Here is a 56,953-nt window from a genome sequence, read left to right as displayed (position 1 = left end):
TCGCCCGGTCGCCCCGGCGAGGGCGGCAGTTCGTCCACGCTCAGCTGAACCTCCACCATTCACTCGCCATGCGCCCAGCCGAACCTCCACCGCTCATCCACCAACACGCTGAACCGGCTGCCCATTCACCAATGCGCTGAGCCAGCCCAACGCTCACCAAGCCACACCGCCAGGTGCTCCCACCACCGACCTCTCGACGGTGCGAGGCTTGCACGCGCTTGGTGAGTTGGTTCAGGTACGGCGGGCGGCCGGAATCGGAACGGACGCCAGATCGGACGCAGCCCCGCCGGCACCAGAACAAACGCAGACCCGGCGGGGACGGGCCAGAACGGACGCGAACCCGCCGGCACCGGGACAAGAACGAACGCAAACCCGGCGGCACCGGCGCAGGCGCAGACCCGGCTAGAGCGGGGCCAGAGCGGGCGCAGGCGCGCAGGCACCGGGACCAGACCAGACGCAACCCCGGGAGGACCGGGGGCAGAGCGGATGCAGCCCAGACGGGACCGGCGCCAGAACAGACGCAGAACCGGCGGCACCAGGACCAGACCAAGGCCCTGGCCGGAGCAGGCGCAGCCCCCGGCGGGACCGGGACCAGAGCGGACGCGGACGCGCCTGCACCGGCGCCAGACCAGACGCAGCCCTGCCGGGCCTGCCGGAGCGGACACAGCCCCGGCAGGCCCGGCCCAGGGATTCGTCGTCCTCGTGATCTGGCTGGCCGCCGGAGCGGACGCAGCCCGGCAGGGCCGGGATCGGGACGGACGCAGCCCCGCCGGCACCGGCACGAACGCAGACTCGGCAGGGCCGGGCCAGAGCGGAAGCGAACCCGCCGGCACCGGCACGAACGCAGACTCGGCAGGGCCGGGCCAAAGCGGAAGCGAACCCGCCGGCACCGGACCAGAACGAACGCAACCCCGGCGGCACCGGCGCAGGCGCAGGCGCAGACCTGGCTGGACCGGGGCCAGAGCGGGCGCAGACGCGCAGGCGCAGCACCGGCGGGACCGGGGTCAGAGCGGGCGCCGACGCGGCGGGTGTCGGCCCGCGTGGCTGGTGCCAGACGGCCCGCGCTCCCACAGCCCAACGGCCGGTATCCCCTCTCATCCGGCAGACGGCGCTCTGCCTTTGCGTAGATGACAGCAACGGCAGAGTGCGCCGGGTAAGTGCTGAGCATGGCCGTGCTCGGGGGAAGTGACGGTGCTGGCCGAACCTGGTGGAGAGCGGAGGTCGCGAGGTTGCCTCCGGCGGCATGGACGCAAGATCATCTGGCGGGCGGCGCACTGCCGCGGGGTGGCTGGGGAGTTGGCCGGCTGTGGAGTTGGGCGGCTGGCCGGTGGCCGTCGGGTTCTCGGCAGAGGGCGAACTGGTCGCGGGCTCGGCCGTTGAGGACGAGCTCCTGTGCGGCGAGCTGAACCCGTGGCAACCATGGCCGGCTTGGTCGCGGGCCAAGGCTGTTGGGCGGGGCTTGTTGTCCGGGGCGAGGAACGCGGTGGGCTTCAATCGCCAGCTGGCCGGTGTGCATCGCTCAAGGTGCGGGTTTCAGCGTCAGGCCGAACGGCGTGCGTAGCTCGCGGGTGCGGGCTTCGGTCGCGGGCTGCACAGCTTGCGCGGCTCGAGGTGCGGGCCTCACCGTCGGGCTGGGCGGCGTGCGTAGCTTGAGGTGCGGGCTTCGGTCGCGGGCTGCGCAGTGCGCGCGGCTCGAGGTGCGGGCCTCACCGTCGGGCTGGGCGGTGTGCGTGGCTTGAGGTGTGGGCTTCTCAGGCTGGGTGGCGTGCGGTGGTCGAAGGCGGGCTTCGGGCTGGCGGGGGTGCTACCAGGCGCAGCGGAAGCCGTGGTTGCCTGAGGTGCTGGTGGGGTCGTTGGAGGAGCGGGCCGCTACTCGGTAGCGGTTGCAGTAGGAGGCGTGGCAGAGGTAGGAGCCGCCGCGCATCGCGCGGTTGGGGGTGAGGTCGGCTGCGGGGGTTGTTGCGTTGGTGGTCCATGGGTCGGCGGTCCACTCCCAGACGTTGCCGACCACCTCGTACAGGCCGTAGCCGTTCGGTGGGTAGGTGCGGACGGGCGCTGTGCCTCGGTGGCCGTCGGCCAGGGTGTTCTTGACCGGGAACGTGCCCTGCCAGATGTTGCACAGGTGCCGGCCGTCCGGTGTGAGCTCGTCGCCCCAGGGGAAGCGTTTCTGCTCGAGGCCGCCTCGGGCTGCTCGCTCCCATTCGGGCTCGGTGGGTAGGCGGCCGCCTGCCCAGGTGCAGAAGGCGACGGCGTCCGACCAGGAGACGTGGACGACCGGGTGGTCGGTGCGGTCGGTCAGGTCGGAGTCGGGGCCTTCGGGGTGGCTCCAGGTTGCGCCTGAGACGCCGCACCACCACGGGGTGGCGGGTGGGCGTTGGCTGATCTTGCGGAGGGCGGCGGGGAGGAAGCCGGCGAAGACGAAGCTCCAGCCGAAGTGCTCGGCCTCCGTGACGTGACCGGTCGCCTCGACGAACTCGGCGAACTCGGCGTTGGTGACCGCGGTGACGCCGATGTCGAACGTGTTGAGCGACACCTCGCGGATCGGGCCTTCGCCGTCGGCGGGGAAGCCGTCGGCGTCCTCGGTGCCCATCAGGAAGGTGCCTGCCTCGATGCGCACCCGCTCCAGTACCGACGACGCGGGGGACGACGAGTCAGCAAGCGCAGCGACAGCCACCGACTGGTTGACCGAGCCGCCCGGGGTGCCCGGGAGCGGAACGCCCGGGCTGACCGAGCCGCCGGGGTCGCGGCGGGGGCTGCAGCAGCTGTCGTCTGCCACGGGGTCTCCTCAGGTCAGGTCGAAGGTGAGCAGCGTGATGCTGTGGGCCGGGAAGTCGTGGGTGCCTTCCGGTAGTTCGATCTCACCATGGCTGCGGAGGGCCACTCGATCGGGGGTGGACAGGGTGTTGGCAGCGAGCACGTCGTCGACGTCGGCACCCAGGGTCTGGACACTGGCGCGGGGCGGTAGAGCGGCGCCGTCGAGAGTCAGGGTCGCTGAGATCGCAGCGGTGGAGCTGCGGTTGATGACGGCCAGGCGCACCGAGCGGCCGTCGGCGGTCTGGGTGGCGGAGACGTCCAGGTCCGGGACCGTGGCTGTGTGGGTCCGGAAGTCGCCGGCGTGGTCCCGATCGTCCCCTTGCCGTACGGCGGCCAGGCGGGACGGACCGGACACGTCGGCGGCGAGAGCGACGGGGCCCAGGTGGTTCTGGTAGAGGTCCCAGACGTGGTAGGTCGCTGCCCGGACGGCTCCGCCGGGGCGGGCGACGACGACGCCGTTCGCGTTCAGGAGGTTGACGGTGTTCGCCATCGTCACCGGGACCGTCAGCGCGGATGCCCGGTGCAGAGCGTGGAAGACCCCGGCGTAGAAGAGCGCGTCGGCGAGCGTGCGCGGACTCCACCGGTTGACCCGGTGCTGGCGTGAGGTGTCGAGGCCGTCAACGTCGCGTTCGACCGTGCCGCCGTCGTCCGACGGAAGCGGCGCGGGCCAGGTGTCCGGCTCGACGTGCCGGATGTTCCACTCGTCCAGCGCCAACCCGAGCGACAGGTCGCGTGGTGCCGCGAGCGACGCCACCAAGTCGGAGTACCCGATGATCTGCTGCTCGAAGTACAGCGACTGGGCAACGATCGCGTCGTACTCCGCGGCACCGTCCACCTGCTGCGTGGTCGCCCCGTACAGATGGAACGACAGGTAGTCGAGCTGCGACCCGACCCCGTCGAGCACCGTCGAGGTCCACCCCTGCCGATCGTCGGTCAGCCCCACCCCGACGAACTTCAGCGACGGATCCACCGACCGCATGAAGCGCGCGTGCTCCGACGCATCGGCCGCGTAGGCAGCAGCGGACCGATGCCCCATCTGCCACCGCCCGTACACCTCGTTGCCCAATCCCCAGTACTTCACCCCGTACGGCGACGGGTGCCCGTTCGCCGCGCGTTGCCGCGTGAACGCCGTGTCGCCGCCGTAGTTCGTGTACTCGACCCAGCGCACCGCCTCGTCGACGTCCCGGCAGCTGTGCGCCAGGTACGGCTCGGTCCCCACCTCCGCGCACCAGGCCAGGAACTCGTCGGTCCCGAAGTGGTTGCTCTCCTCCAGTCCCCACGCCAGCTCCAGCCGCCGCGGCCGGTCCGCGCGTAGTCCGAGCCCGTCCTCGAAGTGGTACGGCGACGTGAAGTTTCCGCCCGGCCACCGCACCACCGGCAGCCCGAGCGTTCGGCACAGCTCGACCACATCGCGCCGCAACCCGTTCCGCGCTCCCGGCTCGTCGTACGCCAGTGGTGAACCCGGGTCGAAGACGCCGCCCTCGATGTTGCCGAAGAAGGCGGACTCCAGGAAGTGCCCGTAGATCATCGGGTCGATGCTGCTGCGCCGGTCGCGGTGGATGTCGATGTGGGCGGTCACAGGGTCTCCTCGTCCAGAGCGCTGAGCGCGGTGTCGTAGGTCTTCGCGCCGACCTCGAACATCGACGTCATCCAGTGGTAGAAGTTGTCGCCGCGGTCGCGCAGGATCGCGTACAGCCGGCCCATCAGCTCACGCCGGACCTCGGCGAGCTCCGGGTGCGCGTACCGGTTCTGCAGCTCGTGCGGATCGGCGCGCAGGTCGTAGAGCTCGTTCTGGTCGGCCGGATTGACCACGAGCTTGTAGTCGGGCGTGCGGATCATCCGCTGCGGGTACGGGAAGTGGTGCCCGTGGAACTCGGCGACCACCTCGGCCGGCCAGTCCGCAGGCCGCTCCCCTGCCACCAGCGGCAGCAACGAGCGGCCCTGGTAGTGCTCCGGCACTTCGACCCCCGCCAGCTCCAGGAACGTCGGCGTCAGATCGGTCAGCGTCGCGAACCCGTCCTCGACCACTCCGGGCGGAGCGCCAGGAACCTTGGCCAGCAAGGGAATCCGGTAGATGTCGTCGTACATCGCCGGCCCCTTGTCGTGCAGCCGGTGCGCCCCGGTGAACTCCCCGTGGTCAGCCGTGAAGAACACCGCGGTCTCGTCGGTCAGCCCCAACGCGTCGAGCTCGGCGAGGATTCGTCCGACCTGCTCGTCGATCAGCGCCACGTACCCCCAGTACGCCGCGATCAGCTCGCGCCACTTGTCCGGACCGACGCTGTCGTACGTCCAGTGCGACGAGTAGTGCTGCTGGACCCGAGGCTTGCCGGCAAAGGTCTCCGCCACCGACACCGGCAGCTCGACATCGTCGGCGGAATACTTGAAGTAGTACGACGACGGCAGCAGGTACGGCAGGTGCGGCCCGAACCAGTTGCACCCCAGGTAGAAAGGCCGCCCGTCCTCGGCGTACCGGCGGAGCTGCGCAATGGTCCGCTCTGCCAGGAAGTACTCGAACGTCGCCTCGACCGGTTGATCGAGAATCCCCGCCAGCAGATTCCCCGGCTCCCCGTTGGCGAAGGTCCCGCGCACAGGCGAGTGCACCGAGAACGGTGGATAGCCCCGTTCCTCCAGGTAGCGCAGGTAGTCCGGGTGCTGCACCGCGTTGCCCCAGCCGGCGTAGTGCTCTCCGTCGTACCCGAAGTCGGCCGGGCCCTTCTCCTTCCCCACATGCCACTTGCCGACATGGCCGAGCTGGTACCCGGCCTCGCCCAAGTACGACGAGAACGGTGGAAACGTGTCGTCCAGCTCCTCCCGGTACCCGACGTTGCGCTCGTAGTTGGCCAGCAGCGTGTGCCGGTACGGCAGGACGCCGGTCTGCAGCGTCGCCCTGGACGGCGTACAGATCGCGGTCGGTGTGAAGCCACTGGTGAACAGGGTGCCGCCGGCCGCCAAGGAGTCGAGCGCAGGCGTCTCGCACACCTCGTTGCCATAGCAGCCGAGGGTGTCCAGGCGGTGCTGGTCGGTCATCAGAAGCAGGATGTTGGACGGCACGCGGCCTCCAGGAGGTAGGGGATGTCTCAACAGAGAAGGTACGGAGAAACGGCCACGCGCCACCGACGAGTTGGCGACCTGTGGACAGTCACTGCTTCACCGCACCGGCCAGGCTCTCCACGAACTGCCGTTGCAGAACGACGAACACCGCGACCACCGGCGCCAGCGACAGCACCGCGGCCGCCGCCATCCCGGCCCAGTCGGTGTCGTTCTCGCCGACGAAGGCGGACATGCCGACCGCGAGCGTGCGCAACTCCGGGTGGCTGAGCGTGAAGACCAGCGGCAGCAGGTACGCGTTCCAGGCGGCCAGGAACTGCAGGATGAACACGCTGACCGTGATCGGTTTGGCCAGCGGCAGCATGATCCGGAAGAACACCGTCAGCGGCCCGGCGCCGTCCATCCGCGCCGACTCCTCCAGGTCCTTGGGGATGGTCCGGAAGAACCCGGCGTACAGCAGGGTGGCGGCCGCGTGACCGCCCGCACCGAGGCCGAGAATCACGCCCAGGTGCGAGTTGAGCAGCCCGAGCTGGTCGGTCAGCTGGGTCACCGGGATGATCGTGTAGCCCTCGGGCAGGAAGAACGTGACCAGGAAGATCCCGATCAGCACCTTCTTGCCGACGAAGTCGTACCGGCCCAGCACGTAGCCGGCCAGCGCGCTGCGGACGATCACCAGCGCGACCGTGCCGAGCGTGATCAGCACCGTGTTCAGCATGTACGACGAGAAGCCGACCTCCGACCAGGCGCGGCTGTAGTTCTCCCAGACCGGTGCCTCGGGCAACAGGTTGAGCCCCTTGCCGAAGATCTCCGGGTTCGTCTTCAGCGATCCCGAGACCAGCCACAGGAACGGGTAGATCCAGACCGCGCAGAGCAGCGCGAGCCCGGTCCCGATCAGCCAGCGCGAGCCCTTCGTCCCGGTCATGCCATTGCCCTTCGTGCGGCCCGGACGCCGAGCGCCTGGGCGACTGCCAGCACCATCGTCAGCAGCCCGAACAGCACCGCGGCCGCCGACGCGTAGCCGAGCTGCGGCACGGTCGCACCGAACGCCGTCCGGTAGATGTAGACCTCGACGACCTCCGACGAGAACGCCGGTCCGCCGCCGGTCAGCGTGACCACCAGGTCGAAGACGTTCAGCGCGCCGACCATGTCGATCAGCGTGATCACCACCAGGAACGGAACCAGCAGCGGCAGCGTGACGTGCCGGAACTCCTTCCAGTTCCCGGCGCCGTCGATCCGCGCCGCCTCGTACAGCTCGCTCGGGATCGTCTGCAGCGCGGCCAGCCAGTAGATCAGTGTGATGCCGAGCCACTTCCACACCCAGACGCCGATCACGCTGTAGAGCGACAGCCCGGACGAGCCGAGGAAGTCGACCGGGCTGTCCACCAGCGCCGACTTCACCAGCGCGAGGTTGACCGGTCCGCCGGCGTCCAGGATCAGCGTGAACACGACGCCGACGATCGCGCCCGTGGTGACCACGGGCAGGAACAGCAACGTCCGGAAGAGCCCGCGGAACGGCGTGCTCCGGCGGTTCAGCACGATCGCGAGCAGCAGCGCCAGTCCGACGCGCAGCGGCACGGCGAGCGCCAGGAAGACCAGCGAGTTGACGAACGAGTTCCAGAACAGGTCGTCGGCCCACAGCAGCTCGAAGTTCGTGAGCCCCACGAACGTCCCGACGTCGGCGAAACCCGGCCAGTCCAGGAACGCGTACCACCAGCTCGCGACCAGCGGGTAGACCGTGTAGAGCCCGTAGCCGACCACCGTCGGCAGCAGGAACAGGTAGATCCACCAGTCGTCCCGCATCCGCCGCCAGACCGACCGGCGTCGCGGCGCCGTCCGCCGCTCCGACGCCGGTGCGGGACGAGATGGAGCCGTACTCGTCGTCACTTGTACGACGCCTGGGTGTAGTCCTTGCCCGGCTGCCAGTTGTCGAAGACCCAGTCCGACTCGGCGACCTCGGCGCCCTTCTTGCCGGCCGCCTCGATCGCGCGCTTCCGCTCGGCGGTCGCCTTCTCGGCGTACTGCTTCAACGCGCCGCGGTAGTCCTTGGTCGACCCGGTGAGCACCGCCTGCACGATCTCGCCGGGATCCGGGTGCACGTCCCGCGTCTCGGCCAGCACCTTCGCGACACCGGCGTTGCCGACCTCCGGCACCGGGCCGATCCGCACGTCCTGCTGGAAGAACTCGACGTTCTTCTTGTACGCCGGGTGCACCTTCGCGCTCCCGACCGCGTCGATCAGGATCGGCGGCTGGTCCATCCGGCTCGCGAGCTGCGCCGCGAACTCCGGTGTCGTCAGCTGCGCCATCAGGTCGGCCGCGACCTTCGGGTTCTTGGCCTGGTCCGACACGAAGAACGAGCCGGGCGCCGGTGCGACGTACACCGTCCCGCGCTGCGTCGACGGCGCCGGGATCTGCCAGGCGCTGATCCCCCGCTCGACGGCCGGGGACTCCTCGACCATCAGCCCACCGATGAACCACGGCCCCCACGGGAACAGCGCGGCCTCACCGGCGGCCCAGCGGGCCCGCGCGTCACGCGGCCCGAGCGACGACGACGCCGGATGCAGTACGCCGTCGCGCTGCAGCGCGAGCAGGAACTCCATCGCCTGGAAGAACGGCTCGGTCGCGACGATGATCTCGCCCGTCCTCCAGTCCGTCTGCCCGGGCGCACCGGCCATCTGGGCCAGCGCGTTCAGCTTGCCCTCCAGGTACTCGGTGTCCTTCATCGGCAGCAGCAGGCCGTGCACGTTGTCCGGCGTCTTCTGGTCGATCGTCCGTACGGCGGCCCGGTACGCGTCCCAGGTGGGCGGCGACTGCTCGGGGTCGAGCCCGGCCCGCTCGACCAGCTGCGTGTTCACCCAGGTCGTCGAGTCGTGCCACTGGCCGCTGAAGACCGGGAACGTGTAGACCTTGCCGTCGAAGCGGTGGATCCCGTCGTACAGGTAGTCCTTGACCGGGCTGTTGGCCAGGTCGACGAAGTCGCCGACCGGCTGGAACCAGCCGTTGGTGACGAGCGCCGCGGTGCTGCCGGTCAGGCCTGCCGTCGAGTGGACGTCGGGCAACTGGTTGCTGCGTCGCGCCAGTTGCAGAGCCTGACCGAGGTCGGCCGCGTCGAGTTGACGCCGCTGCACGGTGACGTTGCCGTGCTTGGCCTTGTAGTCGACGAACAGCTTCTGCTCGAACAGCTCGGTCAGCGGCCGGAACTGGTCCCACCAGGTCAGCGTGACCGGGCCGGCGTTCGCGTCACCAGGGTCGGCGCCGGCGTTCTGGGTGCTCTTGCCGCCGCCGGTACAGGCGTTCAGCAGCGGTACTCCGAGAGCGAGCCCACCGAGGGTGCTCAGCACCTGGCGGCGGGAAGGGCGGGGATTGGTCGAGGTGCTCATGGCGAGTGCCTCCTCAGGGCAGGGCTCAGCCGATGTCGTGGACCCGGTCCCGGGAACCGGGTCCGGTGGCGGCCGGGTAGCCGGCCAGCAAGGCGGAGCGACGCAGGACGAGGGCGATGCCGCCGCGTGCCGCGTCGTCGTGGCCCAGGGTCGCGGGGACGATCTCCAGTCCCTGCCGTACCTGGCTGTGGGTGTACTTGCGCACGGTGGCGCGGATCGGGTCGAGCAGCGGCGCACCGGCCTCGGCCAGCTCGCCACCGATCACCACGGTCTCGGGGTTGACCGTGTTGCAGGCCGTCGCGAGCACCTGGCCGATCCGGCCGCCCGCGGTGGCAATCACCTCGTGGACCCGCTCGTCCCCGGCCGTCAGCAGTTCCAGCACCTCGTCGAAGGACCGGACCCCGCACTGCTCCAGTACGGCGCTGAGCGACACGTACCGCTCCAGACAACCCGTGCCACCGCAGGGACAACGCGGCCACTCCGGGTCGACGCTGACATGACCGAGCTCCCCCGCCGCGCCTCCGGCACCCGAGAACAGGTGGCCGTCGAGCACGAGCCCGCTGCCCACGCCGTACGAGAGCCGCAGGTACAGCACGTTTCGCAGGCCGGCACCGGCGCCCCAGATGGCCTCGCCGAGCCCGGCCAGCCGGGTGTTGTTGTCGACGTACACCGGTACGCCGAACCGCTCGTTCAGCCCGTCGCGGACCAGCTGCGCCCGGCTGCTCCGGCTCGCGTGGCCCACTGGCCCGACCACCCCGACACCGACTCCGGACAGGGCGGACAGCGAGATCGAGTGCTGCGCGGCGAGCGACTCGGCCAGCGAGATCGCCAGCTCGAGCCGGCGGGCCCAGGTCGTGCGCTCGGAGCAGGCGATCCCCGTCGTACCGACGATCTCGTGCGCGACGTTGGCGACCGTGACCTGGACGGCCCGGTGGCCCAGGTCCATTCCGAGCGCCAGGCCGCCCGCCGGGTTGAGTGTCAGCACGGTGACCGGCCGGCCCCGGCCGCGACTCGTGCCGTCATCGGCAGCGGTCTCGGTCAGGGCGTCGGCGGCCAGCAGGTCCTGGACGATCGACGAGAGCGTGGCGCGGGACAGACCGGTCTGCTCGGTGAGTTGAGCGCGGGTCATCGCGCCCTCCGTCCGCAGCACGGCCAGCACCCGCTCCTCGTGGGTCTCGCGGAGCAGGCGCAGCGGTCCGGCGGTGTCCTTGGCCATGCGCCGACTCTCCGGGGTGCCGCCGGTTTCTGTCAAGAGCCCGGATTTAATCTCCGGCGATTAATTCCGAGGCCTTGACGTAAAACGAGCGGCCTGCCCAGACTGGCCTGCATGACGCGTCCCAACGTCCTGCTGCTCTGCACCGACCAGCAACGCTTCAGTGCGCTGGGGGCCTCCGGCAACGACGAGGTGGATACCCCGAACCTCGACCGGCTGGCCGCCCAGGGCGTCCTGTTCGAGCAGTGCTACGTGCAGAACCCGGTCTGCGCGCCGTCGCGCGCCAGCCTGATGACCGGGCGCTACGTGCACGCGCACGGCCTGTGGGCGAACGGCGTGGGCCTGCCCGCCGAGGAACGGCTGTTCAGCCGCGACCTCGCCGACGCCGGCTACGACTGCGGCCTGGTCGGCAAGTTCCACCTGAGCTCCTGCTTCGGCGGCCGCGAGGAGCAGCGGCAGGACGACGGCTTCCGCGTCTACCGCTGGGCCCACGACCCGTACCCGGGCTCGTCGGAGAACCAGTACCACCGCTGGCTGCGCACGGTCCGGCCCGACCTGTTCGAGGCAGACTCCCCAGTCGACTTCGACAGCCTGCCGACCGACGTGCACTACAGCCGCTGGATCGGCAACCAGACCGTCGCCTTCCTCACCCAGGACCGGCTCACCCGGGACCGGCACGACGGCGAGCCCTTCTTCTTCGTCGCGAACTTCTTCGACCCGCACCACGGCTTCGGCGCCCCCGAGGAGTACCTCGAGCGCTACCGCGAGCGGGATCTGAGCACACCGGTCACGCGCGACGGCGAGCTGACCACCAAGCCCCCGATCCAGACCGAGGCCTCGCACCACTCGTACGCCGGCAAGGCCCGCGGCTACACGTCGTACTCCGAGGACGAGCTGCAGGAGGTCAAGGCGGCGTACTACGCGATGGTGACGCTGGTCGACGACGAGGTCGGCCGGATCCTCGCGGCGCTCGACGAGACCGGGCTGGCCGACGACACCCTGGTGGTCTTCACCAGCGATCACGGCGAAATGCTGGGTGACCACCAGCTGATGCTCAAGGGCCCGATGATGTACGAGCAGGCAGTTCGCGTTCCCCTGCTGATGCGCTGGCCCAATGGCGGGCTACCTGCCGGGACGCGGTGCAACGACCTGGTGCAGTGGATCGACCTGTCCAGCACGATCCTCGCCGCAACCGGTACGCCGGCTCAACCGCGTCACCAGGGCATGGACCTGCTGCCGCTGGCCCGTGGGACCGGTCAGGGACGTGGCTGGGCGCTGAGCGAGTACCGCAACAGTGGCCAGCCGTACGACCCCGCCGTACACCTCACGATGCTCAGGCGAGACCAGTGGAAGCTCGTGATCCAGCACGGCGACCCGACAAGCGGCACAGCGCGCACCGGCGAGCTGTACGACCTGCACAAAGACCCGACCGAGCTGGACAACCTGTGGGCCTCCCCGGACCACCAGCAGGTCCGGACCGAGCTGCAGGAGTTCCTGCTCGACGTACTGGTCGCTACCGAGGACAGGAGCCAGGTCCGCGAAGGCCCCTGGTGAGTCCGCTCAGAGCGGAGGCTCCGCAGCGATGTAGGCGTCAACGGCGGTGTCGAAATCGCGCCGGGCCGGTGGCAGCGAGTGGTACCAGGTCGCGCCGAGCCGGCAGATCTCCCACAGGCGGTTGAGGTCCTGGGTGGTCGACTTGTACGGGAACTTCGTCGCATCGAACGGCGGGATCCGCAGGCCGAACTGACCGGTGGCGAGCAGCTGCGCCGACTCGTCGTACAGGCGGACCTGGCCGATGCCGTCCGTGCGGTCCAGGCCGACGGCGAAGTCCTGCACGTCGACGGTGGCCAGGTCGCGGTAGCCCTCGAAGCGGAGCGGGTCGTTCGGCGAGTCGTAGACGAACAGCGCGAGCACCACCACCGGGTACGTCGGGTATGACCGGTACGCCGCCACCAGCAAGCTGTCCCCCGCGGTGACGGCACTGGCCAGCTCGGCCCCCTCCCGCTCGGTCAGTCCGGCCAGCTTGACCAGCACGGTCGGAGTGCCCTGCACGTCCAGCACGAACGGCGACATCGGCGACGCCGACCGCGCGATGTCGTCACAACTCCTGAGCCGGATCGTGACCCCGTGCTCACCCGCCGGCCGCTCCGGTGCCCCCGGCACCACCCGCGGCAGCCCGAGCTCCGCCAGGTCGAACGCTTCCCGTCGCTTCCTCGAGAACAGTCCCATCTCCCCATCAAACACCCACGCCACCGCCCGCCACCGCGAGGTGCACGAACCGGCCAAACCTCAGCCGTTCCGCCGCCGCAGCAGCTTCCTGATCCCGTACGTCGACTGGAACAGCAGCGCGATCCCGCACACCGTGATGATCGCGAACAACACCGTCTGCCCGGTCCTGAGTCCACCACCGAGCAGCTCCATCCCGCCCCACACCAGCAGCGCCCCACCCGCCACCCACGACAGGTACCCGCTGCCCAGGTTCCGCGGCGTGAACTGCCACCACGGCTCGTCTTCCGGCCAGACCCGCTTCTCGTTCATCCCAGTTCCTTCCCACGAGCGGCTCCCCACCGGAGCCGACCCTTCGAAACTAGGTCCGCGCACTCCCCCACCACCTCGACCACCCGAACGAACTCTTCCGGCCGCGTCGTACTTTCGGCCCCCCTGTCACCCAAGGTGACGAATACGGACCTCGGTTCCGGCGGGCGGGACAGGCGGCGGTCACCGCCTGCAATCTGCCAGACCTGCCGCTCGCGGCCCCGAACCGCTACCGTGGGGTCTTGGGCTCTCGAACCAGCAGGAGGCTCCGTGAAGATCAACGACGTACTGCGCGGTAAAGGCAACCAGGTCGTCACCATCTCCCCCGAAGCCACCGTCACCGAACTGCTCGCGCTGCTCGCCGAGCACAACGTCGGCGCGCTCGTGGTCAGTCCGGACGGCTCCAGCGTGGCCGGCATCGTCTCCGAACGGGACGTGGTCCGGCTCCTCAACCGAACACCCGACGCGGGCGAGGTCCGGGTCAGCGCGATCATGACGTCGCCGGTGCACACCTGTGGCCCCGACGACCTGCTCGACAACCTGATGCGCCTGATGACCGACCGCAGGATCCGGCACGTCCCGGTCGTCGTCGACGACGCCCTGACCGGCATCGTCAGCATCGGCGACGTGGTCAAGTCCCGGATCGGCGAGCTCGAGTTCGAGAAGGAACAGCTGTCCAACTACATCGCCGGCTGAACCTCACCCTCCGGTACGACGGACGCCGGTCCGTCCGGTCCCCGGCCGCGGCACGCGGGGACCGACGGACCGTTCCCGTGCGCCCCGACGGGACTACAGTCCGTTCATGGAGCCAACCGAACCGCCGGCCGGACCGCCCGGGCCGCCGCAGGGACCCGGTTACCCGCCGGATCAAGGACAGCCACTCCCCCAGTACGGCCAGGGCACCCCGCCGCAGTCCGGGCAACCCGGTCCTCCGCAGTACGGCCAGCCGCAGTACGGCCAGCCCCAGCACGGCCAGCCTCAGTACGGCGGCCAGCCCGGTCCTCCGCAGTACGGCCAACCGCCATACGGCCAACCGCCCGGCCCCTACGGCTACCCAGGCCAGAACCAGCCGACGAACCCCAAGACCAGCGTCTTCGCGGTCCTGGCGCTGATCTTCGGCATCATCGCGTTCGTCCCGCTGGCGATCATCTTCGGCATCGTCGCGCTGGTCCGGCTCCCGAAGACCCGCGAGAAGGGCAAGGGCCTGGCCGTCGCCGGCATCGTGCTGGCGTGCCTGTGGGTCGTCGGCATCGGCCTGATCATCGCGTTCGCCGACCCTGAGCCCGAGCGCGACGCCTCCGGCCAGGTCACCACGACGGCCGACGTCGCCCCCGAGAAGCTCCGGGTCGGCGACTGCGTGGCGGAGGTCAAGGAGGGCGAGGTGATGGACATCAGGATCCAGCCCTGCTCGGAACCCAACGGCGGCAAGGTGTACGCCGTGTTCGAGCTGCCCAAGGGCTCGTTCCCCGGTCTCGACGCGGTCCAGGCCAGCGCCGAGAAGGGCTGCACCGACCGCTGGAAGCAGCTCGGCGAGCAGGCGACCGACCTGTCGGACATATTCTACCTGCACCCCACCAAGGACAGCTGGAGCCTCGGCGACCACAGCGTCAGCTGCCTGCTCGCCCCCCGCTGAACCACTTGCCGAGGGCCCCGGTCGCACCACGCGACCGGGGCCCCCGACGTCCTAGCCGCTCAGTACCGGGTCACCGCCGCCCACGCGTCCACGATTCCGTTGCCGTAGAAGCCGTTGAACGTCCGGTTGCCCTCGCACAGCGCGTCGAACTCGGGCTCGCGGCCCTCGTTGGCGTACGAGACCAGCCGCGGGGTCGGGCAGGCCCGCTCCTGTGCCGAGCCGAGCATGATGGTGCGCACCCGGTCCGGGTCGAGGCCGAAGCCGTTCCGGCCCGAGCGCCCGTACTCGCTGACGATCAGCGCGGCGACGCCGGTCGCGTGCGGCGACGCCATCGACGTGCCCTGCAGCCAGTTGTAGTACCCGCACTTGGTGTAGTCCGTCACGCCCGGCTTGCACTGCTTCTGCACACCGCCCGCGACACCCGCCGGGGTGATGTTGCCTGCGGCATCGACCAGCCCGCCGGCCTGCAGCGTGTTCACCGGGTACGTCGACAGGATCAGGTTCTCGTTCACCCGGTGGTCCGGCGTACCGAAGTAGTCGCGGAACCAGCCACCCGGCGCCGACACCTCGGTCTGCTCCAGCCCGTAGTTGGAGTAGTCCGCCTTCTTGCCCGACGGGCCGAGCGCGGACACGCCGATCACGTGCGGTCCCTCGACCGGCAGGTCGACACAGCTCGCGTTGTCGATCACCCGCTCGTACGGCGGGACGTCGCCGAAGTCCGGGCTGCTGATGTCGTTGCGCGGCTTGCCCAGGTCCTCGTGGTTGTTGCCGAGCGACCCGACCAGCGTGACGTCGCGCTGGTGGGCGTAGTTCAGCGCGCGCTGCATCGCCCGGATCGTGGTCCGCTGCTCGAGCTGGGCCTCCGGGCTGTCGGCCGGGTTGTTCGTGCAGTTGTAGAGCCACGGGTCGACGTAGAAGGACATGTTGACCACGTCCAGGCCGACGTCACCGGCGTACGTCAGGGCGTCGAGCACCGGGCCGAGGAAGACGAAGCCGCTGTCCTGGCCGCCGCGGATCTCGACCAGCGTCACGTTCGGGGCGACACCGGAGACGCCGAGACCGTTGACCGCGGCACCGATCGTGCCGGCCACGTGGGTGCCGTGCCCGCTGTCGTCCCAGCCGACCGGGTCGACACAGCCGCGGAACTCGCACGGCCCGTCGATCTCGGGCAGGTCGGAGGCGAAGTTGCGGGACAGCTTCCAGTCGAAGTTCGGCGCGATGTCGGGGTTGCGGGCGTCGATGCCGGAGTCCAGGACGCCGACCTTGACCTGCTTCTTGCCGGGCTGCACCTTGCGGGCGAGGTCGGACCGGACCATCTTCAGGCCCCACAGCTGGGCGTCGAGCGGGTCCATGCCCTTGGCGCCCTTCTGGGATCCCTTGCCCTTGGCCGCCCCACGGTTCTCCTGCTCGACCTGCGCCGGCTTGGACCGCGGCAGCTGCCCGATCGGCCGGCTCCGGGTGGCGCCCTCGACCGCGCCCGACGCCGACACCTGGCTCGCGAACCCGGACGACGCCGCGCGCACGGTGATCGTGCCCAGGTTGGTGTTCTCCTTGACCACTTCGCCCCCGGCGGCCTTGACGGCGGCCAGTGCCTGCGCGCGGTCTGCCCCCTGCTCGACGAGCACCAGGTACTCGGTGCTGCCGCCCTGCGCCTGCGCTCCGGCAACGACCGGAACGGCCAGGCCGGCGGCGACCAGTGCGAACGCACCCGATGCCGCGTACAACGATCTGCGGACGTCTCTCACGAGCGGATCCCCTCCCTGAAGTGAGTGTGACGGCCACAACGTAAGTCAGCCGTGCGCACTCCGGGAGGGGGCCGACGTTGTCAGCTTTTCCATACAAACAGCTGAACGCCGCCGTGGTGCTCAGTTGGACGAAGCGACCAGGAACAGCACCACCATCGCGACCGCGAACAGGATGACGAGGATCAGCAGGACGGTGCCGACGATGCCCGCGATCCGGCCGGCGACGGCCATGCCGCGGTTGTTGTAGACACCGGGCGCCGCGTCGATCTCGTCGACGGCCTGGTTGCCCTTCCACCAGGCGAACGGCGACAGGATCAGCAGGCCGGTGATGAACGGCAGCAGCCCGAGCACCAGCGCGACCGTGGCGTTCGAGTTGTCCCGCAGCACGCCGTACGCCGGCTGGTCGGGAAAGCCGGGCTGCAGCGGGTAGTTGCCCTGCTGCTGATGCTGCCCCTGACCGTACTGCGGGCTCTGCTGCTGTTGGAAGGGCGGTGGCTGGTCCTGGGGTCGCTCGTTGAACGACATGACGTGCTCCTCTGCTCAGGGCCGGATGGTCCTGAGCAGAGGATGCCAGTACTTCAGCTCAGGCCGTCAGCTCAGTTCCGTTACGTCGCCCAGCCCGGCGAGCTGGTCGCGAACGTCCTTCGCTTCCCCTACGACGACCACCAGCAGCCCGTTGGTTCCGACGTACCGGCGGTAGGCCTCCGTCGCGGACTCGGCGGTGGTCGCCGCGATCTGCGCCAGATAGGTGTCGGCGAAGTCCAGCGGTACGCCGACGGCGATGTTGCTGCCGACCTGCGAGGCGATCGAGTCGGCCTGCTCGTAGCGCAGCGGCGCCGTCCGGATCAGGTTGTCCTTGGACTCCCCGACCTCCTTCTCGGTCAGCCCGTCGCGGGCCTCGCGCAGGATCCGCAGCGCGTCGGTGATCGCCGCGCCGGTCACCTCGGTGCGCACCGAGCCGCCGAGGCTGAACGTGCCGCCCTTGCGCGGTGCCGTGAAGCTCGACCGGGTGCCGTACGTGTAGCCCTTCTCCTCCCGCAGCACGGTGTCGACGCGCGAGGTGATGGTCCCGCCGACCACGTGGTTCGCGACCGCGGCCGCGCCCCAGATGTCCTCGCGGCGGTCCGGACCCGGGCAGCCGATCAGCAGCTGGCTCTGGACCGAGCCGGGCCGGTCGACGAGCACGATCCGGTCGCCGACGACGTACAGCGGCTCCGGGGTCTCCAGCGCGGGACCGGCCTCGGACGTCCAGTCGCCGAACGCGTCGTCGACGACGCCGGCCACGTCGACACCGGTGGCGTCGCCGGCGAACAGGATCTGCGCGCGGGCGGGACCGACGTTGTCGCGGTAGAACTTGGCGACCTCGACGTTGGTCAGCGGGCGGATCGTGTCCGGCCGGCCCGCGGTCGGGCGGGAGCGGCGCATGCTCGGGTCGAACAGGTGCGCGGCGAACGCCTCACGCGCCCGGTACCCGGCGTTGGCGCGCTCCTGGTTGATCTCGCCGAGCCGGATCGTCACGTGCCGGCCGACGTCGGCGGTGTTGAACGCGGGCCGGGTGACCGCCTCCGCGAGCAGCTTCACCGCGGGGGCGAGCTGCGAGGTCGGGACCGAGATCTCCACGTGCAGCGCGTCGGAGCTGACGTCGACGCCGTACGCCGCACCGTGCCGCTCGAGGGCGGCCGCGAAGTCGTTGGCCGAGTGGAGCTCGGTGCCCTCGTCGAGCGTGCGGGACATGATCGTCGCGACACCCTCGAGCTCACGCGGCTCGGCGAACAGCGGCAGCGCGATCGTGACCCGCACGGTCGCGACGTACTGGCCGGGCCGGTCGAACACGTGCACCGGCGTACCGGCGCGGGTGCTGGTGGTCGTCGAGACCGGGAACGTCCACGGCTTCGGCGGCGCGACAACGGGGGGCGTAGTGAGAACCATGTTCTTTTCCATCACTTGTTCTTCTTGTACGTCACTTGAACCCGGCCTTCGGCTCTGATCCATTCGGCCGCTGCTCGCTGGACCTGCTCGACCGTGACCGCGCGGAGCTGGTCGATGCGGGTGTTGATCCGGTTCGCGTCACCGAACAGCAACAGGTGGTGGGAGATCTCGTCTGCCCGACCCGAACACGTCGACAGCTGCTCCAGCCAGTCCCGCTCGGCCTGCGCCTGCACGGTGGCCAGCTCGTCCGCGGTGATCCCGTCGGCCGCGAGCTTCTCCACCTCCTCGACCAGCGCGTCCTCGACCTTCTGCAGGTCGACACCGTCCGACGCGATTCCGGTCAGCGTCCCGAACGAGACCCCGCCGATCAGCGGCAGCGCGCCACCGGACACCGACTGCGCGATCTGCTCGTCGCGGACCAGCCTGCGGTTGAGCCGGCTGCTCTGCCCGGCGGCCAGTACGTCGAGCGCGAGCGCGGCGGCGTCCAGCTCGGGCGTCCCGTCGACCGGCAGCCGGAACATCATCGTGATCAGGTCCGACGGCACGTCCTCGACGACGTCGTCGCGCGCGATCCCTGCCATCGGGCCGATCGTGCCGTCCGGCGCGGCCGGCGGCTGCGGGATCGCCGGCACGTGGCCGAAGTACCGCTTGACCGCGGCGAACGTCTCCTCTTCGTTGACGTCGCCGACGATCGTCAGGACCGCGTTGTTCGGGCCGTAGTACTTGCGGAAGAAGGCGTGCACGTCCTCCACCGACGCGGCGTCGAGATCCTCCATCGAGCCGATCGTCATGTGAGCGTACGGGTGGTTCTGCGGGAAGGCGAGCCGGACCAGCCGCTCGTACGAGTCGCCGTACGGGCGGTTGTCGTAGCTCTGCCGCTTCTCTTCCTTGACGACATCGCGCTGGTTGTCCAGGTTCTCCTGGTTGACCGCGTCGAGCAGGTACCCCATCCGGTCCGCCTCGAGCCACAGCGCGAGGTCGAGCCCACCGCTGGGCAACGACTCGAAGTAGTTCGTCCGGTCGAAGAACGTGGACGCGTTCAAGCTCGCCCCCGCCGACTCCAGCAGCCCGAAGTGGTCCCCGGACTTCACGTTCCGCGACCCCTGGAACATCAGGTGCTCGAACAGGTGCGCGAACCCGGTCAACCCCGGCGGCTCGTGCCGCGACCCCACGTCGTACCAGAGGTTCACAGCGACGATCGGCACCGCGCGGTCGAGACTCACAACCACGCGCAACCCGTTGTCCAGAGTCTGCTCAGCGAGCGGATACGTCAGCGGCATGGGCCCAACTTACCCTCACCCCTTGATCGCTCCGCCCAGGGCGAACGCGCCGCCCAGCTTGCGGCTCAGGAGGAGGTAGAGCATCAGCACCGGGAAGGTGTAGATCAGCGAGTACGCCGCGAGCTGGCCGTAGTTCGGTTCGCCGTACTGGCCGAAGAACGTGAAGATGCTGACCGAGGCGGGCAGGCGTTCCGGGGACAGCAGGAGCATGAAGGGGACGAAGAAGTTTCCCCACATGCCGATGAAGGTGAAGATCAGGACGACGGCGATACCGGGCCACATCAGCGGGAGCACGATGCGGCGCAGCGCCTGCATGTTGCCGGCGCCGTCGACCCAGGCGGCTTCCTCGAGCGAGATCGGGACGCCGTCCATGAAGGTCTTGGTCAGCCAGATCGCGAACGGCAGCGAGCTGGTGGCCAGGAACATGATCGTGCCGCCGAGGGTGTCGACCAGGTTGAGCTGGACGAACAGGCCGTAGACCGGGACCATCACCGCGGTGATCGGGAGACCGGTGCAGAACAGCACCGTCAGCAGGAACGGCCGGTTGAAGCGGGTCTTGAAGCGCGACAGCGGGTACGCCGCCAGTACGGCGCAGATCATCGTGAGCAGCGCCGCTCCCCCGCACAGCACGATGCCGTTGAGCACCGGCCGGTACGTCGTTTCGGTGTTCAGCACGGCCTTGAAGTTGCCCAGCGTCGGATGCGTCGGGAACTCCACCCGCAACCCGGCGGTCCGGTTGATCGAGGCGAACAGCACCCACAGCAACGGCAGCACGAACAAGATGCCGATCGCCAGCAGCACCAGGTTCGAGGTGAGCTTGCTGAGGCGGTCCCGGGCAATCATGCGGCCTCCGTATTCAAACCACGCAGGTAGATCAGCGAGAAGACCGCGCCGATCGCCAGCATCACCAGGGCGATCGCGGTGCCGTAGCCGATCTGGGAGAAGCTGAACGCCTGCTCGTACATGTACAGCGGCAGCGTCTGGCTCTTCGTACCAGGCCCGCCGCGGGTCATCGCGTAGATCAGGCCGAAGACGCTCAGCGTCTGCAGCGTGATCAGCATCAGGTTGGTCATGATCGCGCGGCTGATCATCGGGAGCGTGACCCAGATCAGCCGGCGCAGCCCGGCCGCGCCGTCCATCTCGGCCGACTCCTCGATCTCCTTCGGCACCTCGCTGAGCGCCGCCGAGTAGACCAGCATCGAGAACGCCGTACCGCGCCAGATGTTCGCGATCGAGACCGCGATGATCGGTGCCGCGTACAACCAGTCCTGGCCGGGCAGCCCGACCTTGTGCAGGATCACGTTCAGCGTGCCCTCGTCGTTGAAGAACGCGCTGAGCAGGTACGCCGCCACCACCTCGGGCAGCACCCACGCGCCGATCACCGCGGTGCCGACGAAGTTGCGGACCAGCTTGGTGGAGCGCCGCATCAGCAGCGCCAGGCCGAGTCCGAGGGTGTTCTGGCCGATGATCGCGGAGATCAGCGTGAACACCAGCGTGAGCAAGATCGAGTTGGTGAACGCGCTGCTGCCGAAGGCCTTGCGGAAGTTGTCCAGGCCGACGAACTGCACGTTGTTCGCACCGGTACCGGTGAGCGCCATGTTCGTGAACGCGGCGTACACGCAGTAGATGATCGGGCCGGCCAGGAAGACCACCATCAGCCCGATGGCCGGTGCCAACGGCAACATCTTCACCACTTGAGCGGCCCGCGGCCGCCCGTTCCGGCCGGTCGGCAGACCGGTCGGAGCGGGGGCTGCTGCCGAGGTAGCAACAGTCACAGGAACAGATCCTTCGTCAGGGGAGGTCTTACTGGCCTTGACTCTGGCTGGTCGTCTTGTCCTTGGTCACGATGCTCTCGACGGCCTCGTCGTAGTTCTTGGCCGCCTCGTCCGGCGACGACTGCCCGGTCATCACCGCTTCCATCGCGGTGATGATCTCGTTGGAGACCTTCGGGTACTCCGGCAGCGCCGGCCGGTAGACGGTCACGCCGACCAGGTCGGTGAAGAACTGGGTGGACTTGGCCGAGGTCTTGTAGCCCTCGTCCGCGGCGACGTCCTTGCGGACCGCGATCTGCGCACCGTCGGTGGCGTACTTGGTCGCGTTCTTCTGCGTCTGCAGGGTCTTGATGAAGTTCCACGCGGCATCCGGGGACTTCGACTTGGCCGGGATCGCCCAGGTCCAGCCGCCGGAGAGGCTGACCTTGCCCTTGCCACTGCCGTCCTGGGTCGGCATCGCGGTCTGGCCGAGCACCTCGGACCACTGCGGCCACGGCTTGGCGCCGGTCTTCTGCCAGTTGTTGTAAAGCCAGGAGCCGTCGAGCGCGATCGCCAGCTTGCTGTTCGGGAGCAGGTCGCTGCCGACCTTGTTGCCCCAGTTCGGGTCGAGCGACTGCTTGGGCTGCGGCGCGATGCCCTCGTCGAAGATCGTCTTGACGAAGTTCAGCGAGTCCTTGAAGCCCTGGCTGCCGACGACCCACTTCTGCTGGTCGAAGTTGTAGAGGGTGTCCTTGGTGCCGTAGAGCAGCATCTCCAGGCCCTGCATCGCGGACGCCTCACCCATCGGCTTGCCCGAGTAGACGTTCAGCGGGATGACACCGGGCACCTTCTGCTTGACCGCGCGGGCCGCGGTGAGCACCTCGTCCCAGTTCTTCGGCTGCCAGTCCGCGGGCAGCCCGGCCTTCGCGAAGATTTCCTTGTTGTACCAGAGCGCGCGCGTGTCGGTGCCGTCCGGAATGCCGTACGTCTTGCCGTCCTGGCCCTTGGCCGCACCCTTGGCGGTGTCCTGGAACTGGTTCCAGTCCGCCCAGTCCTTGATGTAGTCGTCGAGCGGCTTCAGGTACCCCGCGGTGATGTCGGAGTTGATCAGGAAGGTGTCCTCGTAGACGATGTCCGGCGCGGTGTTCGCCGAGCGCATCATCAGCTGGAGCTTGGTGTAGTAGTCGTTCTCACTGGCCACGATGGGCACGATCTCGACCTTCGAGCCGGGGTTGGCCGTCTCGTACTCGGCCTTGGCGCCGGTGAGGAAGCTCTTCATCACCGTGCCGGGGCCCCACTGCTGGTAGGCGATCTTGATGTTCGCCGGGCCGGAGCTGGCACCGCCCGCTTCCGGCGTCTTGGTGGTCGATCCCTGACTGCAGGCCGAAACCCCCAGCAGGAGTGCGCCCACGGCGAGAACACCCGCCGTCTTGAAACCGTTCTTCATGACCATCACGTCCACCTTCGGGCAATCGTTGTCATCCCGGTACCACCGCTCAAACCCCGTGGGCTTTCCCGCGACCGTAGGAGGCGTGGACCAGTGAAGTCAATGGTTGACAGACAACGTTGTCGCCGCTGAGAAGGACGTAAGCGGCGACCGGCCAGTAACGATCCGGTCACCGCTTTCCCGTAGTTCAGACGGTAACGGGCGACCCCTCCGGTAGGGCCTGTACGACGCGCCGGGAGCGTGCCGCACCGAGTCCGCACAGCACCAGACCGAGGACCAGCCAACCGCTGAGCACCAGCAACGACCGCCCCGCGCCGGCACCGTCGAAGAAGCTCACCGAGCGCAGCGCCGTACCGGCTGCTCCCGGCGGGAGGAACTGGCCGAGCGTCCCCCAACCGCTCGGCAGCATCTCCGGTGCGCTGGTCATACCGGACAGCGGGTTGCCGAGCAGCATCATCGTCGCGGCGCCCAGCCCGAGTCCCGCCGTACCGAGCAACCACTCCAGGCCCAGCAGGGTCAGGCTGATCGCTCCGATCGACATCGCGATCACGCCCGCGTTGGCCCAGTAGCTGCCCTCGAACGAGCCCAGCCAGAACTGCAGCACGGCGGTCAGCGCGAGTGCGCCCGTCGCGGCGAAGGTCACCGCGCCGACGATGCGGGTCGCCCCCGCCTTCGCGAAGTTCGTCAGCATCGCGGCCGCGAGGATCCCGCCCAGGACCAGCGGCAACGCACCCGCCGCCAGGCCCGCACCCCGCGGATCGTCAGCAGGCAAGGGCACCACGTCGGTCACTTTCGGTGCGGCGGCCGGGTTCTGCGCCGTCAGCTTGCCCGCGACCTGCGTGAGCAGCTGGGCCACCATCGGGCCGGCGGCCGACGCGGTCAGCACCTCGGGCGCCGCCTCGTCCAGCACGATCGCGCCGTACACGTCACGGTCCTCGATCGCCTGTACGGCGGACGCCCGGTCGGCGACCGGCTCGATCGCGAAGCCACCGGGCATCGCCTGCTCCAGCGCGGCGGTGACCTGGCCGACGGCCGACTGCGGTCCGGCGACGGCGAGCGGAAGGTCGCGCGGCCCGGACCGTGCGGCCGGCCAGGCGAACGCGATCAGGAGGACCGTCAGCAAGACGGTGAGTCCGGCGACGACGACCGCCACCGGAGGACGCCGGCGTTCGGCGGTGGTGGGTGTTGACATGGTTGAACACTCTCCTAAAACGAATGACCGTTCTTTATACGTCCGAGCGTGAGCCAGATTGCGTCGAGTTGTCAAGAACGGACATTCGTTTTATGTTCGCGGTATGCCGAAGGTCACCGCCGAGCACCGGCTCGCCCGTCGCGAGCAGATCGTCGAAGCGGCCCTGCACTGCGTCGCCGCGCACGGCTTCCACAAGACGACGATGGCCGACGTGATCCGTGAGTCCGGCCTGTCCGCGGGCGCGGTCTACGGCTACTTCAAGAGCAAGAACGAGATCATCGCCGCGATCGCCGACCAGGCACTCAGCACGGTTGACGAGCTTTTCGAGGGCATCCTGTCCAGCGAGGAGCCACTGTCCCTCGGCGAAGTGATGCGGGTGGTGCTGGAGCACGTGGTGACGGTCGCCGAGCGGCACGACGGCGACGTCACCCGGGTCGGGCTGCAGGCGTGGGCCGAGGCGGTGCACAACCCGGAGATCGCCGTGATCGCCGCGGGGAAGTACACGATCCTGCGCGACCACTACGCGACGGTCGTCCGCCGCGCCCAGGCCGACGGCACGCTCCCCGCCGACGTCGACCCCGAGCACGTCGCCCAGGTCCTGTTCGGCATGCTGCCCGGCTTCATCCTCCAGCGCCTGCTGCTCGGCGACGTGACTCCCCAGACCTACTCCGCCGGCTTCGGCGCCCTGCTCGGATCGGCGACTCCTCAGAGGACCTGAAACTGGAGGTCTGTCCCGTTCGGGCACTGTCAGCGACGAATTAGTGACAGAGGGCTTGAGTCCTCCGGCCTGCACGGTTAAGTTGTCCGAGGTCTTCTTTCAGGTCTTGAACTTAGGGGGTGCCGCGCGGGGTCTGTACCGACGACGCTGGGGAGAGTCGTGCGAACAACCACACCTGCCGTGCGATCGCGGGCCGACCTGCCCTGGTACTGGGGCAGCCAGACCGCGAGCTTCGTCGGGGACCGGCTGACCGGGTTCGCCGTACCGACGATCGCGATTCTCACGCTCGACGCGAGCGAGGCTCAGGTCGGCGTACTGTCCGCCCTCGGCTGGTTCGCCTACCCCGCGCTCGGTCTGGTCGCCGGTGCCGCCCTCGCGCACCTTCCCCGCCGCCGCGTGATGATCGCCGGCGAACTGCTGCGCTTCGCCGCGTTCGCCAGCGTCCCGCTCGCCGCTCTGGCCGGCTGGGTCAGCGTCCCGCAGCTCTGCGTCGTGGTCGCCGTCGCCGGAGCCGCGATGGTCTTCGTCGACATCGCCGGCCAGTCCTACCTGCCCGCACTGGTCGAGCCCCGCGACCTGGTCGGCGCCAACGCCAAGCTCCAGAGCTCCGACAGCCTGTCCAAGCTGGTCGGTCCAGCCCTCGGTGGTCTCCTGCTCCGCACCACCACCCCGTACGCCGGTCTGCTGCTCTGCGCGTTCCCCTTCCTGGCCTCAGCGTTCGCCCGCACCCGCATCCGGACCGTCGAGCCTCAACCCGAGCCGATCCGCGAGCCACTCCCCCACCGGATCCGCAACGGCTTCACCTTCGTCTGGCGGCACCCGCTGCTCCGTCGGCTGGTCTGTGCGGCTGCGATCCGCAGCTTCGGCTCGGGCATGGTCGACGCGGTCCTGCTGCTGTTCGCCTACCGGGTGCTCGGCCTGTCCAGCCTCGCCGGAGGCCTGCTGATCGCAGCGGGCTCGGTGGGCGGTCTGCTCGGCGCGTTCGTGGCCAACAAGCTGGCCGCGACCATCGGCGTACGGCGGACGCTTGTGCTGACCGGTGTGGAAGCCCTGTGCTGGTTGGCCGTTCCGCTCTGTCTGCTGAGCGCTCCGGCCCTTGCACTGGTCGCGATCCGCATCTGCGCCTCGGTCTGGCTGCCGGTGTGGAACGTCGTGACGACCAGCGTCCGCCAGGAAGTCACACCGCCCGGTCTGCAGAGCACCGTGCACGCCACAGCTCGCACGCTCACCTCGTCCACCGTGCCACTCGGCGCGATCATCGGCGGCCTTGCGGGCGGCGTACTGAGTGCACAGCTCGGTACGGCGACCGGCCTGGTCCTCGTCCTCGCGACAGGAGGTGTGATCGCCGGAGCCAGCGCACTGCTCGTCGCCACAGCCACCCACCAGGAGGTCTGATGCGTCCCACCACCACCCGCACGCTGAACACCAAAGAGTTCGCCGACATCAAGCACACCGTGTCGATCCGCTCCAAGGCACGGCGCAACCTGCTCGCGGACCCGTCGTACGCCGCACCGCTGCCGCAGGAGGTGAGCCTGCAGCTCACCTACCGCTGCAACCTGCGCTGCACGCACTGCTACCAGTGGAACGAGCAGGGCTTCTTCCGCGACTTCAGCGCGGTCAAGCAGAAGACGGAGCTCGACCTGGCGGTGGTCGAGGACGTCCTGCGGACCACGGCGCCGGTGCGGTCGAAGCTGTTCCTGTGGGGCGGCGAGCCGCTGATGCACACCAAGTTCGACCAGGTCGCGGCGCTGCTGGAGCAGTACCCGCGGACGGTCAACATGTGCACGAACGGCCTGCTGTTCAAGCGCAAGCTGGACGACCTGCTGCGGATCGGCGAGAACCTCAACCTGCTGGTCAGCCTGGACGGTCTCGGCGAGGACCACGAGGCGCTGCGCGGCCGCGGCACGTTCAAGCGCACGATGGAGAACATCCGGCTGATGCTGGACCTCAAGCGCTCGGGCCAGTGGGACGGTGAGCTGTCGCTGTCCTGCATGGTCAGCCACGTCACCGTGCACAAGATGTACGAGTTCATGGAGTGGGCCGAGGAGCTCGGCGTGAACACGGTGTACTTCCAGTTCCCCTGGTACATCAGTCCCGAGGTGGCCGAGTCGATGGACCGCCTGTACGAGAAGACGTTCTCCTGGCTGAACCCGAGCACGGACACCAGGAAACCGACCTGGCACAGCTACACCTACCAGTTGCCGGCGGAAGAGTTGCCTGCCCTCCGCGAGTCGATGGCGCGGCTGGCGTCGCGGGCCTGGAACGTCCGGCTGCGCTACCAGCCGCAGCTCGAGGACGACGAGGTCACCGACTTCATCCTCGGCACGTCGCGGCCGGCGCAGCACCGCAGCAAGTGCCTGGCGGTCTCGAACCGGATGGAGGTGCACGCCGACGGCGCGGTCAGCTCGTGCAAGTTCTTCCCCGAGTTCGTGGTCGGCAATCTGTACGACCAGTCGGTCGACGAGCTGTGGCAGAGCCGGTCGTTCCGTGAGGTCCGCCGGATCATGTCCGAGAACGGCATGATGCCGGTCTGCTCGAAGTGCATCCTCCTTTACCTGAACGGAGTCTGACCATGACCGCTCTCATCGAGGACCGCGTGAAGGTCGTGCTGGCGACCGTCCTGGACAACGGAACCACCGCCGACGAGATCGGCCCCGAGGCCGACCTGGTCGAGCAGTACGGACTGGACTCCCTGCAGACGATCACGTTCCTGCTCGCGATCGAGGACGAGTTCGACCTGGAGCTCGACTACCCGCAGCTGCAGCTCGACGACCTGCGCTCGGTCCGGCAGTTCAGCGGCTTCGTCGAGCGATTGGCCAGCGAAGCGTCATGACCAACCCGTACGGCGGCCGCCGCCGGGTCCGCTTCGGCACGTTCGACGCGGAGTCCTGGTGGCGGCCCGACGACCTGGCCGTCCTCCCGTCGGTCGGTGGCGGCGATCCCACCGTCGCCACGATGGACGAACTCCTGGCCGGCTTCTGCGCGCCGGGCGATCTGCTGATCACCCGGCGGCCTGTTGATGCCGACCTCCTCGCGGGCTACGGCGTCGCCTTCGACCACCAGTCTGTCGACACCCCCGGCCCAGGCCCCATCGAGCAGTACCTTCCACCCCTCAACCAAGTACCGGCGCCCTACGCAGTCCTGACCCCGTTCCCTTCCCTGCCCTCACCCGAGATCGTTGCCCAGGTCAACTCCAAAACCTGGTCCAACAACCTGGTGGTCGAGCTCGGCCTGCCAGGCGCCGGCCAGGTCGTCCGCTCCCCCGACGAACTAGTTGCCGCCGTCACCGACTTCCCCGCCCTGGTGAAGGACCCGTACGGCGTCTCCGGCCGCTCCCTCCTGGAGATCACCACCCCCGGCATTCTCCGAGCCATCGAACGCGTCCTCCGCAAACAACCCGACAAGCGCGTCGAGCTCGTCGTACAGAAGAAGTACCCGAAGAAGCACGACTTCTCCGGCCACCTCCAACTGGGCCAAGACGGAACCTGGGAGTTCCTCGGTCTCCAGCAGATGACCAACAAGGGCTTCCGCCACCACGGCTCCGGCCCGGCACCGAGCGCCCTCATCGACGAAGGCTGGTACGCCGACTCGCTGGGCGACGTGGTCGCCGCGCTGCACGCCGCCGGCTACTGGGGTCCGGTCGGCGTCGACGCGATGCTGCTCGACGACGACTCCGTCGTACCGGTTCTGGAGATCAACGCCCGGCAGTCCCTCGGCCTGCTGGCGCTCCACCTGAACCGGCGGTCCGACGACCTCACCGCCCATCTCTGGCAACTGGAGCTCAACCTTGCCCCAGGCAAGGGAATTCGCGATGTCCTGCACGCCCTCGCCGACTGCTTGACCACTGGTGAACGGCCGGGAGCAATGGTGCTCAACGGCTCCCACCTGACCGCGCCCGGTGGCCGCGTGCACGTCGCGATCTTCTGCCCGGACGGCGAGCTGATGCGTTGGCAGCACCGTCTGCTGGCCGCGGTCACCGCGGCCGGCCTGACCCCACGAGGGAAATCCGATGCCGCTTGAGATAGGCCTGATCGGCGCCACCGGGATCGCCGTCCGCACGATGCTCGGCCAGCCGAGCGTCGACGTCCGCGCGGTCGCCGCCGGCGATCCCGTGCGGGCCAAGGAGTTCGCGGGCCGCTACGACATCCCGCTGGTCTACCAGAACTACTCGGCTCTGCTTGCCGACCCCGCGATCGACGCCGTCTACATCTCCCTGCACAACTCCGCGCACCTCCGCTGGGCCGTCCGCGCGGCCGTCGCCGGCAAGGACGTCATCGTCGAGAAGCCGCTCTGCCTGACGGCGGCCGAGGCCGAGGAGCTGTGCTTCGCCGCCGCGGACACTCGGGTCTTCGAGGCCGTCGCCACCGCCGGCCATCCGTGGCAGTCCGCTGTCCGTTCCTTCATCGAGAGCAGTCGGTACGGCGTACTGCGGGAGGTCCGGACCCGGATGACTTTCGCGGTCCCGGCCACCGGCGGCTACCGCGACCGCCCCGACCTCGGCGGCGGCATCTTCTACGACTGCGCCAGCTACTGGCTTCAGGCGCTCCAGGCAACGATCGGGCTCGACCCCACGGCGTACGAGGGACACTCGGCCTTCGACGGCCCGAACGGCGTCGACCGCGACTTCGAGGCCTCGTTGCGCTGGGCATCGGGAGCCGAGGCAACGTTGACCTGCGCGGTCGGCGCGCAGCACGTCGCCGAGCACCTGTTCACGTTCGACGACGCGACGGTGAAGCTGCGCAACTTCCTCCGCCCGGTGCTGGGCCGGATCCCGCTGAACCTCGTCGTCACCGCGGCGGACGGTGACCGTGAGGTGATCGCGTTCCCGCCGACCGCGTACTACGAGCAGCAACTGGTCCGCATCCTCGACGACGATGGCGACGACCTCGCCGCCGCGGTGCCGCGGATAGGTTTGATGGAGGCGATCTACTCCGACGCCTTGGCGCGAAGGGAAGCCCCGTGAAACGACAGGTGGACCTGGCGGGGATCAACGCCCTGCTCGAGCGGGCCGGCATCGCGCCGGACGAGTTGCGCGCCCACGAGGAACTGACCGAGGGCACCTACAACACCGTCTACCTGCTGACCGTCGGCGACCGGCGGTTGGTCCTCAAGGTCGCACCGGACCCGTCGTCGCCAGGGCTCTCCCACGAGCAGGCTCTGATCCGAACCGAGACCGCGTTCTACCAGGCCGCGCGCGGCAAGGCGCCGGTGCCGGAGGTCGTGTACGCCGACGCTGAGGTCCTGCTGATGACCGCGTTGCCGGGGACGACGGTGCAGGGCCTCGCCGCGGCCGAGCGTGCGTCGTACCGGCGAGAGCTGGGCGCGATCGTACGGCGGCTGCACGAGGTGGTCGGCGATGGGTTCGGGTACCCGCAGCACGGGCTGCTGCCGACGTGGGCGGCCGCGTTCCAGCGGATGCTGGACGACGTACTGGCTGATGCCGAGCGCTACGGCGTCGAGCTGCCTGCTGGGGTGTCGCGGCAGTTGGCGCTGGACCGCTCCGAGCTGCTGGACACGGTCCGGACGCCGCGGCTGATCCACTTCGACCTGTGGGACGGCAACATCCTGGTCGACGGCGGCCGGATCAGCGGGCTGATCGACGGGGAGCGAGCGTTCTGGGGCGACCCGGTCGCGGAGTTCGTGTCGCTGACGCTGTTCGGCTCGGTCGACGACGAACTGCTGGCCGGGTACGGCGCGGACATCGACCGGGAACGGCTGGCGCTCTACCGGGTCTACCTGTACTTGATCATGCTGGTCGAGCGCACCCCTCGCGGCGACACCGACGAAGGCATGCTGAAGCTGATCCAGCGACACCTGACCAAGGAACTGGCAGCCCTGTGATCCACATCCTCACCTCAGGTGTCGCACTGGGCGTTCACGTCCCTGGACTGCTTCTGGCTGACCGAATCCGCGAGCAAGGTGGTCGTGCCTCCGTCTCCGTGCTCGAACAACTGATGCGCCCGGACACCCTCGAGACCACTGCTCGCTCCAAGCAGGCCTTCCACCGCGACTTCCGGGTCGCTCTGGCCGGCCAGAAGCTCGCCCGCAACGCCGCTGTGTCGACGGAGGTTGGTGCAGTCGAGCAGCTCTTCACCGACTGGCAGCAACGCGGCGTGACACGCTTCGTCGTCTTCTCCGGCTTCTGGCTCGCCCTTGTCGAGCAGTACGTCGCCGCGCACGGTCCTGTGCCGGTGGACATCTGCCACGTCGACTCGGTGCAGTCACCGTCGTTCGACAAGGCCGGCTCGACCTCGCTGCTGGTGCGGCACGTGTGGCTGGCCGACGCGGAGACTGGCGTCGTACCGTGCAGCATCCCCGTGACCCGGGACGCTCCGGTGCCGTGGGCTGCTCGGGACCGGCGCCTGCTCGTGCACGGCGGCGGCTGGGGCATGGGGACCTACCGGGAACGCGCCGGCGAACTGGTGGAGGCAGGCTTCGACCTGGACGTCGTCGCCTACGAGCAGCGCGACCTGTCTGGTAGTGGCGTGCGGTACTTCATGATCGACCCGGACTGGCACCCCTGGCTCGACGACGGCTACCCGCCCTTCGGGCCGGCAGGTGCGCAGCCTGTCCAACGCACCGGCCACCACGGCTCCTTCGACCTGTGTCGACAGGCGCTGGCGTCCGTCAGCAAACCCGGCGGCGGCACTCTGCTCGACTCGCTGTGGTCGGCGACACCGCTGGTGCTGCTGGAGCCGTTCGGCACGCACGAGCAGCGCAACGCCGACCTGTGGATCTCACTGGGCTACGGCATCTCCTTCGAGGACTGGCAGCGCAAGGGGTTCGCAGTGGAGGTGCTGGAGGAACTGCACACCGCTCTGCTCACCGCTGACGTACCGGACTACTCCCAGGAGCTGCTGTGAGGCCGTCGCTGTGGCAGACCTTCGCACTGGACATGGACGCCCGCAGACCAGGCTTCGCAGTGGGCCCCTGGTTCACCATGAACGCCATGCTCGCTCTGGACGATGCACTGAACGCTGACCAGCTGGCCTCGGCGTTCGGAGAACTGCAGCGACGGCACGACGTACTGAACGCCAACGCCTCGCTGGAACTCGTCTCTGAGTCCGCTCTGCACGTCCCGGTACCACTGGAGGCTCCCGTACGCCTGCAGCTCTCCGCTGACCACCTGACGCTCCACCTGCACCACATGGTCTCCGACCCGGTCACTCTCTGGCTGGCTCTGTCCGAACTGGCCGCCCTGTACTCCGGCGAGGAACTGCCGCCTGCTGTGCAGTTCGCCGACTACATCCTCGACGAGGCCTCACAGCTCGACCGCACTGCGGATGCGGCGAGCGAGTGGTGGCGGAGCCAAGTCACCGACGCCAAGGTCTGCTCGCAACCGTCCCCTGCCCCCTCCGCCGCTTCCTCTTCCTCCGCTCCCGCTGACGCCGGCTCGCCCTTCGCCTACCGCAGCGACCTCCTTTCCCCGGCCGAGGTCGCTCGCGTCGAGCAGCTCACCCGCGAGCACCGCAGCACTCCCCTCGTCACCCTCCTGGCTGCACTGAGCGCAGCGATGAACCCCGCCGAGGGCGACACGCTCGTCCTCAACACCCTGTTCAGCAAGCGCGACCGCCCGGCCTGGCAGCGAGTACTCGGCCCCTGCATCGTCCCGTCGGTCCTGGCTGTCCCCCGCTCGACCGGCTCCCTGGCAGCCGACGTACCAGCCATGCGAGACGCAGTAGTCAACTGCAGCCGCTACGCCCGCTTTCCCGTGCTCTCACTGGACGTACCGTCTCGAACCCCGTTCTTCGAGTACGTCCCGCAACAGTGGCCCGGTGCCTACTCCTTCGGTTCGGTTCGCGGTGACGTCGTCGGAGCCGCCGGCCCCAAGGACACCGGACTGGCCGACGCCCTGGCGATCCGGATGCGCCCAGCAACGACCGGCGTACTCATCGGCCACTTCAGCGGCGACGGCACCGACTGGACCGAGCCGCTGGTCACCTCTCTCGTCCACACCTTCCGCGACTACCTGCTGGGGTAGGCCTAGCACCACTCACAACGGCGGCTCAGCTCCCTGGGGCCGACGGCCGGATCTTCGTAGCGTTCTGGGTATGAAGCGCAAGCAGGAATCACTCCAGAGAACGTCGAACTCCGTCGTGCTGAACGACGTCCGCCGGGTCTACGGCAAGGGCGCCGGCGCGGTGGTCGCGCTCGACGGGATCAGCATCAGCTTCGCCCGCGGCACGTTCACCGCGGTGATGGGCCCGTCCGGGTCCGGCAAGAGCACGTTCCTGCACTGCGCCGCCGGCCTCGACCGACCGACGTCCGGCACGGTGTCGATCGACGACCAGCCGCTGGCCGGGCTGAACGAGCGCCGGCTGACCGAGCTGCGCCGGGAGCGGATCGGGTTCGTGTTCCAGTCGTTCAACCTGCTGCCGGCGCTGACCGTGTGGCAGAACGTCACGCTGCCGCAGGAACTCGACGGACGGCGTACGAACAAGGCCGCGGTGCGCGAGGTGCTGGAGCGGGTCGGACTCGGCGACCGGCACAAGCACCGTCCGGGCGAACTGTCCGGCGGTCAGCAGCAGCGCGTCGCGATCGCCCGGGCGCTGGTCGCACGGCCCGCGGTCATCTTCGCCGACGAGCCGACGGGCGCGCTGGACACGCAGACCGCCGCCGACGTACTCGAACTGCTGCGCGAGCCGGTCCGCAGCCAGGGCCAGACCGTCGTCATGGTCACCCACGACCCGGTCGCCGCGTCGTACGCCGATCAGGTCGTCTTCCTCGCCGACGGCCAACTGGCCGGCAGCATTCTCGCCCCCACGGCCGAGCAGGTCGCCGAACGCCTCACGCACCTCGGGGCCCGCGCTCGCGCCCGCAGCCTGGCGGCCGCGCGATGATGAAGCTCGCTGTACGCACCCTGCGCTTCCGCAAGGGTGGATTCATCGCGACCTTCGTCGCCGTCGTCTTCGGTACGGCGATCGTGCTGGCCTGCGGCGGCCTGATGGAGACCGGCATCCGCTCCAACGTCTCCGCCGAGCGGCTCGACGCCGCCGAGATCGTGGTCACCGGCCGCCAGAGCCACCCGCGCCCCGGCGCCGAGGACCCCACGCCCCTGCGCGAGCAGGTCGGCGTCCCCGCCGAAGCCGCCGCGAAGATCCGCGCGGTCGACGGCGTCACCGAGGTCATCGGCGACCTGACGTTCCCGACGCCCCTTCAAGCGGTCGGCAGCTTCTTGCCTGCCGAAGGTCACTCCTGGACCTCCGCTCGTCTCGCGCCGTACAAGCTGGTATCCGGTACGTCGCCCGCAGCTCCCAACGACGTTGTCCTCGACAGCTCAACCGCCCGTACTGCCAAGCTTTCTGTTGGTTCTCGCATCACGCTGCTCACCAACGGTGAGCCCACCACCTACACGGTCCGCGGCATCGCCGACGGCCCGGCAGGCCACACCTTCTTCTCCTCACCCGAGGCCGCCCGCCTGGCCGCGACCCCCGGCAAGTTCTCCAGCCTCGGCATACTGGTTGCCCCCGGCAAGGACATCGGCGCCGTCAAGAAGGCTGTCGAGAACGCCACCGAGGACCTCGGCCTCACCCTGCACACCGGCGCCGACCGCGGCCTCGCCGAGCACCCGAAGGCGTCGCAGTCCCGCGAAGCCCTGATCGCCGTCGCCGGCTCGTTCGGCGGCATCGCCACGATCACGATGATGTTCGTCGTCGCGTCCACCCTGGCCCTGTCCGCGCAGCACCGCGAACGCGAGTTCGCCCTGCTCCGCAGCATCGGCACCACCCCCGGCCAGGTCCGCAGGATGATCCTCGGCGAGTCCTTACTGGTTTCGCTCCCCGCCGTCCTGATCGGACTCGTGCCCGGCGTCCTGCTCGGCCGTTTCCTGTTCGACCAGCTCGCCGAGAACGGCGTCGCCTCACCGGTGCTGGAGTTCCACCAGGGCTGGATCCCGTTCGCCGCCGGCGCGGGCGCCGCCGTACTGGCCTCCGTCGGCGCCGCTCTGATCGCGGCTCGCAAGTCGGCCCGGATCAAGCCGGTCGAGGCGCTGGTCGAGTCCGGCCTGCAGCGCAAGTGGTTCAGCTGGATCCGTCTGCTCTTCGGCGTGCTCTTCCTGGGCGGCGCGATGGCGCTGGCGATCGTCACCGTCGCCGTGATGACCGGTCCGCTCGCGGCCGCGACCGCCGGCCCCTCCGTCCTGTGCTGGGCGATCGGCATCACGCTGCTCGGTCCGTTCTGGACCAAGCTCGTCCTGGCCCTCGTCCGCTGGCCCCTGTACGCCGTGAGCCGGGTCAACGGCCGCCTCGCGATCATCAACGTGACGGCCCGCTCGGTGGCGATGTCCGCCGCGGTGATGCCGGTGATGCTCGCGGTCGGGATCTCGACGGCCAACATCTACATGCAGACCACCCAGGTGCACGCCTCCGAGCAGGCGTTCACCAAGGAGCTCAAGGCGGACGGCGTCCTCGGCTCGGCGACCGGAACCGGGCTGCCGTCGTCGCTGCTGCCGAAGGTCCGCGAGGTGCCGGGCATCGCCAGCGCTTCGGCGTACGTCACCAGCTACGGCGCCGTCGACGAGCCGCGGAACGCACCCTTCGACGAGGACGGCGCACCCCTGCTGGGCGTCAGCGCTCAGGGCGCGGAAGGTGCCGCACCGGTCCGGATCACCTCAGGCTCCCTCGAAGGCCTCACCGGTACGACGGTCGCGGTGCCGGACCACATGGCCGAGAAGACCGGCCGTGGGCTCGGTTCGACGATCAAGCTGACGCTCGGCGACGGGACTCCTGTCGAGCTGCGGGTGATCGCGACCTTCGCCGCCGACCGCGGGTACGAGAGTCTCGTACTGCCGGCCGATCTGCTCGCCGCACACACCACCGACCGGCTGACTCCGCAGATCCTCGTTCGCTACACCCCGGGCGCGAACCCGGCACCGGCGCTGGCCGCATTGGCCGGCACGCAAGCCGGCGTACAGGTGTCTGGGCGGGAAGCACTGATCGCCGGCAACAGCGAGGACTTGCAGACCCAGGCGTGGGTGAACTACATGCTCGTCGGCCTGCTGATCGGCTACACGGCGGTCTCGGTGGTCAACACGCTGGCCTCGTCGACCATCCGCCGGCGACGTGAGTTCGCGCTCCAGCGACTGACCGGCTCGACCCGCGGCCAGGTCCTGCGCATGCTGACCACCGAGAGCACCCTGGTCATCGCCGCCGGAGTCCTCCTCGGCACAGTCGTCGCCCTGGCCACCCTGATCCCCTTCGCCGCAACGGTCTCCGGCTCCGGAGTGCCACACGGTCCGTGGTGGATCTACCTGGCGATCGTCTCCGCCGCAGCTGGGCTCACCTACCTGTCCACCCTGATCCCGGCTACCGGCGTACTGCGCACCAGCCCCGCCGAGACAACTTCCCGCCCCGACTAAGTAGAGGCCAGTACCTGACCGCTACCAGGAGGAGAGTCTTGCTCAACGCAAGGCTCTCCTCCTCTTTGCTTAGGACTCCTCCATGACCACCAGTACGTCCCCGACCGGCGCCATCGCCTCCACCCCGACCCCTGGCGCCACCCCCGCCAACAGCACCACCCCGCCCGCCCGCAACACCGCCGCCACCCCGACTCTCGGCACCATTCCCGCGAGCACCACCACCCCCGCCGGCTACACCACGCTCGCGCCCTGGGTCGTCACCGACAACACCGGCGCCCTGCTCGACTTCGTCGCGACTGTCTTCGACGGTGCGGAGCTGGCCCGGATCGACACCGAGGACGGCCTGGTCGGCCACGCGGAGATTCGCGTCGGCGACACCGTCCTGCTCGCCTTCGACCGCCGCCCCGACTGGCCCGCGATGCCGTCCCTGCTCCGCATCTTCGTCCCCGACGCCGACAAGGCGTTCGCCCGCGCCGTCGAGTCCGGCGCCCGAGTGGTCACCGAACTCTCCACCGCCGCCTGGGGCGACCGCGGCGGCCGCATCCGCGACCCGTGGGGCAACATCTGGTGGATCGTCGCCCACGTCGAGGACGTCCCCGCCGAAGAGGTCGGCGCCCGCCTCGCCGACCCCCGGTACGCCGAGGCGATGCAGGTAGCCCAAGCAACCTTCGACACCGAAATGACCGGCAACCCCACCGGCCGTTCCTCGCGCCCGGTCCTGTAACCGTCAGCCGCGCTGCGCCTGCAGCCGACGGCCGCGCTGGGCGCTCGGCCCTCGGCCCTCGGCCCTCGGCGCTCGGCGCTCGGCCCTCGGCGCTCGGCCCTCGGCGCCGGGCGCCGGGCGCCGGGCGCCGGGCGCCGGGCGCCGGGTCCGGCATACCCGCCCCAGCCCCCGACCGCAGGACAACCGCCTGTCTACTGCGCCGGCGTCGGCTCCGCGATCGGACGCAGCGCGATCGTCGTCGCCTGCACGATCCCCGCGTTCTGCCGGATCCACGCCGACAGCACCACCTGCAGATCCTCCAGGTCCCGCTCCTCGAGAATCACCCCCGGCACCGGCACGCTCGCCCCCAGCTCCGCCAGCACCGGCCGCAGATGCTGATCGGCGAGCAACTTGTGCGAAGGCGCCGCCGACACCGTCACCGGCACCACCACCGCCCCCGCGAGCGCCCCCGGCCGCAGGACATCGAGAAAGCTCTTCAACAACCCCGTGTAACTCCCCTTGTACACAGGCGTCGCGACCACCACCAGCGACGCCGACGACACCAGGTCGACCGCGTTCTCCAGCGCGGCACGCTCGGCGTCACCCGCCGCGTCCCCCTGGAAGATCGCCGGCGCGAACATCACCAGATCGACCAGGTCGTCCAGCCGGTACGGCGTACCGAGCTCCGAGCTGAGCAGCTCCGCGACGAAGGCCGCGGCGGCCGCCGTCCGGGAGCCCTCCCGAGGGTTGCCGACCACGGTGACCACCGACTGCGGCCAGACCGGCGGATCGGGAACGACGCGCGATTCGAAAGCGACTGAGGGCATCGGTCATCTCTCCAGCGGTTCGGCAGTGAGATCCCGAGCGTAACCAAAGTCGAGCGGCCTACTTGACTTTCTCAGGATCCGAACGTTTCGCCTTCACCTTGACAACCACGAACCAGGCCACCGCGCCCACCGCGACCGCGATCACGACGTACTGGAAGACGCCGACCGACGACTCCACCACGTGCCACTTCTCGCCGAGCGCGTAGCCCGCGACGATCAGCGCGGAGTTCCACACCAGGCTGCCGAGCGCGGTCAGCCCGAGGAACAGCACGATCGACATCCGCTCGACCCCGGCCGGCACCGAGATCAAGCTGCGCACGACCGGCACGACCCGTCCGATCAGCACCGCCTTCGGCCCGTGCTTGGCGAACCACTGCTCCGCCTTGTCGACGTCCTCGATCTTCATCAGCGGCAGCCTGGCCGCGAGCGCCCTGGTCCGGTCGCGGCCGAGCACCGCGCCCACGCCGTACAGCGCGAGCGCGCCGACCACCGAGCCGAGGGTGGTGAACAAGATGGCGGCGACCAGCCCGAGATCACCGCGGTTGGCGGCGAAACCTGCCAGCGGCAGGATCACCTCACTGGGCAGCGGCGGGAACAGATTCTCCAACGCCACCGCGAGGCCCGCGCCCGGGGCCCCTAGCTTCTCCATCATGTCGATGGCCCACCCGGCCACCCCACCGGTCGGTTCCTGCGTCGCTTGCAGCGCGGTCATCATCACCTGGTTCGTCGAGTTCATGGCGTCGACGCTAGGTCCGCGAACCGTGCTCGCGCCCTGTGGTCGACCGTCGTAATTGCTCGGCTTTTCCACAGTACAGAACTGTGGAAAACCACAGTCTCTGTTCCTCCGGTGCCCACTAGCCTGGTGCGTATGCAGGCCATCGATCCGCGCCCCACCACGTCGTTCGGGCACAGCGCACCAGCCGGGAGCACCACGCCGTTCTGGCGCGGCACGCTGCTCGGACGCAGCGCGCGGACCCTGACCGGCGTCACGCTCGGCGCGCTGCTGGCCGTCGTCGAGCTCGGATTCCTCCTGGTCTTCGCGCTCGGCCTGATCCCGATGGTCGCCGTGCCCCGCTCACGCCGCACGGTGATCAGGACCACCCATCGTTGCGCCCGGCAACTCGCCTCCCTCGAGCGGCGCCGGCTCGCCCGCTTCCACGACGTCCACGACCTCGGCCCGTACGCCGACCGCCAGGCGTTCAGCTACGTCGCCCGCCGCTGGCCGCTCGGCCTGCTCGGCGGGCTGGTCCTGCTGCTGCTCGTCTTCGGGCTGGTGGTGGCCGGGTCGATGGTGTCGGCCTGGATCTTCGGCGGCGCCTGGGGGTTCATCGAGGAGGACGGCGGCACGGTCAGTACGGCGACGATCGCCGTCGCCGCGATCCCCGGCCTCGTCCTGCTCTACCTGAACGTGATGGGAATCGCCGGCGTCAGCCAGCTCGACGTCGCCCTGGCCCGCCATCACCTGACCCCGTCGGCCGAGGACGTCCTGGCGCGCCGGGTCTCCGAGCTCACCCTGAGCCGGGCCGAGGTCGTCCAGGTCGTGAACGACGAACGCCGCCGGATCGAGCGCGACCTGCACGACGGCGTCCAGCAACGCCTGGTCGCGCTGGGCCTGCTGCTCAGCCGGGCCCGTCGTTCCCGTGACCCGGTGCACGCCGCCGACCTGGTCCGCCAAGCCCACGACGAGTCGGAGCAGGCCCTGGCCGATCTCCGAGACGTCGCGTGGCGGGTCTACCCGACCGTGCTCGACCAACTGGGCCTGCACGACGTGGTCAGCGTGCTGGCCGAACGCTCCAGCATCCCGGTCACCTTGACCTACGACCTGCCCACCCGCCCGCCGGCACCGATCGAGACGGCCGTCTACTTCGTCATCTCCGAAGCACTCACCAACGCCATCAAGCACTCAGGAGCACAGCGCATCAGGATCACTGTCCAGTCCGCCGGACCAGCCGTGCCCTCAGGGATCACTGCTCACGCACCGGCGCCAGGTGCCGGGCTCCCGCCAGAGCCACCCGCGGGCACGGGTTCGCCGTACTCGGTCGTCGTCACCGTCACGGACGACGGTCGCGGCGGCGCCGACCCCCGCGGGCGCGGACTCACCGGTCTGGCCGGCCGGGTCGCCGCCTACGACGGCACCTTCACCATCGACAGCCCGCCCGGCGGGCCGACCACGATCCGAGCGGAGCTGCCGTGCGAGTGATGATGGCCGACGACAACATCCTTCTGCGCAGAGGAATGGTCCTACTGCTCGAGGAGGAGGGGCACGAGGTCCCCGCCGCGGTCGGCGACGGCGACTCCCTGGTTACCGCTGTCCGCTCCGCCGTCGACGCCGGGAACGCGCCGGACATCGTCGTGGTCGACGTCCGCATGCCCCCGACCCACACCGACGAGGGCCTGCGCGCCGCCCTCACCATCCGCACCGAGTGGCCGGAGGTCGGAGTGCTGGTCCTCTCGCAGTACGTCGAGAAGTCCTACGCCACCCAGCTCATCACGTCAGGCCAGGAAGGCTTCGGCTACCTCCTCAAGGACCGCGTCATGCGTGTCGAAGAGTTCCTCGAAGCCATGGACCGAGTAGGCGCCGGCGGCGTCGCCTTCGACCCCGACGTCGTCCGCCAGCTACTCGCCCGCACCACCCACACCGACCCCCTCAGCAAACTCACTCCCCGCGAGCACGAGGTCCTCGCCAAGATGGCCGAAGGCCACAACAACCGCGGCATCGCCGCGAAGCTCTTCATCTCCCAAAGCGCCGTAGAAAAACATGTCTACGCCATCTTCGACAAACTGGCCATCCACGACGACCCCGGCTACAACCGCCGCAGCCTGGCCATCGCCACCTACCTCACCAGCTAGTCATCGCCGGACGGCGACACCTATTGGCCGCCGGGACAGGGCTGGGGAAACTGGCCGCCGGGGCGGGGCTAGCCGAACTTTGGTCCCAGGTGCAGACCGCCGCTGGCGTCGACGATCTGCCCCGTGATCCAGCGTGCCTGGTCGGAGGCGAGCCAGGCGATCACGTCGGCGACGTCTTCGGCCCGGCCCAGGCGTCCCAGGGCGGTCAGGTGGGTGATGGCGTCCTCCAGACCGACGAAGAAGTCGGCGTTGACGTCGGTCCGGGTAGCGCCGGGAGCTACGGCGTTGACGGTGATCGCCCGCGAGCCGAGCTCCCGGGCCAGCGTGCGCGTCATCACCTCCACCGCACCCTTGGTCATGGCGAAGGAGGTCTGGGTGGAATTGGCCATGCGGGTGGCAACCGATGACAGGTTGACGATTCGCCCGCCGTCGACCAGGAGCGGCAGGGCCTGCTGGATCAGGAAGTACGGCGCTTTGACGTTCACCGCGAAGAGGCGGTCGAACTGCTCCGGCGTGTCCGTCGCCATCGGCCCGGTCGGGACAGCGGCCGCGTTGTTGATCAAGACATCCAGCCGGCCGTCAGACGCCGCACGGACGGCGTCGACCAACTCGCGGACGCCCTCCTCCTGGCCAAGGTCTGCCTGGGCGGGCGTCGCCGTACCGCCTGCTCGTTCGATGCGGGCGACAGTCTCCTTCGCTTCTGTCTCGTGTCCGTTGAAGTGCACGACGACGTGCAGACCGTCGGCGGCCAGCCGCTCGGCGACCACTCGCCCGACTCCCCGCGACGCCCCGGTCACCAGCGCGATCTTCTTGTTCATCAAATCCCCTTAAGTGGTAGTGACTAACACTTTGATACTATCTACCACATGTCAAGTCTTCGCGAACGCCGCAAGATCGAGACGCGGCGGCTGCTGCAGCGCCAGGCGATCAGGCTGTTCCAGCGCGACGGGTACGACGCGACCACGATGAACGCCGTCGCCGAGGCGGCCGGCGTCGCCGCGATGACCGTGTACCGGCACTTCCCCACCAAGGAGGACCTCGTCACCTGGGGCGAGCACCCGCCGATCAGCCTCGACGCTCTGGTCAACAGTCCCGCCGACGATCCACTGGCACGACGCGTCGGCAATGCGCTGGTCGAGGCCGCGACCGCCGCCACCACCGCGGATCAACGCGACCTGCTGCTCGTCCGCCTGCAGTTGATGGTCGACATCCCCGCCCTCAGGGCGCGGCACCTCGACAACCAGTACGCCACCCAGGACGCGATCGTCACCGCACTCTGGGGCGACGAGCCCGATCCCGACCAGGAGTTCCAGACCCGCGCGATCTCCGGCGCCTGCCTGGGCGCCACCCACATCGCCCTCGTCCACTGGGCCCGCACCGACGGCAAGCAACACCTCCCCACCCTCGTCCACGAAGCCCTCGCCGCGACCTTCCCCGCCGACTTCACCTGAACCGGTCGACAGCTGCCACGAAGCCCTCGCCGCCAGCTTCCCACCGTTTTCACCTGAAGCCGGCAGGTCCACCAGGCGGGGACCTGCCGCATGGGCGACGACCCGGCGACGTCGACTCTCGTCGCCACTCCGATCGATCCCCTCCGGGGGCCTAGCCGGAAATCCGGTCGGCATCAGCAGCAGAGCCGCCTAGGGTGTGTCTGGCAATTGTCGCCGTAGCGAGCAGGTGCTCGGTGCGGCAGCTCGGAGTGCTGGAGTGAAGCCCTCGATGTTTTTCCATCGTGGGCTTTGCTCCAGTGCTCCGAGGTGCCGTGCCGAGTGCCGCGCAGTAGGCGAGAATTGCCAGACACACCCTAGGCTCAACCGGGTGCAGTACACCGACGACGTCATCCCCGAGCACGTCCGCACCCTCGGCTACCAAGCCCCCGAGCTCCTCGCGATCGGCATGCAGGGCGCCGTCTTCCACCTCGGCGATCACCGGGTCGCAAAGGTCTGGTTCCACGTGCCGCGCGCGGAGCTCGAACGCCTGCAGAACCTGTACGCCGAGATCCGGCTCCCCTTCCACACCCCGGAGATCCTCGAGATCCACCAAGGCACCCAATGGCTTGTCACCATCGAGGCCGAGCTCCCCGGCCGCCCACTGCACGAGGTCGCCCCCGCCTTCGGCACCAGCACCTGGCCCGCTGCCCGCGACTGCGTGATCGACGTCGTCGCCGAGCTCGCCACCACTTCCGCGCCGCCCGCCCTGTTCGCGATGAGCGTGCTCGACGAAACCGAGCCGTTCCGCCCCATCGGGCAGTCCTGGCGTGGCGCGCTCTCAGCCCTTCTGACCCGGCGCGTTGCAACGTACGGCGACCAGCTCGACCGCGTCGTCGAGAACTTCGACACCAAACTTGCTTGCCTGCAGCAACGTCTCGCTGCGATCGGGCACACGGCGGACACGCAACTCGTCCACGGCGACATCACCGCCGACAGTCAGCTCGCCTACGGCGCCCTCACCACCGATAACCAACTCGTCCACGGCGACGTCACCGCCGGCAACATCCTCGTCGACGAGAACCTCCGGCCGGTCAGCGTGCTCGACTTCGGCCTCCTGAGCATGGCGGGCGACCCGGTCTTCGACGCTGCCAGCGCCGCAGCCCTCTATGCACTCTGGTCACCGGACACCCGCGCCATCGAGGCCGACTTCGACGCCGCGATGATCGCCCGTCTGGGCTACTCCGCCGACGACCTGCTCACCTACCGCGCGACCCACGCCCTGCTCGTCGGGAACGCCCACGACGCCGACCCCTTCGATCGCGACTCCGGCGTACCGCTCACCGCGAAGCTCCTGAACAACCCGCAGTACGCCGAGTTCCTCAGGTGAGCTGGGAAGTCACGTACACACGACCACTCAACAACAGTCAGGCCAGGCTCGCCCACTCGGCGTCGACCCACAGCCGCCTGGCCGAGCAAGCCCCGTCTCCGAAGTAGAAGCCGGCGGACCAGCGGTGATCGCGTCGGGCGGGCGTATATTCCTCTTATGGCAACTACGTTTGGGGTGCTCGCGGAGCCTCGTCGGCGGGAGATCCTTGATCTGCTGCGGGGCGGGGAGCGGCCGGTGGGGGAACTGGTGGATGGCTTGGAGCTGAGCCAGCCTGCTGTGTCGAAGCATCTGAAGGTGTTGCGGGATGCCGGGTTGGTGGAGGTGCGGCAGGACGCGCAGCGGCGGTGGTACCGGCTGCGGCCCGCGCCGCTGGCTGAGATCGACGCCTGGCTGGAGCCGTATCGCGACCTGTGGCGCGGCCGGCTGGACGCACTCGAGGCGCACCTCGACACGATGGACTGACTCTCCCGCCCCCGCCCCCGCCCGAGCGTCCGAAGAAACTCGACGCGTCCGAAGAAAGGTGCGCTATAGCCTCGGGTCCTTCGGACGCAACGCATTTCTTCGGACGCTGCGGCGGGCGAGGTGGCGGTGGGCGGAGGGCTTCTTCGGACGCTGCGGCAGGGCGGAGGTGGCGGGCCTCGTTGCCCTCGACGCGATGGTGCCCGAGCTAGTGCGCCTCGGCGAGGTCGAAGACGTTGCCTTCGGGGTCGGTCAGCGTGATCCAGTGCGTGCCGTACTCGTTGAACTCGGCCTCCCGCTTCGCGCCGAGGGAGATGATGCGGTCGACGTCCGCGGCCCAGTCGGAGCTGCTGAGGTCGAGGTGCAGGCGGTTCTTGGCACCGGCCGGCTTCTCCGGGACCTGGAGGAACATCATCGCCGGTCCGCTGCCGCCGGCACGGTTCACGGTGGACATGAACTCGTTGCCTCCAGCATCGACATCGGTCTGGAAGACCTGGGCCCAGAAGGTGGCCAGGGCCCGGACGTCGGCGCTGTCGACGGCGATCTGCGCGAGGGAGATGGACATGGTTCAGCCCTTTCGATCAGTACGGCGTGGGGATCCGCTGGATCGGCCAGCAGATCTCGGTCTGGTAGGTGTTCGGATCGGTCGTGTCGGCGGGGCCGACGACGTACAGCTCACGGATCGGTCCCGGAGCAACGGAGCAGTGCTCGGCCACGTGACTACCGAGAGCGCCGTACGTGCGGTCGAAGTCGGTGAACGGGCCGGTGTGCACGGTCACCGCGAAGAAGCCGGCCGGGAGATCGACGAGCTCGACGCCCTCGTACGGCGGTTGCCCGGGCGCGACGGGCAGGAAGCCGACGACCTCGCCGGCGTCCTCGGTGAAGAACTCGTCGCTGTACGTCGCTCCGGCGGTCGCGGTGATCCCGAGCTGCCCGGCGATCGCGCCGAGGCGGCCGAAGGTCGCGCCACACCAGGCGCTGATCTGGTCGCGCGGGACGCGGTCGGTGACGGCGTACGCGCGGAAGGCGGGAACGAAGCGGTACTCGACGGACAGGTCCGTCGGCGCGAGGGTGAGCATCGAGCGCAGCGACGCGACGACCTCCTGGGTGCGGATCAGCTCGCGTTCCATCTGGTCGAGGTGGAGGCGGAGCGTCTGGTCGCGGGTGGCGAGGTCGGGGGCCTCGATCACCTCCCGGACCTGCGCGAGCGGCATCTGCAGGTCGCGCAGCCGGCGGATCAGCTGAGCGGTCGGCACCTGGGTGACCTCGTACCGGCGGTAGCCCGAGCTCGGGTCGATCGCGGCAGGCGCCAGCAGCTCGATGTCGTGGTAGTGGTGCAGCGTCTTCACGCTCAGATGTGTGAGCCGGGAGAACTCCCCGATGGTCACCGAAGCCGTCATGAAGCAAACCTTGCACCCTCCGGCCACCGGAGGGTCAACAAACACCCGCGCGAGCGGGCGGCCCCGGCCCGAAACAGACCGACCGCGTCCCGGGGGCGCGGGGCGCGGTCGGTCTTGCGGGGTCCCCGTGCGGACCCCGGGTCAGGTGATCAGGCGTTCCACTTCTGGTTCGCCGCGCCGGTGCAGGACCAGATCTGCAACGGCGTGGAGTTGGCGGAGTTGTTGCCGGTGACGTCGAGGCACTTGTTCGCCTGCGGGTTCACCAGATCCTTCCCGCCCGTGTACGTCCACTGCTGAGCAGCCGATCCGTTGCACGTGTACAGCTGCACGCGAGAGCCGTCCGCCGTACCGGCGCTGGCGACATCCAAACACTTGCCGAGAGCACGCACCGTTCCGTCACCAGGACGCGACCACTGCTGGGCGGTCGAGCCGTTGCAGTCATAGAGCTGTACGCCGGCGCCATCCGCCGAGTTGCCGGCAGCGACGTCGACGCACTTCCCGGCAAGCCCGGTGATCTGACCGCCGGTCCCACCGCCACCGCCGCTCTGCGTGCCCGACCAGGTGAACGTCGCCGAGGTCTTGGTCGGCAGCGTGTAGACGAAGGACTGCGAACCCCAGTTCACCCGCACCGACTGCGAGCTGCCGGTGGTGTTGAACGCGATCAGCGCCTTCGACCCGTCCGGGTTCTTCCACGCGACGTTCTTCACCGCACTGTTCGCGTTCGACTCGATCCGGGCCGCACCCGGCTTCACGAACTTCGTCAGGTGGCCCATCGTGTAGTACTCGACGGTCTTGTCGACCTGCCCGGCCCGCGCCCCACCCCGCTGGACGGTGACCAGCCCGGTGCACACGTTGCAGCCGGCACCGACGTACGGGAGCATGTTCTGGTCCTGGCCGAGGCTCCACTTCACCCAGGACTTGCTCCAGTTCCGGGTGTAGTCGATCAGGTTGTTCATGTCCTCAACCTGCTGGTTCGCGATCCACGTGCCGCCCGAGTGCTCGGTCATGTAGTGGTTCACGGCCGGGTACTGGTTGTGCACGGTGGTCTGCAGGTTCACGTCACCGCCGTACCCGTGCCAGGCGATGCCGCCGAACAGCGGGTCGCTGCGCAGCCCCGCGTCGGCCAGCGGGACCGAGCCGAGGTCGTTGTAGTTGCCCCAGTTGTAGTCCAGCACCATCACTTTGGTGGTGATCCCGGCCGCGCGGAACGCCGGGAACAGGTGGTTCTTGGTGAAGTTCAGCAGGCCGGCGCCGTTCCAGTTCATCGAGGCGTAGCCGGTGTTGTCGTTGCCGCAGCAGGTCGGCTCGTTCTGCACCGACACGTAGTCGATGTGGTTGCCGGCGGCCTCGTTCTGCTGCACGTACTTCACGAAGTACTGCGCGTACAGCGGGTAGTACTCGGCCTTCAGCCAGCCGCGGTTGGTGAACTTGTTGTTGTCCTTCATCCAGGCCGGCGCGCTCCACGGCGCGCCCTTCACCTTCAGCGCCGGGTTCAGCTGCTTGGCCTGCTTGGTCAGCGGTACGACGTCGGCGAGGTCGTGGTTGATGCTGAAGTCGTTCAGGTCGCAGCACGTGTCGTCGTAGGAGTAGTTGAACCGGGCAAGGTCCGAGGCGCCCATCGGGTTCCGGGTGAAGGCCAGGCCGATCCCGTTGACCGGGTCGAACAGGTCCTTCATCACCTGGTTGCGGGTCGCGGCGGTGATCGTGTTGCTGCTGTTCAGCAGCCAGGCGGCGCTGTCGGTGAACGACGCGCCACCGCCTTCGAAGGTCTGGTACGACGTGTTCTCGTTGACCGTGACGGTCTGGTTGGCGGTGCCGCCGGTCGGACCGAAGTTCACCGGCGCCTGCTGCTGCAGACCGCGGGTGACGTTGCGGCCGCCGGCGTCGTTGGTGGTGGTCAGCCAGACGTTGACCTCCTCGCCGGCGGCGTGCGCGGGCTGCGGGTTGCCGAGACTCAGACCGGTGGCGACGACCGAGAGGGCCGCGAATCCGGCCAGGGCGGGAAGCAGGCGTCGTCGTCCGGGGCGGTGACGACGAAGGGGGCTGGGCATGGGCGGATCTCCCTCTTGCTCAAGGGCCTCTACAGGGGACACAGCACAGGGGACGAAAGAGAACCCCGGATCCGGCGTCTGCCCGCGCCGCAACTGGTGGTCACCAGTAGGTAACCATCGGTGCCCGCCCGAGTCAATGCCGTGCGACTGCTTTTTTCACGCCTTGTATTTACGTGTGGTCTTGACGTGGGAGCGTTCTCACAGTTAGCTCCCTCCCAGCGATTCCCCTGTCTCGTCACGTCCCGCCCCCGCCCCCACGGCCGGACCGCCCTAGTCCGGCCGAGCGAGAAATGAGGCACGCATGAGGTATCCGCGTTCCCGGTTCCGGGCCGCCGCCCTGCTCGCCGCAGGCGCCGCACTGCTCGGCACCGCCCTACTCCAGTCCCCTGCCGACGCCCGCACGCAGGGTGAGCAGGCAACCGCCCAGGCGATGGCTCCACAGGCCACGCTCTGGGAGGACAACTTCGACGGCCCGTCCGGCCAGGGCCCTGACCAGAGCAAGTGGCGCTTCGACATCGGAGGCGGTGGCTGGGGCAACAACGAGCGGCAGTACTACACCAACTCGACCCGCAACGCCGCGCTCGACGGCGGTGGCAACCTGGTGATCACCGCGCGCCGCGAGAGCGGCGGCTTCCAGTGCCACTACGGCACCTGCGAGTACACCTCGGCCCGGCTGCTCACCGCGCAGACGTTCACCCAGACCTACGGCCGCTTCGAGGCCCGGATCAAGATCCCTGGTACGCAAGGGGTCTGGCCGGCGTTCTGGATGCTCGGCGGCGGCAACTGGCCGAACGACGGCGAGATCGACATCATGGAGAACATCGGCCGCGAGCCGAACACCGTGCACGGCACCATCCACGGCCCGGGCTACTCCGGCGAGGGTGGCATCGGCGCGGCGTACCAGTCGCCCAACGGCCAGCCGTTCCGCAACGACTTCCACACCTACGCGGTCGACTGGGCACCGGACTCGATCACCTGGTACGTCGACGGCGTGCAGTTCCAGCGCCGTACGCCGGCCGACCTCGGTGGCCGCCAGTGGGTCTACAACCACCCGTTCTTCATGATCATGAACGTCGCGGTCGGCGGCTACTGGCCGGGCTACCCCGACGGCAGCACGGTGATGCCGCAGTCGATGGTCGTCGACTACGTCCGGGTCTCGAGCCTGGGCAGCAGCGGTGGCGGCGGCAGCCAGATCACCGGCCTGGGCGGCAAGTGCCTGGACGTCGCGGCCGCGAACTCGGCCGACGGCACGACCGTCCAGCTCTACGACTGCAACGGTAGCGCCGCGCAGAAGTGGACCCGGCCGGGCGACGGCACGATCCGTGCCCTGGGCAAGTGCCTGGACGTCGCAGGAGCCGGAGTTGCCGACGGCACCCGCGTACAGATTGCCACCTGCAACGGAAACGCGGCCCAGCAGTGGACGTACTCCGGCGCCCGTGACCTGGTGAATCCACGGGCGAACAAGTGCCTCGATGTCACCGGCAACAACGCCGCGAACTCCACCCCGACGCAGATCTGGACCTGCGGCGGCGGCGCCAACCAGAAGTGGACCGTCTGACCGACCGGTCGTGACAAGCCCTCCCGGACCGCGGTGGTCCGGGAGGGCTTTATTCGTGTGGAAGTCAGCTGCGGTGGGACTTGATCAGGTCGGCGTACGTCGTGCCGCTGGTCTTCATCACGCGGGTGCCGGTCGGGTAGTCGACGTAGGCGAGGCCGAAGCGGGGGGCGTAGCCGTAGGCCCACTCGAAGTTGTCCATCAGGGACCAGGCGAAGTAGCCGGCCAGCGGGGCGCCTTGCTGGACTGCGCGAACGCAGGCGGCGAGGTGACCATCCAGGTACGCCGTTCGCTGGGTGTCGTCGACGGTAAAGGAGGCGTCGGGCTGATCGACCCAGGCGGAGCCGTTCTCGGTGATGTAGATCTTCTCGGCGCCGTACTCCTTGGCCAGGCGCAGGATCAGCTCCTCCAGGCCGGCCGGGTGGATCTCCCAGTCGAGCATCGTGTGCTCGGCGTTCGGGCCGGGGACCTGGCTGAAGCCCAGCACCGGAACGGATTCGTCGGCCTTGATGATCTGGCGGAAGTAGTAGTTCAGGCCGATGAAGTCGGTCGGCGCGGCGATGATGTCGAGGTCGCCCGGCTGCTCGGGCAGCTCGACGCCGTACGTCTCGACCATGTCGGCCGGGAAGCCGCGGCCCGCCGTCGGGTCGAGCCACCAGCGGTTGATGTGCCCGTCGGCGATCTGCGCCGCGCGGATGTCCTCGGCGCTCTGGCTGGCCGGCTCGGTGCCGCTCAGGTTGACGACCAGGCCGACCGACGGGGGCTCAGGGCAAGCATCGCGCAGCGCCCGCACGCCGAGACCGTGCGCCAGCAGCAGGTTGTACGACGCGCGCACGGCGATCGCCGGGTCGGTGATGCCGGGCGCCATCCGCCCTTCCCAGTGGCCGATCCAGGCCGAGCAGAGCGGCTCGTTCAGCGTCACCCAGTCGCGGACGCGGTCGCCGAGCTTGGCGCCGACGACCGCGGCGTACTCGGCGAACCGGTACGCCGTGTCGCGGTTCTCCCAGCCGCCGAGGTCCTGCAGCGTCTGCGGCAGGTCCCAGTGGTACAAGGTGACGAACGGCTTGATGCCCTCGGCAAGCAAGTCGTCGACCATCCGGTCGTAGTAGTCCAGACCGGGCGCGTTGACGGCGCCGGAGCCGGTCGGGATCACCCGCGGCCAGGCGATCGAGAACCGGTACGCGTCGACGCCGAGCTGCTTGATCAGCGCGAGGTCGTCGGACCAGCGGTGGTAGGAGTCGCAGGCGACGTCGCCGGTGTCGCCGTTGTCGATCGCGCCGGGAACGCGGCAGAACGTGTCCCAGATCGACGGCAGCCGGCCGTCGGCGTCGACAGCGCCTTCGATCTGGTACGCCGAGGTGGCGGTACCCCAGACAAAGTCCTGCCGAAGCGGGGAGAGCTCGACCATCGGTGACCCCCAAAGGGTGGGAAGGCAGTTTTTTCAAAGCATAGTTGAAGTCCTGAAGCCGTAGTAGCCGGATTCCGTGTTCCGCAACTCCGTCCCCTGCCCCGCGCTGCGCGCGGGGCAGAGGACCGGAGGGGAGGGGCCGGGGCCGCCCGAAGGCGCAGCTTCGCGCGCCGGGTGGGCGCGCGGGCCCGGTCAGCCTGCGGCGACGCGGCGGGTGCCGCCTTCGCGGAGCAATCGCAGGACCGGGAGCGTCGCGGCGCCCAGGGCGACCGCGTCGCGGCCCAGCTCGCACACCTCGATCGTCACCTGCGCGTACGGCCGGTGCAGGGCGTGCTTGCCGACCGCCTCGCGCAGCTGCGGCAGGTAGCGCTCGCCGAGCAGCAGGCCCGACCAGCCTCCGAGCACGATCCGCTCGGGGTTGACCAGGTTGACGAGGTTCGCGAACCCCGCGCCCAAGTAGCCGATCGTGTCCTCGACGACCTTGGCCGCGATCTCCGACGAGTCGACGGCGGCCAGCAGACCGATGAACGCGGCCTCGTCGTCGTCGGACCGAGCAGCCGGCCCGCCGGCCAACCGATACCGATCCAGTACGCCGTCGGCGCCGACGTACGCCTCGAGGCAGCCCTCGGCGCCGCACCGGCACCGGCGGCCGCCGTACATGATCGTCGTGTGGCCCCACTCGCCCGCACTGCTGCGGGTCCCGCGGTAGCTCGTCCCTCCGGTCACCAGCGCAGCGCCGACACCTGAGCCGACCAGCGCGACCACGGCATCGGTCGCACCTCGCCCAGCGCCGAACCACATCTCCGCCTGGCCCAAAGTGTTCGCACCGTTGTCCACCTGGATCGGAATGTCCGTCCCCGCCGCCAGCATCGCGCCGAGCGGGACCCCGTCCCACCCAAGCGTCTGCGCGTGGACGACAGCATCCGCGGGCCCTTCGACCACACCGGCGACCGCAACACCCAAGCCCAGCACACGATCAGCCCGTACGCCGGCCTGCGCGATCACCGCGTCGAGCCCCTGCAGCACGTACTTGACCGCCAGCTCGGGCGCGGGCTTCGGCGTCTCGATCGGGTAGACCACGGTCGCCAGCACGGTCATCGCGAGATCGAACAATTCGACCCTGACGCGCGTCTCGCCGACCTCGGCGCCGACGACGTACCCGAAGGTGGGCGCGACCCGGAGCAGCACCCGCGGCCGGCCGCCGTCGGACTCGACCGACCCGGCCTCCTCGACGATGCCCTCCTCGAGCAGCTCGCCGACCAGGTTGCTCACGCTCGCGGCGCTCAACGACGTCTCGCGGCCCAGCTCGTACCGGCTCAGCGGTCCCTGCCGGTAGATGCACGTCAGGATCACCGACCGGTTGGACCGCCGCATGTCGCGCACGGTCGTCCGGCGTCCGTCCATGGTGTTCTCGACCCGCCCTCTGCAAACCCGGCTGCCAGGCCACCACGGCGGCCCCTGAAATCGATCCCTCCCCCGCAGTCCATCATGCCGCAGCGCTGGGTCGCCAGCGCTGAGCCCGAGCGCGCGGCGGACTTCTTACAAATCGTGAACTTAGTCCTGGTTTCGTTATCGCGTCGTGATTGACGTGACCTGGCCCACTCGGCTTCACTCTACGGAACCGCTTCCGAAACCGGTTCCGAACACAGCGTTCACGAACCGGCAACAAACCGCCCGCACTACCCCGACCGCCCGAGGGGAGCTGTGAATGTCGATCACGATCGCCGATGTCGCGGCCCGTGCCGGAGTCAGCAAGACCACCGTCTCGCGGGTCCTGAACGGCAAGGGCGAACTCGATCTGCGGACCGCCGAGCGCGTCCGTCAGGTGATCGCCGAGCTCGGGTACGTCCCCAGCGCCCGGGCCGTGGGCCTGGCGCGTGGCCGGACCCGAATCGTCGGCATGCTGGTCCCCTCGCTCACCTGGCCCTGGATGGGCGAGGTGCTGCAAGGCGCTGTCGACGTCGTCGAGACCGAGGGCTACGGCCTGCTGCTGTTCACCTGCAACCGGGGTGAGGAGTCGATGCAGCAGTTCGCCTCGCAGGTCTCGGCGCAGTCGTTCGACGGTCTGCTGGTGATCGAGCCGGAAGGCACGCTCGCCTACATCGAGCAGCTGCACTCGCGAGGCCTGCCGGTCGTCCTGATCGACGACCGGGCCAAGCAACCCGTGTTCCCGTCCGTCGCCACCACCAACCGGGCCGGAGGTGAGGCCGCCGCCCGGCACCTGCTGGAGCTCGGTCGCCGCCGCCCGCTGGTGATCACCGGCGTGGACTGGTTCGGCTGCACCCAGGAACGCCTGGACGGTTTCCGCGACACCTACGCGGCGGCCGGTCTCGAGCTGGACCCACGGCTCGTCTTCGAAGGCGACTTCACCCACTCCAGCGGGCGCCGCGGCGTCCAGCAGGCGCTCGAAGCCGGTACGAGGTTCGACGCGATCTTCGCGCACAACGACCTGTCCGCCGGCGGTGCCATCCAGGCCGTCCGGGAGACCGGGCGGAACGTGCCGAACGACGTGTCGGTGATCGGCTTCGACGACATCCCGTACGCCCAGCACACCGAACCACCGCTGACCACGGTGCATCAGCCGATGCGCCAGATGGGTCAGACCGCGGCCCGGATGCTGATGGACTACTTCGGCGGCAAGCCGCTGCCGGAGGCTCCCCAGGTGCTGCCCACGACGCTGATCGTGCGCAGCTCAACGGCCCCCTCCCGCCCCTCGTAGAGCGTCCGGTGGCGAGGTAGCTGCCCCTGCTTCGCCACCGGCAACCCTTTGGACCGCCGATACCGATCCGTTAAGCCGTCCGCTCTTTCCATGAGAGCGCTTTCACGGCACGATGCGAGCCCAAACGCACCACCCGACAGTCATTCGACCGTCATCCGCCAGCAGTGGACGAACACAGGAGGAACGATGCGAGCACGACGCTCAGTCGCGCTGGCCCTCGCGGGCCTGCTCGCGGCAGCACTGGCTGCCTGCAGCAACGGGGACACGAACAACTCGAACGCCAGCTCCGGCGGCGGCGCCACCGTGCTCAACGTGGGCATGCCGAACGGCCCGCAGACGGAGAACCACAACCCGTTCCTCGGTTCGTCCTCGGGCGCCTCGCTCGGGTACCGGTGGATGATCTACGAGCCGCTGGTGATGATCAACCCGCTCAAGCCGCAGGAGAAGGGCAAGCCCTGGCTGGCCACCGACTTCGCCTGGGCCGACAACTTCACCAAGCTGACCTTCACCATCCGCGACGGCGTGAAGTTCTCCGACGGCAAGCCGATGACCGCCGAGGACGTGGCCTACTCCTTCCAGCTCCGCAAGGACAACGAGGGGCTGAACCAGGACGCGATCCCGTACGGCACGATCGCCCAGTCCGGCAACAAGGTCGACCTGACCTTCCCGCGCTCGCAGTTCGTGAACCAGAACAAGATCCTGGGCGTGTTCGTGGTGCCCAAGGCCCAGTGGTCGGCGTTCAAGGACCCGAGCCAGGACACCGTCAAGGACCCGATCGGCACCGGCCCGTACAAGCTGAAGTCGTTCACCCCGCAGACCACCACGCTGGAGGTCCGCTCGGAGTACTGGCAGGAGCTGCCGAAGGTCAAGGAGCTGCGCTACACGTCGTACAACGACAACAACGCGCAGACCACCGCGCTGGCCAACGGCGCCTCGGAGTGGAGCTTCGTCTTCGTCCCGAACGTGAAGACGGTCTTCCAGTCCAAGGACGAGAAGAACCACAAGGTCTGGGCGCCGGGCACGCTGGGCATCCACGGCCTGTGGATCAACACCACGGTGAAACCGTTCGACAACCCGGCGCTGCGCCGGGCGATGGACAAGGTGATCAATCGCGACGACATCTTCACCCAGGCCGAGGCTGGCTACTTCTACCCGAAGATCGAGTCCGTGACGGGTATCCCGGCACCGGCCGGTGAGTCGTTCATCGCGCCGGAGTTCAAGGACAAGAAGCACGCCGTCGACGTCGAGGGCGCCAAGGCGGAGCTGACCGCGGCCGGCTTCAAGCTCGAGGGTGACACGCTGAAGGACCCGACCGGCAAGCCGGTGACGATCACGCTGACCAACCCGGCCGGCTGGTCCGACTACGTCACCAGCCTGGAGATCATCAAGGACAACCTGACCCAGATCGGGATCAAGGCCACCGTCGACAAGGCCAACCAGGACGCCTGGCTCAAGGCGTTCGACGAGGGCAACTTCCAGGCCGGCATGCACTGGACCAACGGCGGCGCGACGCCGTACGACATCTACCAGAACATCATGGACGGCAAGATCCTGAAGCCGGTCGGCAAGGGTGGCGTCAGCGGCAACTACGGCCGCTACGACAACCCGGAGGCGACCAAGGCGCTGGACGCCTACGCCAACGCCGCCGACGAGTCGGCGCGCACCGCGGCGCTGAACACGCTGCAGAAGATCATGGTCGACCAGATGCCGATCATCCCGACCGGCGCCTCGAACATCGGCGCCCTCTACAGCACCAAGAACTGGGTCGGGTGGCCGGACGACACCAACCCGTACGGGCCGGCCCAGCCGACCCAGCAGACCGCGCTGCAGATCGTCCTCGCCCTGAAGCCCGCAGGGGCCTGACAAAAGTCCGCGGCCGGGAGCTCTCCACCTGGGGCTCCCGGCCGCGGTTCCCTGTGCGCCCCATCGAGCGAGGAGTCGGAAATGACGGCGACGCCAGCAGCACCGACCACGACCGACGACGTGGTCCTCGAGGCCGAGAACCTCACCAAGCACTTCCCCGTACGCCGGGGCCTGCGCGACCTGTTCACCCGTGAGCGCAAGGCCGTGCACGCGGTGGACGACATCCAGCTGACGCTTCGCCGCGGGCGGGTCACCGCCCTGGTCGGCGAGTCCGGCTCCGGCAAGTCCACCGTCGCCCGGTTGATGGCGCAGCTGTACAAGCGCACCGACGGCGACATCCGGCTGCACGGCGACTCGATCACCGTGCACGGCGGCCGCGCGTTCCGCGCCTACTGCCGCCGCGTGCAGATGATCTTCCAGGACCCGTTCGCCTCGCTGAACCCCGTGCACACCGTGCGGTACCACCTGACCCGCGCGCTGAAGATCCACGGCCGCGCGGGCAGCGGCAGCGCGGAGCTCGAGAAGAACCTGAACGACCTGCTGCTCCGGGTCCAGCTGACCCCGCCGGAGCGCTACCTGGACAAGTTCCCGCACGAGCTGTCCGGCGGCCAGCGCCAGCGGGTGTCGATCGCCCGCGCGCTCGGCGCCAACCCCGAGGTGCTGCTGGCCGACGAGCCGGTCTCGATGCTCGACGTGTCCATCCGGCTCGGCGTACTGAACCTGCTGCGGGACCTCAAGGAACGCCTCGACCTGGCCATCCTCTACATCACCCACGACATCGCGTCGGCCCGGTACTTCGCCGACGAGACCTTGGTGATGTACGCCGGCCGGATGGTCGAGGGCGGTGACTCCGAGACCGTCACGCAGCACCCGGCTCACCCGTACACGCGGCTGCTGATCGAGAGCGCGCCCGACCCCGACCGGCTCGACCGGGTCGGTGACGCCAAGGACGCGCCCGAGGACGAGGCCGGGGGCGAGCCGCCGAGCCTGATCGCGCCGCCGACCGGCTGCCGGTTCCACCCGCGCTGCGTGCACGCGATGCCGAAGTGCTCCACCGAGCTGCCGCCGCGGTTCGAGCTGCCGCTGGTCGACAGCGGCCAAGCCCACTGGGCGGCCTGCTGGCTCTACGAGGAAGGAGCGGCGAAGTGAAGTTCCTGCTGCAACGGATCGCCTTCTACCTGTTCACCGCCTGGGCGGCGATCACGATCAACTTCTTCATCCCGCGGATGATCCCCGGTGACCCGGTCACCTCGCTGATCAACAAGTTCCAGGGCCAGATGAGCACCGAGGCGATCAACTCGCTGTACGTGCTGTTCGGCCTGGACAAGAACGCGAGCCTGTGGAGCCAGTACGTCGACTACTGGGGCCAGGTGTTCAAGGGCGATCTCGGGCTGTCGTTCACGTTCTTCCCGACGCCGGTCTCGGAGATCCTCGGCCAGAGCCTGCCGTGGACGATCGCGCTGGTCGGCATCACGACGCTCGCGAGCTTCATCATCGGTACGGGCCTCGGCGTCCTGGCCGGATGGCGGCGCGGGTCCTGGATGGACGGTCTGCTCCCGGTGACGACGTTCCTGTCGTCGATCCCGTACTTCTGGCTCGGCCTGATCGCGATCACGCTGCTGGCCGGTGCGGGCAGCTTCTTCCCGTCGTCGGGCGGCTACGAGCCGGGCCTGGTTCCGAACTGGGACAGCGTGTTCATCGGCAGCGCCGTCCAGCACAGTCTGCTGCCGGCGCTCACGATCCTGATCTCTTCGGTCAGCGGCTGGATCCTCAGCATGCGCAACATGATGGTGACGGTCGCGTCGGAGGACTACATCACGGTCGCGCACGCCAAGGGCCTGTCCGAGCGCCGGGTGATGCTCAGCTACGCCGCCCGCAACGCACTGCTGCCGAACGTGTCCGGCTTCGCGCTGTCGCTCGGCTTCATCGTCGGCGGCACGCTGCTGGTGGAGATCGTCTTCTCCTACCCCGGCATCGGCTACAACCTGTTCCAGGCCGTCGGCGCGAAGGACTACCCGCTGATGCAGGGCGTCTTCCTGGTGATCACGATCTCGGTGCTGGTCGCCAACCTGATCGCCGACATCGCGTACCTGCTGCTCGACCCGCGTACCCGCAAGGAGGGCTGACCGATGTCCGCACCCACCAGCACCATCACCGCGGTCACTCCCGACGGCCCCGAGGTCGCGGCAGTGCCGGCCAAGCGCCAGCGGCTGCGGTTCGTCGCGAACCCGAAGGCCGCGACCGGCCTGGTCGTGCTCGCTTT

51 protein-coding genes (1 of these 51 only partly in view) are annotated in these 56,953 nt (G+C 69.0%); 26 read left to right on the top strand and 25 right to left on the bottom strand.

The features are described from left to right. Positions 1-1,804: 1,804 nt before the first annotated feature. The 7 genes from ACLQ2O_RS16335 to ACLQ2O_RS16305 form a co-directional block, all read right to left on the bottom strand. Positions 1,805-2,776, bottom strand: a complete 972-nt coding sequence (locus tag ACLQ2O_RS16335; RefSeq protein WP_425832038.1) for a formylglycine-generating enzyme family protein — start codon at positions 2,774-2,776, stop codon at positions 1,805-1,807. A 9-nt stretch (positions 2,777-2,785) separates the two neighbouring features. Beyond that, positions 2,786-4,393, bottom strand: a complete 1,608-nt coding sequence (locus ACLQ2O_RS16330) for an alpha-L-arabinofuranosidase C-terminal domain-containing protein (RefSeq protein WP_425832036.1) — start codon at positions 4,391-4,393, stop codon at positions 2,786-2,788. After that, positions 4,390-5,865 carry a sulfatase-like hydrolase/transferase gene (locus ACLQ2O_RS16325; RefSeq protein WP_425832034.1) on the bottom strand — a complete coding sequence of 492 codons (1,476 nt, stop codon included), beginning with the start codon at positions 5,863-5,865 and terminating at the stop codon, positions 4,390-4,392. Before ACLQ2O_RS16325 ends, ACLQ2O_RS16330 begins: the two co-directional genes overlap by 4 nt. An 88-nt stretch (positions 5,866-5,953) precedes the next feature. Continuing rightward, entirely contained in the window at positions 5,954-6,784 is an 831-nt protein-coding gene (locus ACLQ2O_RS16320) for a carbohydrate ABC transporter permease (protein WP_425832032.1), read from the bottom strand. Then, entirely contained in the window at positions 6,781-7,746 is a 966-nt protein-coding gene (locus ACLQ2O_RS16315) for a carbohydrate ABC transporter permease (RefSeq protein WP_425832030.1), read from the bottom strand. The genes ACLQ2O_RS16320 and ACLQ2O_RS16315 overlap by 4 nt, the downstream gene beginning before the upstream one ends. Next, complete coding sequence (locus tag ACLQ2O_RS16310) at positions 7,743-9,239, bottom strand: ABC transporter substrate-binding protein (RefSeq protein WP_425832028.1); 1,497 nt, start codon at positions 9,237-9,239, stop codon at positions 7,743-7,745. Before ACLQ2O_RS16310 ends, ACLQ2O_RS16315 begins: the two co-directional genes overlap by 4 nt. A gap of 25 nt (positions 9,240-9,264) precedes the next feature. Continuing rightward, the gene (locus ACLQ2O_RS16305; protein ID WP_425832026.1) at positions 9,265-10,455 is read right to left on the bottom strand and encodes an ROK family protein; all 1,191 of its coding nucleotides are present in this window, start codon (positions 10,453-10,455) and stop codon (positions 9,265-9,267) included. A 111-nt stretch (positions 10,456-10,566) separates the two neighbouring features. On the opposite strand from ACLQ2O_RS16305, the gene ACLQ2O_RS16300 reads away from it, so the two are divergent. Further along, complete coding sequence (locus tag ACLQ2O_RS16300; RefSeq protein ID WP_425832024.1) at positions 10,567-12,006, top strand: sulfatase family protein; 1,440 nt, start codon at positions 10,567-10,569, stop codon at positions 12,004-12,006. Between the two features lie 6 nt (positions 12,007-12,012). On the opposite strand, the gene ACLQ2O_RS16295 is transcribed toward ACLQ2O_RS16300, so the two are convergent. Together ACLQ2O_RS16295 and ACLQ2O_RS16290 are read right to left on the bottom strand one after the other, a co-directional pair. Continuing rightward, complete coding sequence (locus tag ACLQ2O_RS16295) at positions 12,013-12,681, bottom strand: hypothetical protein (protein ID WP_425832022.1); 669 nt, start codon at positions 12,679-12,681, stop codon at positions 12,013-12,015. Positions 12,682-12,741: 60 nt separating this feature from the next. Then, positions 12,742-12,990, bottom strand: coding sequence for a hypothetical protein (locus ACLQ2O_RS16290; RefSeq protein ID WP_425832020.1), 249 nt, complete (start codon positions 12,988-12,990; stop codon positions 12,742-12,744). 267 nt (positions 12,991-13,257) lie between these two features. Between ACLQ2O_RS16290 and ACLQ2O_RS16285 the strand changes: the two genes are divergently transcribed. Next, positions 13,258-13,683: a CBS domain-containing protein gene (locus ACLQ2O_RS16285; protein ID WP_425832018.1), complete on the top strand. Its 426-nt coding sequence runs from the start codon at positions 13,258-13,260 to the stop codon at positions 13,681-13,683. 106 nt (positions 13,684-13,789) lie between these two features. Continuing rightward, positions 13,790-14,620 (top strand): DUF4190 domain-containing protein, encoded by an 831-nt coding sequence (locus ACLQ2O_RS16280; protein ID WP_425832016.1) that lies wholly within the window; start codon positions 13,790-13,792, stop codon positions 14,618-14,620. Positions 14,621-14,679: 59 nt separating this feature from the next. On the opposite strand, the gene ACLQ2O_RS16275 is transcribed toward ACLQ2O_RS16280, so the two are convergent. From ACLQ2O_RS16275 to ACLQ2O_RS16240, 8 genes are all read right to left on the bottom strand, one after another. Beyond that, entirely contained in the window at positions 14,680-16,365 is a 1,686-nt protein-coding gene (locus ACLQ2O_RS16275) for a S8 family peptidase (RefSeq protein ID WP_425832014.1), read from the bottom strand. A gap of 120 nt (positions 16,366-16,485) precedes the next feature. Continuing rightward, positions 16,486-16,890: a hypothetical protein gene (locus tag ACLQ2O_RS16270; RefSeq protein ID WP_425832012.1), complete on the bottom strand. Its 405-nt coding sequence runs from the start codon at positions 16,888-16,890 to the stop codon at positions 16,486-16,488. Between the two features lie 66 nt (positions 16,891-16,956). Further along, positions 16,957-18,306 (bottom strand): M16 family metallopeptidase, encoded by a 1,350-nt coding sequence (locus tag ACLQ2O_RS16265; RefSeq protein ID WP_425832010.1) that lies wholly within the window; start codon positions 18,304-18,306, stop codon positions 16,957-16,959. After that, entirely contained in the window at positions 18,306-19,574 is a 1,269-nt protein-coding gene (locus ACLQ2O_RS16260; RefSeq protein ID WP_425832008.1) for a M16 family metallopeptidase, read from the bottom strand. The genes ACLQ2O_RS16265 and ACLQ2O_RS16260 overlap by 1 nt, the downstream gene beginning before the upstream one ends. A gap of 15 nt (positions 19,575-19,589) precedes the next feature. Next, positions 19,590-20,417: a carbohydrate ABC transporter permease gene (locus ACLQ2O_RS16255; RefSeq protein ID WP_425832006.1), complete on the bottom strand. Its 828-nt coding sequence runs from the start codon at positions 20,415-20,417 to the stop codon at positions 19,590-19,592. Beyond that, positions 20,414-21,349, bottom strand: coding sequence for a carbohydrate ABC transporter permease (locus tag ACLQ2O_RS16250; RefSeq protein ID WP_425832004.1), 936 nt, complete (start codon positions 21,347-21,349; stop codon positions 20,414-20,416). Before ACLQ2O_RS16250 ends, ACLQ2O_RS16255 begins: the two co-directional genes overlap by 4 nt. Before the next feature lie 28 nt (positions 21,350-21,377). After that, positions 21,378-22,778, bottom strand: coding sequence for an extracellular solute-binding protein (locus ACLQ2O_RS16245; RefSeq protein WP_425832002.1), 1,401 nt, complete (start codon positions 22,776-22,778; stop codon positions 21,378-21,380). A 181-nt stretch (positions 22,779-22,959) separates the two neighbouring features. Further along, the gene (locus tag ACLQ2O_RS16240; RefSeq protein ID WP_425832000.1) at positions 22,960-23,964 is read right to left on the bottom strand and encodes a hypothetical protein; all 1,005 of its coding nucleotides are present in this window, start codon (positions 23,962-23,964) and stop codon (positions 22,960-22,962) included. 103 nt (positions 23,965-24,067) lie between these two features. Between ACLQ2O_RS16240 and ACLQ2O_RS16235 the strand changes: the two genes are divergently transcribed. The 12 genes from ACLQ2O_RS16235 (at position 24,068) to ACLQ2O_RS16180 (ending at position 36,762) form a co-directional block, all read left to right on the top strand. After that, complete coding sequence (locus ACLQ2O_RS16235) at positions 24,068-24,682, top strand: TetR/AcrR family transcriptional regulator (protein WP_425831998.1); 615 nt, start codon at positions 24,068-24,070, stop codon at positions 24,680-24,682. A gap of 159 nt (positions 24,683-24,841) precedes the next feature. Next, positions 24,842-26,077, top strand: a complete 1,236-nt coding sequence (locus tag ACLQ2O_RS16230; protein ID WP_425831996.1) for an MFS transporter — start codon at positions 24,842-24,844, stop codon at positions 26,075-26,077. After that, a complete protein-coding gene (locus ACLQ2O_RS16225; RefSeq protein WP_425831994.1) occupies positions 26,077-27,252 on the top strand; it encodes a radical SAM protein in 1,176 nt (391 codons plus the stop codon). Before ACLQ2O_RS16230 ends, ACLQ2O_RS16225 begins: the two co-directional genes overlap by 1 nt. 2 nt (positions 27,253-27,254) lie before the next feature. After that, on the top strand, positions 27,255-27,515 hold the full coding sequence (locus ACLQ2O_RS16220) for an acyl carrier protein (protein ID WP_425831992.1): 261 nt from the start codon (positions 27,255-27,257) through the stop codon (positions 27,513-27,515). Next, complete coding sequence (locus ACLQ2O_RS16215) at positions 27,512-28,702, top strand: hypothetical protein (RefSeq protein ID WP_425831990.1); 1,191 nt, start codon at positions 27,512-27,514, stop codon at positions 28,700-28,702. The genes ACLQ2O_RS16220 and ACLQ2O_RS16215 overlap by 4 nt, the downstream gene beginning before the upstream one ends. Then, positions 28,692-29,645, top strand: a complete 954-nt coding sequence (locus ACLQ2O_RS16210; protein WP_425831988.1) for a Gfo/Idh/MocA family protein — start codon at positions 28,692-28,694, stop codon at positions 29,643-29,645. The genes ACLQ2O_RS16215 and ACLQ2O_RS16210 overlap by 11 nt, the downstream gene beginning before the upstream one ends. After that, positions 29,642-30,523 carry a phosphotransferase family protein gene (locus tag ACLQ2O_RS16205; RefSeq protein WP_425831986.1) on the top strand — a complete coding sequence of 294 codons (882 nt, stop codon included), beginning with the start codon at positions 29,642-29,644 and terminating at the stop codon, positions 30,521-30,523. Before ACLQ2O_RS16210 ends, ACLQ2O_RS16205 begins: the two co-directional genes overlap by 4 nt. A gap of 98 nt (positions 30,524-30,621) precedes the next feature. Beyond that, positions 30,622-31,545: a hypothetical protein gene (locus ACLQ2O_RS16200; RefSeq protein WP_425831984.1), complete on the top strand. Its 924-nt coding sequence runs from the start codon at positions 30,622-30,624 to the stop codon at positions 31,543-31,545. Continuing rightward, entirely contained in the window at positions 31,542-32,663 is a 1,122-nt protein-coding gene (locus ACLQ2O_RS16195; RefSeq protein ID WP_425831982.1) for a condensation domain-containing protein, read from the top strand. The genes ACLQ2O_RS16200 and ACLQ2O_RS16195 overlap by 4 nt, the downstream gene beginning before the upstream one ends. Before the next feature lie 70 nt (positions 32,664-32,733). Further along, positions 32,734-33,522, top strand: a complete 789-nt coding sequence (locus ACLQ2O_RS16190; protein ID WP_425831980.1) for an ABC transporter ATP-binding protein — start codon at positions 32,734-32,736, stop codon at positions 33,520-33,522. After that, on the top strand, positions 33,519-36,038 hold the full coding sequence (locus ACLQ2O_RS16185; protein WP_425831978.1) for an FtsX-like permease family protein: 2,520 nt from the start codon (positions 33,519-33,521) through the stop codon (positions 36,036-36,038). Before ACLQ2O_RS16190 ends, ACLQ2O_RS16185 begins: the two co-directional genes overlap by 4 nt. Positions 36,039-36,120: 82 nt before the next feature. After that, positions 36,121-36,762, top strand: a complete 642-nt coding sequence (locus ACLQ2O_RS16180) for a VOC family protein (protein WP_425831976.1) — start codon at positions 36,121-36,123, stop codon at positions 36,760-36,762. A gap of 191 nt (positions 36,763-36,953) precedes the next feature. Here the strand turns inward: ACLQ2O_RS16180 and ACLQ2O_RS16175 are convergent, their stop codons facing one another. After that, the gene (locus ACLQ2O_RS16175) at positions 36,954-37,568 is read right to left on the bottom strand and encodes an NADPH-dependent FMN reductase (RefSeq protein ID WP_425831974.1); all 615 of its coding nucleotides are present in this window, start codon (positions 37,566-37,568) and stop codon (positions 36,954-36,956) included. A 58-nt stretch (positions 37,569-37,626) separates the two neighbouring features. After that, entirely contained in the window at positions 37,627-38,304 is a 678-nt protein-coding gene (locus tag ACLQ2O_RS16170) for a DedA family protein (protein WP_425831972.1), read from the bottom strand. 132 nt (positions 38,305-38,436) lie between these two features. Between ACLQ2O_RS16170 and ACLQ2O_RS16165 the strand changes: the two genes are divergently transcribed. Next, entirely contained in the window at positions 38,437-39,768 is a 1,332-nt protein-coding gene (locus tag ACLQ2O_RS16165; RefSeq protein ID WP_425831970.1) for a sensor histidine kinase, read from the top strand. Further along, entirely contained in the window at positions 39,759-40,418 is a 660-nt protein-coding gene (locus ACLQ2O_RS16160) for a LuxR C-terminal-related transcriptional regulator (protein ID WP_425831968.1), read from the top strand. The genes ACLQ2O_RS16165 and ACLQ2O_RS16160 overlap by 10 nt, the downstream gene beginning before the upstream one ends. Before the next feature lie 68 nt (positions 40,419-40,486). On the opposite strand, the gene ACLQ2O_RS16155 is transcribed toward ACLQ2O_RS16160, so the two are convergent. Then, positions 40,487-41,236, bottom strand: coding sequence for an SDR family NAD(P)-dependent oxidoreductase (locus ACLQ2O_RS16155; protein ID WP_425831966.1), 750 nt, complete (start codon positions 41,234-41,236; stop codon positions 40,487-40,489). Between the two features lie 48 nt (positions 41,237-41,284). Between ACLQ2O_RS16155 and ACLQ2O_RS16150 the strand changes: the two genes are divergently transcribed. The 3 genes from ACLQ2O_RS16150 (at position 41,285) to ACLQ2O_RS16140 (ending at position 43,697) form a co-directional block, all read left to right on the top strand. Continuing rightward, on the top strand, positions 41,285-41,869 hold the full coding sequence (locus tag ACLQ2O_RS16150) for a TetR/AcrR family transcriptional regulator (RefSeq protein WP_425831964.1): 585 nt from the start codon (positions 41,285-41,287) through the stop codon (positions 41,867-41,869). Between the two features lie 367 nt (positions 41,870-42,236). Continuing rightward, on the top strand, positions 42,237-43,235 hold the full coding sequence (locus ACLQ2O_RS16145; RefSeq protein ID WP_425831962.1) for a phosphotransferase: 999 nt from the start codon (positions 42,237-42,239) through the stop codon (positions 43,233-43,235). A 156-nt stretch (positions 43,236-43,391) separates the two neighbouring features. Beyond that, positions 43,392-43,697 (top strand): ArsR/SmtB family transcription factor, encoded by a 306-nt coding sequence (locus ACLQ2O_RS16140; protein WP_425831960.1) that lies wholly within the window; start codon positions 43,392-43,394, stop codon positions 43,695-43,697. 205 nt (positions 43,698-43,902) lie between these two features. Here the strand turns inward: ACLQ2O_RS16140 and ACLQ2O_RS16135 are convergent, their stop codons facing one another. The 3 genes from ACLQ2O_RS16135 to ACLQ2O_RS16125 all read right to left on the bottom strand — a co-directional run bounded on the left by ACLQ2O_RS16135 (position 43,903) and on the right by ACLQ2O_RS16125 (position 47,145). Continuing rightward, positions 43,903-44,259, bottom strand: a complete 357-nt coding sequence (locus ACLQ2O_RS16135; protein ID WP_425831958.1) for a VOC family protein — start codon at positions 44,257-44,259, stop codon at positions 43,903-43,905. A 16-nt stretch (positions 44,260-44,275) separates the two neighbouring features. After that, positions 44,276-45,094, bottom strand: coding sequence for a MerR family transcriptional regulator (locus tag ACLQ2O_RS16130; protein WP_425831956.1), 819 nt, complete (start codon positions 45,092-45,094; stop codon positions 44,276-44,278). Between the two features lie 149 nt (positions 45,095-45,243). Further along, positions 45,244-47,145, bottom strand: a complete 1,902-nt coding sequence (locus ACLQ2O_RS16125; protein ID WP_425831954.1) for a ricin-type beta-trefoil lectin domain protein — start codon at positions 47,143-47,145, stop codon at positions 45,244-45,246. A gap of 301 nt (positions 47,146-47,446) precedes the next feature. Here ACLQ2O_RS16125 and ACLQ2O_RS16120 point away from each other — a divergent pair, with 301 nt between their 5' ends. Further along, entirely contained in the window at positions 47,447-48,703 is a 1,257-nt protein-coding gene (locus ACLQ2O_RS16120; RefSeq protein ID WP_425831952.1) for a family 16 glycosylhydrolase, read from the top strand. A 64-nt stretch (positions 48,704-48,767) separates the two neighbouring features. Here the strand turns inward: ACLQ2O_RS16120 and ACLQ2O_RS16115 are convergent, their stop codons facing one another. Together ACLQ2O_RS16115 and ACLQ2O_RS16110 are read right to left on the bottom strand one after the other, a co-directional pair. Next, positions 48,768-50,108 (bottom strand): GH1 family beta-glucosidase, encoded by a 1,341-nt coding sequence (locus ACLQ2O_RS16115; RefSeq protein WP_425831950.1) that lies wholly within the window; start codon positions 50,106-50,108, stop codon positions 48,768-48,770. 192 nt (positions 50,109-50,300) lie between these two features. Continuing rightward, complete coding sequence (locus ACLQ2O_RS16110) at positions 50,301-51,512, bottom strand: ROK family transcriptional regulator (RefSeq protein WP_425831948.1); 1,212 nt, start codon at positions 51,510-51,512, stop codon at positions 50,301-50,303. A 304-nt stretch (positions 51,513-51,816) separates the two neighbouring features. Here ACLQ2O_RS16110 and ACLQ2O_RS16105 point away from each other — a divergent pair, with 304 nt between their 5' ends. The 5 genes from ACLQ2O_RS16105 to ACLQ2O_RS16085 form a co-directional block, all read left to right on the top strand. Then, positions 51,817-52,827: a LacI family DNA-binding transcriptional regulator gene (locus ACLQ2O_RS16105; protein ID WP_425831946.1), complete on the top strand. Its 1,011-nt coding sequence runs from the start codon at positions 51,817-51,819 to the stop codon at positions 52,825-52,827. A 186-nt stretch (positions 52,828-53,013) separates the two neighbouring features. Beyond that, complete coding sequence (locus ACLQ2O_RS16100; RefSeq protein ID WP_425831944.1) at positions 53,014-54,690, top strand: ABC transporter substrate-binding protein; 1,677 nt, start codon at positions 53,014-53,016, stop codon at positions 54,688-54,690. A gap of 81 nt (positions 54,691-54,771) precedes the next feature. Next, complete coding sequence (locus ACLQ2O_RS16095) at positions 54,772-55,839, top strand: ABC transporter ATP-binding protein (protein WP_425831942.1); 1,068 nt, start codon at positions 54,772-54,774, stop codon at positions 55,837-55,839. After that, positions 55,836-56,816, top strand: a complete 981-nt coding sequence (locus ACLQ2O_RS16090) for an ABC transporter permease (RefSeq protein WP_425831940.1) — start codon at positions 55,836-55,838, stop codon at positions 56,814-56,816. Before ACLQ2O_RS16095 ends, ACLQ2O_RS16090 begins: the two co-directional genes overlap by 4 nt. Positions 56,817-56,819: 3 nt before the next feature. Next, positions 56,820-56,953, top strand: the beginning of a protein-coding gene (locus ACLQ2O_RS16085; RefSeq protein WP_425831938.1) for an ABC transporter permease. Its footprint extends 907 nt past the window's final position; the window shows 134 of its 1,041 coding nt (coding positions 1-134); its start codon is at positions 56,820-56,822; the stop codon falls past the right edge of the window.

This window comes from Kribbella sp. DT2 (assembly GCF_049844575.1).
GTDB lineage: Bacteria > Actinomycetota > Actinomycetes > Propionibacteriales > Kribbellaceae > Kribbella.
Note: the sequence above shows the minus strand (reverse complement) of the source record. Positions and strands in the feature narration are given on the sequence as shown.

Excerpts from the sequence above, each read along its gene's own strand:
- ACLQ2O_RS16320 (WP_425832032.1), bottom strand. The coding sequence starts at position 6,784 with ATGACCGGGACGAAGGGCTCGCGCTGGCTGATCGGGACCGGGCTCGCG.
- ACLQ2O_RS16310 (WP_425832028.1), bottom strand. The coding sequence starts at position 9,239 with ATGAGCACCTCGACCAATCCCCGCCCTTCCCGCCGCCAGGTGCTGAGC.
- ACLQ2O_RS16305 (WP_425832026.1), bottom strand. The coding sequence starts at position 10,455 with ATGGCCAAGGACACCGCCGGACCGCTGCGCCTGCTCCGCGAGACCCAC.
- ACLQ2O_RS16300 (WP_425832024.1), top strand. The coding sequence starts at position 10,567 with ATGACGCGTCCCAACGTCCTGCTGCTCTGCACCGACCAGCAACGCTTC.
- ACLQ2O_RS16295 (WP_425832022.1), bottom strand. The coding sequence starts at position 12,681 with ATGGGACTGTTCTCGAGGAAGCGACGGGAAGCGTTCGACCTGGCGGAG.
- ACLQ2O_RS16290 (WP_425832020.1), bottom strand. The coding sequence starts at position 12,990 with ATGAACGAGAAGCGGGTCTGGCCGGAAGACGAGCCGTGGTGGCAGTTC.
- ACLQ2O_RS16280 (WP_425832016.1), top strand. The coding sequence starts at position 13,790 with ATGGAGCCAACCGAACCGCCGGCCGGACCGCCCGGGCCGCCGCAGGGA.
- ACLQ2O_RS16270 (WP_425832012.1), bottom strand. The coding sequence starts at position 16,890 with ATGTCGTTCAACGAGCGACCCCAGGACCAGCCACCGCCCTTCCAACAG.
- ACLQ2O_RS16265 (WP_425832010.1), bottom strand. The coding sequence starts at position 18,306 with ATGGAAAAGAACATGGTTCTCACTACGCCCCCCGTTGTCGCGCCGCCG.
- ACLQ2O_RS16260 (WP_425832008.1), bottom strand. The coding sequence starts at position 19,574 with ATGCCGCTGACGTATCCGCTCGCTGAGCAGACTCTGGACAACGGGTTG.
- ACLQ2O_RS16255 (WP_425832006.1), bottom strand. The coding sequence starts at position 20,417 with ATGATTGCCCGGGACCGCCTCAGCAAGCTCACCTCGAACCTGGTGCTG.
- ACLQ2O_RS16245 (WP_425832002.1), bottom strand. The coding sequence starts at position 22,778 with ATGGTCATGAAGAACGGTTTCAAGACGGCGGGTGTTCTCGCCGTGGGC.
- ACLQ2O_RS16240 (WP_425832000.1), bottom strand. The coding sequence starts at position 23,964 with ATGTCAACACCCACCACCGCCGAACGCCGGCGTCCTCCGGTGGCGGTC.
- ACLQ2O_RS16235 (WP_425831998.1), top strand. The coding sequence starts at position 24,068 with ATGCCGAAGGTCACCGCCGAGCACCGGCTCGCCCGTCGCGAGCAGATC.
- ACLQ2O_RS16225 (WP_425831994.1), top strand. The coding sequence starts at position 26,077 with ATGCGTCCCACCACCACCCGCACGCTGAACACCAAAGAGTTCGCCGAC.
- ACLQ2O_RS16220 (WP_425831992.1), top strand. The coding sequence starts at position 27,255 with ATGACCGCTCTCATCGAGGACCGCGTGAAGGTCGTGCTGGCGACCGTC.
- ACLQ2O_RS16215 (WP_425831990.1), top strand. The coding sequence starts at position 27,512 with ATGACCAACCCGTACGGCGGCCGCCGCCGGGTCCGCTTCGGCACGTTC.
- ACLQ2O_RS16210 (WP_425831988.1), top strand. The coding sequence starts at position 28,692 with ATGCCGCTTGAGATAGGCCTGATCGGCGCCACCGGGATCGCCGTCCGC.
- ACLQ2O_RS16190 (WP_425831980.1), top strand. The coding sequence starts at position 32,734 with ATGAAGCGCAAGCAGGAATCACTCCAGAGAACGTCGAACTCCGTCGTG.
- ACLQ2O_RS16185 (WP_425831978.1), top strand. The coding sequence starts at position 33,519 with ATGATGAAGCTCGCTGTACGCACCCTGCGCTTCCGCAAGGGTGGATTC.
- ACLQ2O_RS16180 (WP_425831976.1), top strand. The coding sequence starts at position 36,121 with ATGACCACCAGTACGTCCCCGACCGGCGCCATCGCCTCCACCCCGACC.
- ACLQ2O_RS16175 (WP_425831974.1), bottom strand. The coding sequence starts at position 37,568 with ATGCCCTCAGTCGCTTTCGAATCGCGCGTCGTTCCCGATCCGCCGGTC.
- ACLQ2O_RS16170 (WP_425831972.1), bottom strand. The coding sequence starts at position 38,304 with ATGAACTCGACGAACCAGGTGATGATGACCGCGCTGCAAGCGACGCAG.
- ACLQ2O_RS16165 (WP_425831970.1), top strand. The coding sequence starts at position 38,437 with ATGCAGGCCATCGATCCGCGCCCCACCACGTCGTTCGGGCACAGCGCA.
- ACLQ2O_RS16155 (WP_425831966.1), bottom strand. The coding sequence starts at position 41,236 with ATGAACAAGAAGATCGCGCTGGTGACCGGGGCGTCGCGGGGAGTCGGG.
- ACLQ2O_RS16150 (WP_425831964.1), top strand. The coding sequence starts at position 41,285 with ATGTCAAGTCTTCGCGAACGCCGCAAGATCGAGACGCGGCGGCTGCTG.
- ACLQ2O_RS16140 (WP_425831960.1), top strand. The coding sequence starts at position 43,392 with ATGGCAACTACGTTTGGGGTGCTCGCGGAGCCTCGTCGGCGGGAGATC.
- ACLQ2O_RS16135 (WP_425831958.1), bottom strand. The coding sequence starts at position 44,259 with ATGTCCATCTCCCTCGCGCAGATCGCCGTCGACAGCGCCGACGTCCGG.
- ACLQ2O_RS16130 (WP_425831956.1), bottom strand. The coding sequence starts at position 45,094 with ATGACGGCTTCGGTGACCATCGGGGAGTTCTCCCGGCTCACACATCTG.
- ACLQ2O_RS16125 (WP_425831954.1), bottom strand. The coding sequence starts at position 47,145 with ATGCCCAGCCCCCTTCGTCGTCACCGCCCCGGACGACGACGCCTGCTT.
- ACLQ2O_RS16120 (WP_425831952.1), top strand. The coding sequence starts at position 47,447 with ATGAGGTATCCGCGTTCCCGGTTCCGGGCCGCCGCCCTGCTCGCCGCA.
- ACLQ2O_RS16115 (WP_425831950.1), bottom strand. The coding sequence starts at position 50,108 with ATGGTCGAGCTCTCCCCGCTTCGGCAGGACTTTGTCTGGGGTACCGCC.
- ACLQ2O_RS16110 (WP_425831948.1), bottom strand. The coding sequence starts at position 51,512 with ATGGACGGACGCCGGACGACCGTGCGCGACATGCGGCGGTCCAACCGG.
- ACLQ2O_RS16105 (WP_425831946.1), top strand. The coding sequence starts at position 51,817 with ATGTCGATCACGATCGCCGATGTCGCGGCCCGTGCCGGAGTCAGCAAG.
- ACLQ2O_RS16100 (WP_425831944.1), top strand. The coding sequence starts at position 53,014 with ATGCGAGCACGACGCTCAGTCGCGCTGGCCCTCGCGGGCCTGCTCGCG.
- ACLQ2O_RS16095 (WP_425831942.1), top strand. The coding sequence starts at position 54,772 with ATGACGGCGACGCCAGCAGCACCGACCACGACCGACGACGTGGTCCTC.